This is a genomic window from Flavobacterium sp. (assembly GCF_031422135.1).
In the GTDB taxonomy this organism is placed as follows: domain Bacteria; phylum Bacteroidota; class Bacteroidia; order Flavobacteriales; family Flavobacteriaceae; genus Flavobacterium.
In genome coordinates, this window is the sequence record NZ_JANOQD010000007.1 from 1 (window position 1) to 57671 (window position 57671).

General features: G+C 32.7%; 54 protein-coding genes, 1 tRNA gene and 1 pseudogene (1 of these 56 running past the window's edge). 32 read left to right on the forward strand and 24 right to left on the reverse strand.

Annotated elements, in window-relative coordinates:
- The coding region (gene gdhA, locus RMO70_RS01340) for an NADP-specific glutamate dehydrogenase (RefSeq protein WP_310554623.1) at positions 1–1051 on the reverse strand (1051 nt) is incomplete at its 3' end.
- 233 nt (positions 1052–1284) lie between these two features.
- Between gdhA and RMO70_RS01345 the strand changes: the two genes are divergently transcribed.
- Positions 1285–2034, forward strand: coding sequence for a THC0290_0291 family protein (locus RMO70_RS01345; protein WP_310554624.1), 750 nt, complete (start codon positions 1285–1287; stop codon positions 2032–2034).
- Between the two features lie 61 nt (positions 2035–2095).
- Here the strand turns inward: RMO70_RS01345 and RMO70_RS01350 are convergent.
- Both RMO70_RS01350 and RMO70_RS01355 read right to left on the reverse strand, forming a co-directional pair.
- A pseudogene (locus RMO70_RS01350) lies at positions 2096–3247 on the reverse strand (cystathionine gamma-synthase); the annotation flags it as partial.
- 75 nt (positions 3248–3322) lie between these two features.
- Positions 3323–4693 carry a saccharopine dehydrogenase C-terminal domain-containing protein gene (locus tag RMO70_RS01355; protein ID WP_310554625.1) on the reverse strand — a complete coding sequence of 457 codons (1371 nt, stop codon included), beginning with the start codon at positions 4691–4693 and terminating at the stop codon, positions 3323–3325.
- Positions 4694–4770: 77 nt separating this feature from the next.
- Between RMO70_RS01355 and RMO70_RS01360 the strand changes: the two genes are divergently transcribed.
- A complete protein-coding gene (locus RMO70_RS01360) occupies positions 4771–5157 on the forward strand; it encodes a DUF423 domain-containing protein (protein WP_310554626.1) in 387 nt (128 codons plus the stop codon).
- A gap of 70 nt (positions 5158–5227) precedes the next feature.
- Positions 5228–6853: a phosphoenolpyruvate carboxykinase (ATP) gene (gene pckA, locus RMO70_RS01365; RefSeq protein ID WP_310554627.1), complete on the forward strand. Its 1626-nt coding sequence runs from the start codon at positions 5228–5230 to the stop codon at positions 6851–6853.
- A gap of 40 nt (positions 6854–6893) precedes the next feature.
- On the opposite strand, the gene rnpA is transcribed toward pckA, so the two are convergent.
- From rnpA to RMO70_RS01385, 4 genes are all read right to left on the reverse strand, one after another.
- Positions 6894–7304 carry a ribonuclease P protein component gene (gene rnpA / locus RMO70_RS01370; protein WP_310554628.1) on the reverse strand — a complete coding sequence of 137 codons (411 nt, stop codon included), beginning with the start codon at positions 7302–7304 and terminating at the stop codon, positions 6894–6896.
- Between the two features lie 279 nt (positions 7305–7583).
- Positions 7584–8168 (reverse strand): PhnA domain-containing protein, encoded by a 585-nt coding sequence (locus tag RMO70_RS01375; RefSeq protein WP_310554629.1) that lies wholly within the window; start codon positions 8166–8168, stop codon positions 7584–7586.
- Between the two features lie 13 nt (positions 8169–8181).
- Positions 8182–8664, reverse strand: coding sequence for a DUF6646 family protein (locus RMO70_RS01380; protein ID WP_310554630.1), 483 nt, complete (start codon positions 8662–8664; stop codon positions 8182–8184).
- A 46-nt stretch (positions 8665–8710) separates the two neighbouring features.
- Complete coding sequence (locus RMO70_RS01385) at positions 8711–9439, reverse strand: metallophosphoesterase family protein (protein WP_310554631.1); 729 nt, start codon at positions 9437–9439, stop codon at positions 8711–8713.
- A gap of 332 nt (positions 9440–9771) precedes the next feature.
- Here RMO70_RS01385 and RMO70_RS01390 point away from each other — a divergent pair, with 332 nt between their 5' ends.
- The 6 genes from RMO70_RS01390 (at position 9772) to RMO70_RS01415 (ending at position 13640) form a co-directional block, all read left to right on the forward strand.
- A complete protein-coding gene (locus tag RMO70_RS01390; protein ID WP_310554632.1) occupies positions 9772–9927 on the forward strand; it encodes a hypothetical protein in 156 nt (51 codons plus the stop codon).
- A 50-nt stretch (positions 9928–9977) separates the two neighbouring features.
- Positions 9978–10133 carry a hypothetical protein gene (locus RMO70_RS01395; RefSeq protein ID WP_310554633.1) on the forward strand — a complete coding sequence of 52 codons (156 nt, stop codon included), beginning with the start codon at positions 9978–9980 and terminating at the stop codon, positions 10131–10133.
- A 47-nt stretch (positions 10134–10180) separates the two neighbouring features.
- Entirely contained in the window at positions 10181–10336 is a 156-nt protein-coding gene (locus tag RMO70_RS01400; RefSeq protein WP_310554634.1) for a hypothetical protein, read from the forward strand.
- Positions 10337–10409: 73 nt separating this feature from the next.
- Positions 10410–12449: an ATP-binding protein gene (locus RMO70_RS01405; protein WP_310554635.1), complete on the forward strand. Its 2040-nt coding sequence runs from the start codon at positions 10410–10412 to the stop codon at positions 12447–12449.
- 41 nt (positions 12450–12490) lie between these two features.
- Positions 12491–13150: a response regulator gene (locus RMO70_RS01410; RefSeq protein ID WP_310554636.1), complete on the forward strand. Its 660-nt coding sequence runs from the start codon at positions 12491–12493 to the stop codon at positions 13148–13150.
- A gap of 178 nt (positions 13151–13328) precedes the next feature.
- A complete protein-coding gene (locus RMO70_RS01415; RefSeq protein ID WP_310554637.1) occupies positions 13329–13640 on the forward strand; it encodes a hypothetical protein in 312 nt (103 codons plus the stop codon).
- Positions 13641–13646: 6 nt separating this feature from the next.
- Here the strand turns inward: RMO70_RS01415 and RMO70_RS01420 are convergent, their stop codons facing one another.
- Positions 13647–14783 (reverse strand): ATP-binding protein, encoded by a 1137-nt coding sequence (locus tag RMO70_RS01420; RefSeq protein WP_310554638.1) that lies wholly within the window; start codon positions 14781–14783, stop codon positions 13647–13649.
- 149 nt (positions 14784–14932) lie between these two features.
- On the reverse strand, positions 14933–15793 hold the full coding sequence (locus RMO70_RS01425) for an aldo/keto reductase (protein ID WP_310554639.1): 861 nt from the start codon (positions 15791–15793) through the stop codon (positions 14933–14935).
- Positions 15794–15969: 176 nt separating this feature from the next.
- Here RMO70_RS01425 and RMO70_RS01430 point away from each other — a divergent pair, with 176 nt between their 5' ends.
- The 9 genes from RMO70_RS01430 (at position 15970) to RMO70_RS01470 (ending at position 25544) form a co-directional block, all read left to right on the forward strand.
- On the forward strand, positions 15970–16974 hold the full coding sequence (locus tag RMO70_RS01430; RefSeq protein ID WP_310554640.1) for a MoxR family ATPase: 1005 nt from the start codon (positions 15970–15972) through the stop codon (positions 16972–16974).
- A 78-nt stretch (positions 16975–17052) separates the two neighbouring features.
- A complete protein-coding gene (locus RMO70_RS01435) occupies positions 17053–17919 on the forward strand; it encodes a DUF58 domain-containing protein (protein WP_310554641.1) in 867 nt (288 codons plus the stop codon).
- Between the two features lie 44 nt (positions 17920–17963).
- A complete protein-coding gene (locus RMO70_RS01440; RefSeq protein ID WP_310554642.1) occupies positions 17964–18191 on the forward strand; it encodes a four helix bundle protein in 228 nt (75 codons plus the stop codon).
- 244 nt (positions 18192–18435) lie between these two features.
- Positions 18436–20022 (forward strand): hypothetical protein, encoded by a 1587-nt coding sequence (locus tag RMO70_RS01445; RefSeq protein ID WP_310554643.1) that lies wholly within the window; start codon positions 18436–18438, stop codon positions 20020–20022.
- Between the two features lies 1 nt (position 20023).
- A complete protein-coding gene (locus RMO70_RS01450) occupies positions 20024–21028 on the forward strand; it encodes a VWA domain-containing protein (protein WP_310554644.1) in 1005 nt (334 codons plus the stop codon).
- Between the two features lie 51 nt (positions 21029–21079).
- Entirely contained in the window at positions 21080–22123 is a 1044-nt protein-coding gene (locus RMO70_RS01455; protein ID WP_310554645.1) for a VWA domain-containing protein, read from the forward strand.
- Positions 22124–22197: 74 nt separating this feature from the next.
- Positions 22198–22899, forward strand: a complete 702-nt coding sequence (locus tag RMO70_RS01460; protein WP_310554646.1) for a tetratricopeptide repeat protein — start codon at positions 22198–22200, stop codon at positions 22897–22899.
- 54 nt (positions 22900–22953) lie between these two features.
- Complete coding sequence (locus RMO70_RS01465) at positions 22954–24762, forward strand: BatD family protein (protein WP_310554647.1); 1809 nt, start codon at positions 22954–22956, stop codon at positions 24760–24762.
- Positions 24763–24800: 38 nt separating this feature from the next.
- The gene (locus RMO70_RS01470) at positions 24801–25544 is read left to right on the forward strand and encodes a tetratricopeptide repeat protein (RefSeq protein ID WP_310554648.1); all 744 of its coding nucleotides are present in this window, start codon (positions 24801–24803) and stop codon (positions 25542–25544) included.
- 177 nt (positions 25545–25721) lie between these two features.
- Here RMO70_RS01470 and RMO70_RS01475 read toward each other — a convergent pair whose 3' ends face one another.
- On the reverse strand, positions 25722–26252 hold the full coding sequence (locus RMO70_RS01475; protein ID WP_310554649.1) for a CvpA family protein: 531 nt from the start codon (positions 26250–26252) through the stop codon (positions 25722–25724).
- Positions 26253–26436: 184 nt separating this feature from the next.
- Here RMO70_RS01475 and RMO70_RS01480 point away from each other — a divergent pair, with 184 nt between their 5' ends.
- From RMO70_RS01480 to RMO70_RS01490, 3 genes are all read left to right on the forward strand, one after another.
- On the forward strand, positions 26437–26793 hold the full coding sequence (locus RMO70_RS01480) for a hypothetical protein (protein WP_310554650.1): 357 nt from the start codon (positions 26437–26439) through the stop codon (positions 26791–26793).
- A gap of 42 nt (positions 26794–26835) precedes the next feature.
- Positions 26836–27855, forward strand: a complete 1020-nt coding sequence (gene pheS / locus RMO70_RS01485) for a phenylalanine--tRNA ligase subunit alpha (protein WP_310554651.1) — start codon at positions 26836–26838, stop codon at positions 27853–27855.
- Positions 27856–28090: 235 nt separating this feature from the next.
- Positions 28091–28498, forward strand: a complete 408-nt coding sequence (locus RMO70_RS01490; protein ID WP_310554652.1) for a hypothetical protein — start codon at positions 28091–28093, stop codon at positions 28496–28498.
- A 143-nt stretch (positions 28499–28641) separates the two neighbouring features.
- Here RMO70_RS01490 and RMO70_RS01495 read toward each other — a convergent pair whose 3' ends face one another.
- Positions 28642–29637: an NAD(P)H-dependent glycerol-3-phosphate dehydrogenase gene (locus RMO70_RS01495; RefSeq protein ID WP_310554653.1), complete on the reverse strand. Its 996-nt coding sequence runs from the start codon at positions 29635–29637 to the stop codon at positions 28642–28644.
- A gap of 251 nt (positions 29638–29888) precedes the next feature.
- On the opposite strand from RMO70_RS01495, the gene RMO70_RS01500 reads away from it, so the two are divergent.
- The gene (locus RMO70_RS01500) at positions 29889–30788 is read left to right on the forward strand and encodes a nicotinic acid mononucleotide adenyltransferase (protein WP_310554654.1); all 900 of its coding nucleotides are present in this window, start codon (positions 29889–29891) and stop codon (positions 30786–30788) included.
- A 91-nt stretch (positions 30789–30879) separates the two neighbouring features.
- Here RMO70_RS01500 and RMO70_RS01505 read toward each other — a convergent pair whose 3' ends face one another.
- From RMO70_RS01505 to RMO70_RS01520, 4 genes are all read right to left on the reverse strand, one after another.
- A complete protein-coding gene (locus RMO70_RS01505; protein WP_310554655.1) occupies positions 30880–32046 on the reverse strand; it encodes an iron-containing alcohol dehydrogenase in 1167 nt (388 codons plus the stop codon).
- Between the two features lie 306 nt (positions 32047–32352).
- Complete coding sequence (locus tag RMO70_RS01510) at positions 32353–33285, reverse strand: hypothetical protein (protein WP_310554656.1); 933 nt, start codon at positions 33283–33285, stop codon at positions 32353–32355.
- Between the two features lie 149 nt (positions 33286–33434).
- Positions 33435–33875 (reverse strand): hypothetical protein, encoded by a 441-nt coding sequence (locus tag RMO70_RS01515; protein WP_310554657.1) that lies wholly within the window; start codon positions 33873–33875, stop codon positions 33435–33437.
- A 19-nt stretch (positions 33876–33894) separates the two neighbouring features.
- Positions 33895–34719, reverse strand: coding sequence for a hypothetical protein (locus tag RMO70_RS01520; RefSeq protein WP_310554658.1), 825 nt, complete (start codon positions 34717–34719; stop codon positions 33895–33897).
- Positions 34720–35061: 342 nt separating this feature from the next.
- Between RMO70_RS01520 and RMO70_RS01525 the strand changes: the two genes are divergently transcribed.
- Positions 35062–35655 carry a 2OG-Fe(II) oxygenase gene (locus RMO70_RS01525; RefSeq protein WP_310554659.1) on the forward strand — a complete coding sequence of 198 codons (594 nt, stop codon included), beginning with the start codon at positions 35062–35064 and terminating at the stop codon, positions 35653–35655.
- Positions 35656–35663: 8 nt separating this feature from the next.
- Here the strand turns inward: RMO70_RS01525 and RMO70_RS01530 are convergent, their stop codons facing one another.
- The 6 genes from RMO70_RS01530 to RMO70_RS01555 all read right to left on the reverse strand — a co-directional run bounded on the left by RMO70_RS01530 (position 35664) and on the right by RMO70_RS01555 (position 43775).
- Positions 35664–36533 carry a hypothetical protein gene (locus RMO70_RS01530; RefSeq protein WP_310554660.1) on the reverse strand — a complete coding sequence of 290 codons (870 nt, stop codon included), beginning with the start codon at positions 36531–36533 and terminating at the stop codon, positions 35664–35666.
- Positions 36530–38908, reverse strand: coding sequence for an ATP-binding protein (locus RMO70_RS01535; protein WP_310554661.1), 2379 nt, complete (start codon positions 38906–38908; stop codon positions 36530–36532). The genes RMO70_RS01530 and RMO70_RS01535 overlap by 4 nt, the downstream gene beginning before the upstream one ends.
- Positions 38909–38910: 2 nt before the next feature.
- Entirely contained in the window at positions 38911–40125 is a 1215-nt protein-coding gene (locus RMO70_RS01540) for a DNA cytosine methyltransferase (protein ID WP_310554662.1), read from the reverse strand.
- Between the two features lie 126 nt (positions 40126–40251).
- Positions 40252–40325 (reverse strand) — tRNA-Asn (locus RMO70_RS01545).
- A gap of 66 nt (positions 40326–40391) precedes the next feature.
- On the reverse strand, positions 40392–41741 hold the full coding sequence (gene rseP, locus RMO70_RS01550) for an RIP metalloprotease RseP (protein ID WP_310554663.1): 1350 nt from the start codon (positions 41739–41741) through the stop codon (positions 40392–40394).
- Between the two features lie 75 nt (positions 41742–41816).
- A complete protein-coding gene (locus RMO70_RS01555) occupies positions 41817–43775 on the reverse strand; it encodes a M1 family aminopeptidase (RefSeq protein WP_310554664.1) in 1959 nt (652 codons plus the stop codon).
- A gap of 209 nt (positions 43776–43984) precedes the next feature.
- Here RMO70_RS01555 and RMO70_RS01560 point away from each other — a divergent pair, with 209 nt between their 5' ends.
- Positions 43985–44452: a hypothetical protein gene (locus RMO70_RS01560; RefSeq protein WP_310554665.1), complete on the forward strand. Its 468-nt coding sequence runs from the start codon at positions 43985–43987 to the stop codon at positions 44450–44452.
- Positions 44453–44574: 122 nt separating this feature from the next.
- Here the strand turns inward: RMO70_RS01560 and RMO70_RS01565 are convergent, their stop codons facing one another.
- Positions 44575–44910 carry a single-stranded DNA-binding protein gene (locus tag RMO70_RS01565; RefSeq protein ID WP_310554666.1) on the reverse strand — a complete coding sequence of 112 codons (336 nt, stop codon included), beginning with the start codon at positions 44908–44910 and terminating at the stop codon, positions 44575–44577.
- 245 nt (positions 44911–45155) lie between these two features.
- Here RMO70_RS01565 and RMO70_RS01570 point away from each other — a divergent pair, with 245 nt between their 5' ends.
- The 7 genes from RMO70_RS01570 (at position 45156) to RMO70_RS01600 (ending at position 51704) form a co-directional block, all read left to right on the forward strand.
- A complete protein-coding gene (locus RMO70_RS01570) occupies positions 45156–46559 on the forward strand; it encodes a pyridoxal-dependent decarboxylase (RefSeq protein ID WP_310554667.1) in 1404 nt (467 codons plus the stop codon).
- Between the two features lies 1 nt (position 46560).
- Positions 46561–46932 (forward strand): DUF3703 domain-containing protein, encoded by a 372-nt coding sequence (locus RMO70_RS01575; RefSeq protein ID WP_310554668.1) that lies wholly within the window; start codon positions 46561–46563, stop codon positions 46930–46932.
- Positions 46932–47477, forward strand: a complete 546-nt coding sequence (locus tag RMO70_RS01580; protein ID WP_310554669.1) for a YfiT family bacillithiol transferase — start codon at positions 46932–46934, stop codon at positions 47475–47477. The genes RMO70_RS01575 and RMO70_RS01580 overlap by 1 nt, the downstream gene beginning before the upstream one ends.
- A gap of 154 nt (positions 47478–47631) precedes the next feature.
- A complete protein-coding gene (locus tag RMO70_RS01585; protein WP_310554670.1) occupies positions 47632–47979 on the forward strand; it encodes a hypothetical protein in 348 nt (115 codons plus the stop codon).
- On the forward strand, positions 47979–48845 hold the full coding sequence (locus tag RMO70_RS01590) for an SDR family NAD(P)-dependent oxidoreductase (RefSeq protein WP_310554671.1): 867 nt from the start codon (positions 47979–47981) through the stop codon (positions 48843–48845). Before RMO70_RS01585 ends, RMO70_RS01590 begins: the two co-directional genes overlap by 1 nt.
- Before the next feature lie 5 nt (positions 48846–48850).
- Positions 48851–49780 carry an EamA family transporter gene (locus RMO70_RS01595; protein WP_310554672.1) on the forward strand — a complete coding sequence of 310 codons (930 nt, stop codon included), beginning with the start codon at positions 48851–48853 and terminating at the stop codon, positions 49778–49780.
- A complete protein-coding gene (locus RMO70_RS01600) occupies positions 49761–51704 on the forward strand; it encodes a prolyl oligopeptidase family serine peptidase (RefSeq protein WP_310554673.1) in 1944 nt (647 codons plus the stop codon). Before RMO70_RS01595 ends, RMO70_RS01600 begins: the two co-directional genes overlap by 20 nt.
- A gap of 60 nt (positions 51705–51764) precedes the next feature.
- On the opposite strand, the gene RMO70_RS01605 is transcribed toward RMO70_RS01600, so the two are convergent.
- Positions 51765–53837: a M13 family metallopeptidase gene (locus RMO70_RS01605; protein ID WP_310554674.1), complete on the reverse strand. Its 2073-nt coding sequence runs from the start codon at positions 53835–53837 to the stop codon at positions 51765–51767.
- 91 nt (positions 53838–53928) lie between these two features.
- Positions 53929–57489 (reverse strand): T9SS type A sorting domain-containing protein, encoded by a 3561-nt coding sequence (locus RMO70_RS01610; protein ID WP_310554675.1) that lies wholly within the window; start codon positions 57487–57489, stop codon positions 53929–53931.
- 120 nt (positions 57490–57609) lie between these two features.
- Between RMO70_RS01610 and RMO70_RS01615 the strand changes: the two genes are divergently transcribed.
- Positions 57610–57671, forward strand: partial view of an SCO family protein gene (locus tag RMO70_RS01615; protein WP_310554676.1) — the start only. 616 nt of this gene lie beyond the right edge of the window; only the first 62 of its 678 coding nucleotides appear in the window; the start codon lies at positions 57610–57612; the stop codon falls past the right edge of the window.

Sequence of the window (57671 nt, forward strand, 5' to 3'; positions counted from 1 at the left end):
TTGTAGGCATGTTTGCTCCTTCGGAAACACAAATACATCCATTAGCAACAAGCATATTAGCTTCGTCTGCGTTCAATTCGTTTTGAGTAGCACAGGGTAATGCAATATCACATTTTACTTCCCAAGGACGTTTTCCAGCTACATATTTTGCGTTTGGATATTTTGTCAAATAATCGCTTATACGACCATAGTTTACATTTTTGATTTCCATAACGTAAGCTAATTTCTCGGCATCGATACCAGCTTCGTCATAAATATATCCAGCTGAATCAGATAAAGTAACTACTTTTCCACCTAATTGCGTTGCTTTTTCAGCAGCATATTGAGCAACGTTTCCTGAACCAGAAACTACAACGGTCTTACCAGAAAAACTAGTTCCTTTAGTTTGTAACATACTTTGAGCAAAATACACATCGCCATAACCTGTTGCTTCAGGACGAATAAGTGAGCCTCCAAAAGAAATTCCTTTTCCAGTTAAAACTCCTGTAAATTCGTTTCTTAAACGTTTGTATTGACCAAACATATATCCTACTTCACGTCCTCCAACACCAATATCTCCAGCTGGGACATCCGTATCAGCACCAATGTGCTTCGATAATTCTGTCATAAATGATTGGCAGAATTTCATAATTTCATTGTCTGATTTTCCTTTTGGATCAAAATCTGCTCCACCTTTTCCTCCACCCATTGGTAAAGTAGTTAAGCTGTTTTTGAATGTTTGCTCAAAAGCTAAAAATTTCAAAATACTCAGGTTTACAGATGGATGAAAGCGAATTCCTCCTTTGTACGGACCAATAGCAGAATTCATTTGAATGCGGTATCCACGGTTTACTTGTGTATTACCAGCATCGTCAAGCCAAACCACTCGAAACATAATAACACGTTCTGCTTCGACCATTCTTTCTAAAAGCATTTTGCCTTCATATTTTTTATTTTTTTCAATAAAAGGAATTACAGTTTCTGCAACTTCTTTAACTGCCTGCATAAATTCAGGTTCATTCGGGTTTCTTTTACCTACTGCTTCGATGAAAGCATCAATACTTTGTGACATGATTTATAGATTATTAACGTTTTAAGAAAACGTTTTCGTTACGGACAGCAAATATACATTTTATAAAAATATAGCCAATTTTTTTATATTAAAACAATTATAAATTGTTTAAGAAATCAATAAAAAGGAGGATTGTTAATTTTTTGTTGTCATTTCTTCAACTTATTTATATTTTAGATGAATAATTAATTCTTGTTTTATACATTTGTTTATTATTTGCAAAACCACCTCAAATGTTAAATAAAATTTTAATTACTTCAATATTGGTATTTAGCTTTAATTTTACTCAAGCTCAATACGGTAGAAACTACAAAGAAATAGGGTTTTTAGCAGGGCCTGTTTTTTTTCAGTCTGATTACGGGCAAAGAAACAATTTCGATAACTACATTAATAATAATGGATATAATATAGGAGTCTACTATTATTTAACGCCAAACGAAAACACCAGAAGTATTAGAGAGTATTTTAAATTAAGACTAGATCTTAACTTTATGAAAAGTGACTTAAAACATTATGGAAAATATGTGGAAGGGAACAGTGTTTTTAAAAACCAACTAAAGGGGATGAGAGGTAAAACGCAAACACTAAGTTTGGGTTCTCAAATAGAGTTCTATCCATTTAGAACTGACGATTACAGACGTGGTTATCGGTTTTCGCCATACATTAGCTTTGGTGCTCAAATTAACTATTATGACACTACAGCATTTTCATTAAATGGTCCTTTGGGAAATTCTCAAACTACTCCAACTAAATATTTGGGTGCCTATAGAAACGAAGGTGGATCTGTAGCTTCAATTAGTACCAGTATTGGAACACGATACAAATTATCAAATTACGATGCATTAACTGTAGATTTTAAAGCTCAATATTATTTTTCTGACTGGGTTGATGGTTTAAATCCAAATAGAAGAATATATACTGAAAACAAATCTAATGACTGGTCTACAATAATCAATTTTGGATATGTTTATTATTTTGAGTAAAATAATTTTAGTATAAAAATAAGAATCCCGATACTTAATCTATTAGTATCGGGATTCTTATTTATTCTAATGCTTGTTTGATATCAGCAATAAGGTCTTCGATATCCTCGATTCCTACACTCAATCGAACAAGATCATCTGTAATTCCTATTTCTTTTCTTTTTTCTTCAGGAATTGATGCGTGTGTCATTAAAGCAGGATGATTTGCTAACGATTCTACACCACCTAACGATTCAGCAAGGGTAAATACATTTACTTTTTCTAAAAAAGAAATGGCATCTTCTTTCTTTTTGGATTTGAATGTAAAGGTTACCATACCACCAAAACCACCTATCATTTGTTTTTTTGCAATTTCGTGGTACGGATGCGAAGGCAATCCTGGATAATACACTCGTTCTATTTTTGGGTGATTTAAGAGAAAATCTGCGATTTTAGTTCCGTTTTCACAATGTCTTTGCACTCTTAGATGCAATGTTTTAATTCCTCTTAAGACCAGAAAACTATCCATTGGGCCGAGTGTTGCTCCTGTTGCAAATTGTTGAAAGTGCAGTTGATTGCCTAATGCTTCATCTTTTACAATTAAGGCTCCTGCAATCACATCAGAATGTCCACCAAGATACTTGGTTGCTGAGTGCATTACAATATCAGCGCCTAAATCCAATGGTTTCTGAAGATAAGGTGTAGCAAAAGTATTATCTACAGCAAATAAGATGTTGTGTTGTTTGGTAATTTTTGCAATTTCCTGAATATCAGCTAATTTCATTAACGGATTCGTTGGTGTTTCTACCCAAACTAATTTTGTGTTTGTATTGATTAATGATTTGAATTTCTCCATATCATTCATATCTACAAAATGAAATTTTATGCCACTATCTTTATATATACGAGTAAACATTCTATAAGTTCCACCATACAAATCGTCCATAGCAATAATTTCATCACCAGTTTTGAAAGAGCGTAAAACACAATCGGTAGCTGCCAAACCTGATGAAAACGCCAATCCACGAACGCCATTTTCTATACTTGCTAATGCGTTTTCTAATGCCGAACGGGTTGGATTAGCTGCACGACTGTATTCGTAATCTGGGTTCAAAGGTTGTCCTGGACTCGTCTGTACAAATGTTGAGGTTTGATAAACAGGTGGCATTACAGCTCCTGTACTTGGATCGTGGTGTTGACCACCGTGTATGGTTTTGGTATTGAATTTCATTTTGTTGTAATTTTTATGGTAAAGATAATAAGTTAAAAAGAGTTGTTACGTGTTTTAACATAAGAAATAGCGATAAAATTAGTTTTTAACTTTATCAGGATTGTAACCTACATAGGTCATTTCAGTCTCTTTAAAATGAATCCCAAACTGCTCTAGTTCTTTTAGAATAGGCAAATAAACTTCTTCTTTTATAGGTAATTGAACTCCTGGAGTAGTAATTTTTCCGTTTAAAATTTGTAAAGTTGCCATTGCAACAGGCAAACCAACTGTTTTTGCCATAGCGGTATAGGTTTGGTCGTCTCCTATGCAAACCATTTTGGAGTCTATTTGATGTTGTTTTCCGTTGAGTTCGTAACCAAATTTATGATACATTACAATCATATCCTTGTCGTTTTCTTGCAAAGTCCACTTGTCAGTAAGAATTTTTTCTAGAATTTGGGCAGGTGTGGCGTCTTTTATACCCACCGTTTTGTTTTTATTAAATAAATCAAGCTCTAGCAATTTATCCCACATAATGTCGTCTTGCTCGATTCCAAGTTGCATTCTTAACTTTATTTCGACAGAATCTGTTGGGTGGTAGGGCAAAAATAAATTGACAAACTCTCTGTAACTAATGGTTTCAGAATCGTCAATAACATACGAATCGTCTGTCATTCCCAGTTGTACAAACATATTCCAAGCTTTTGAATATCCCACTTTACGAATAGTACCCCGATATAACGTTAAAATGTCGTCAAGACCATAAATGCTTCTGTATTTTAGAGAATCACGATTGGCATATCCTTCAAAACGACCATAACCTTCTACTTCGAGAAACTCGGTTCTACGAAATAATTTATGATATGGAATGTATTTGTAAGTACCTTCTTGAATAAACTTTGCTGCGCCACCTTGACCCGCCAAAACCACATTTCTAGGTGCCCAAGTAAACTTGTAATTCCAAAGATTGTTGTCTGATTCTGGGGCAACTAATCCACCGCAGAAAGATTCAAAAAGTATCATTTTACCACCTTTATCCCTAATTTCGTCAATAATTTTCATTGCACTCATATGGTCGATACCGGGATCAAGACCAATTTCGTTCATAAAAACAAGATTGTTTTCCTTTACTTTAGCATCTAATGCTTGCATCGCATCACTTATGTAAGAAGCGGTCACCATATGTTTTTTGAAAACGATACAATCTTTAGCCACTTCAATATGCAAATGAGCTGGTAACATTGAAATAACAATGTCGGCTTTTTGAATTTGCGTTTTTCTTTGATTTTCATCAAAAATATCTAATGCAATGGCAGTCGCATTTTTATGGTTGTGTGTTTTCTTTTGGGCTAAAGCCAAAGATAAATCACCAATGGTAAGATGCAAATTTTCGCTTTCAGATTTGTCTAAAAGGTATTTTATAAGGGACGATGCGGAACGACCCGCACCAATAATAAGTACATTTCTCATTTTGTTTTCTAAAAAAGTCACGCAAATGTAATGAAATGTTATATTTTTGAGGGTATAATTCAATTAATTGACCGTTTATGGATAAAAAAATTACACTCACAGCACTTGTTTTTGGATTTGTTTCAATTGTATTGGGTGCTTTTGGAGCTCATACCTTAAAAAAAATTTTAGAAGTTGACCAACTTTCTTCGTTTGAAACTGGGGTTAAATTTATGATGTATCACGCATTATTTTTACTTTTTATAGCTACAAATCAACTAATTGACTCAAAACAGAAGAAAATAATTTACAGTTTGGTTCTATTTGGGACAATTCTGTTTTCTTTTTCCATATTTCTGCTAACAACTACCGCTATTACTGGAATTAATTTTAAGTTTGTGGGTCCAATTACACCTATTGGAGGATTATTTTTAATTTTTTCTTGGGGAGTAACATTTTACTACATCGTTGTAAAAAAATCCTAATATTGATTTTCGTTTCAATAATATTTATACTTTTGCATTTTGTATTAGTATTCAACACATATCACTTTTTATGGAAACATACACCCAGATTACGAAATCGATTTCGTTAGAAAAATACGGAATTACAAATGTTCAAGAAATCATTCACAATCCATCGTTTGATTTTTTATACGAAGAAGAACTAAACCCTACACTTCAAGGTTTCGAAAAAGGACAGCTAACTGAATTGGGTGCTGTGAATGTTATGACTGGAGAGTTTACTGGTCGATCCCCAAAAGATAAATATATTGTTAAAGACGCTGTTACCGAAAATACAATTTGGTGGACTTCTGACAAAGCAGTAAATGACAACAAAGCCATCACACAAAACACTTGGAATGCTTTAAAAGAAACTACGGTGAACCAATTGTCTGGTAAAAGATTGTTTGTAGTAGATACTTTTTGTGGTGCCAATGAAAACACACGTCTTAAAGTTCGTTTTATAATGGAAGTAGCTTGGCAAGCACATTTTGTTAAAAATATGTTTATTCGTCCAACTGATGCTGAAATGGAAACCTATGGAGAACCCGATTTTGTGGTTATGAATGGTTCTAAAACCGAATTTAAAGATTTTGCTGCTCACGGATTAAATTCAGAAGTATACGTTGCCTTCAATTTGACTGAAAAAATTCAGCTAATAGGTGGTACTTGGTATGGTGGCGAAATGAAAAAAGGACTTTTCTCGATGATGAACTATTACTTGCCATTGCAAGGAATGGCATCGATGCATTGTTCTGCAAATAAAGGTGCTGATGGCGATGTGGCTGTTTTCTTTGGACTATCAGGTACTGGAAAAACCACTTTATCTACAGATCCAAAACGGGAATTGATAGGTGATGACGAACACGGTTGGGATAACGATGGTGTTTTTAACTTTGAAGGCGGTTGTTATGCTAAAACAATCGATTTAAGTCGTGAAAACGAACCAGATATTTACAAAGCAATTCGCAAGAATGCGTTATTAGAAAACGTGACGGTTGATGCGAATGGAAAAATAGATTTTAAAGACGGATCTGTGACACAAAACACAAGAGTTTCGTACCCAATAAACCATATTGATAACATTGTAACCCCTGTTTCTAAAGCGGGACATGCCACCAAAGTAATTTTCTTAACAGCAGATGCTTTTGGAATTTTACCTCCAGTTTCAAAACTGACACCAGAACAAACTAAATACTTCTTTTTATCTGGTTTTACAGCAAAATTAGCTGGAACAGAAAGAGGTGTAACGGAACCAACACCAACATTTTCCGCTTGTTTCGGAAAAGCATTTTTATCACTTCATCCTACAAAATATGGCGAAGAATTGGTAAAAAAAATGGAACAGCATAAAGCCACTGCCTATATGGTAAATACTGGCTGGAACGGAACAGGAAAACGAATTTCTATCAAAGACACACGTGCTATTATTGATAGAATTTTGGATGGTTCAATGGAAAAAGCAACTACTGAAATGGTTCCTGTTTTTAATTTAGAAGTTCCAACTACTCTTGAAGGAGTAAATACTGATATTTTAGACCCTAGGAAAACGTATGCTACAGCTTCAGAATGGAACACTAAAGCAGAAGATTTAGCTAAAAAATTCATCAATAACTTTGTTCAATATACGGATAACGAAGAAGGGAAAAACCTTGTAAAAGCAGGGCCACAATTATAATTACGTTATTAATTCTAATTATTTTATTAAAGAGTTGTTCCTAGAGCAACTCTTTTTTATTTGTAGTATTCATATTTTCTGATTGAATCAACATTCTAAATTTTTCAAAAACAGAAATGGTTTTCTCATTGATTTCTTGATAAGTAAGCCTGTCTTTTGTTTGATAGAAAAACATAAAAGCATATTTTTGGTTTAAATTATCCAGCAATAACGTCTTGTTTAATCGATAGGTTTCACGCAGAACACGTTTATAATAATTGCGATCTACTGCTTTTTTGAAATATTTTTTAGAAACAGAAACGCCCATTTTTATTTTTCCTTCAACATTTTTATCAATAGGAATATAAACCAAACGCAACGGATATTTTGATACTGATTTTCCTTCTGAAAATAGTAAATCAATGGTTGTTTTGCTTTTTAATTTTTCTTCTATTGGGTAACCATCATTCATGGGGTAAAGGTATTAAATACATTTTAGTTTCATAACTATAAATTTTAACATTAAGCTAGTTTTATAATGATTTAAAAAAGTAACTTTATGTAAACGAAACTATTTTTCGTGATTTAGTTATAATAAAAAGAGAGACTGTATTACATCTTAAAAATCGACAAAATCAATATAAAATCCCTAATTAGTGGCTAAAAAATTGATTTTTTTCTGTTAAGAAACACAAAAAAGAGGAAATCTCGATAGTTTTGAGACTTCCTCTTTTATAATTATTTTAAAAAATTATTTTGTTTTTTTAACGTACTGTGTTAAAATCACAATATGCTGTCCGTCAACTCTACCTTCTATCTGTTCTGCGTTGTCCCAAACTAATTTGATGTTGTGAACAGGAGCGCCTCTTTTTGCAATAAAGTTGGCTCCTTTTACATCTAAATCTTTGATTAAAACCACAGAATCTCCGTCTTGCAAAATGTTTCCGTTGGAATCTTTATGAATTATTTTCCCTTCTTCGTCATCGCCTTCACCAGTTGCTTTAGCCCATTCAAGTGCTTCTTCATCTAGATACATCATTTCAATAAGGTCTTGAGGCCATCCTTCGGTGCGAAGTCTAGTAAGCATTCGCCAAGCCACGATTTGAACTGGTAAATTTTCGTTCCACATACTTTCACTCAAACAACGCCAATCGTTTGGGTTTGTCGTGATGGTGTTTTCTATTTGATCTTTAAGATTTTGGGTAATTAGTAAACAAGTCTCTAGTGTATCTTCTACTTTTGGAGCAACCGTATAAATAACCAAATTTTCTTCAATTCCGCTAATTTCGCATTTGGAATTGCTACGGTCTTTTAATTTTTTTTCAAGAACACCCATTGCATTTTGTTATTTATAAATTGAAAGAAGCACCAATATTTATAACAAACTGGTTATTGTAATTTTTAAATCCATTGGTGTTATTTTCATAGCTAGCAATTGGAATTCCCGCTTCAGTATACAAACCAAATCCATCTGTAAAAAAATAACGAACCCCTAAATGAGCTCCAAAATTGCGCAATCCTAGATTAAGACCAGGATAAATATCTATTTTTTCGTCCAGTTTAAAAACGTTTCCAAGGTTCGCATTGAAACGCGCTTTGACATCGACTCTGTCTTCAAATTCCGCAAAGCTATTGGCAGAAAGTAGGTATGAACCTACAAATCCGTATGACATATTTTCACCAATACCAAAATCAGCAGATATACTTATTCCATTTGCTCCATCTTGAAAGGTGGCGCCAACTTGACCTTTAACATCTCCTTTTCCTTTGTAAGCTTGAGCACTAACCATACTTGTAGCTACCATAAATACCATTACAATAAAATTTTTCATTTTGTTTTTCATTTTAATTATAGCCGCAAATATAGTAAGTTCTTAATTAATTCCTGCCATTTTCGTTAGGATACAAGTCAGGTAGGTTGTTGCTTTGCCAAAATTCTTTAGTATCAATATTTAAAATAGTTAGTGGTCCAAGAAACGCAGCACCAGTATCGATGTTCCAAACACCTGCTTTTTGAATGGGAATTGTTTGACCTATTCGAGTTACAGGAGTGTGTCCTATATATATTTCGTGATATAAACGAAATCTTTTAGGATACAATGCACTATTTTTTTCTATATTTTGATCAAGAGCTAATGCAGTTTCCCAAAGTGTTCGGTCCCAATATAGTAATTTAGGAAAATATTCATAATCAACTCCATTCATATTGGTAAAGCCCGCGTGTACGAAAAGGCGATTTTTTGAGTCTATGAAATAATTTTTCAAAGATTTTAGAAAATCAATATGTTTCCTCTTTATTTCAGAGGATATGAAGCTATACGCTAAAACGGTTGCCTCGCCACCATGTTTATACCATTCTAAATTGTCTTTACTCTCTGACAACCATTCTAAAAGTAACTCATCGTGATTGCCACGAATAAAAACACATTTTTGTTTTTGATCTAATTCTATTAAAAAATCAATTACTTGAGGGGATTCGCTCCAACCATCAACATAATCGCCTAAAAAAACTAAAGTATCGTTTAGGGTAATATTTGCTTTTTCAATAACTTGTTTTAAGGCTCGCAATCCACCGTGTATATCACCAACAACTAATGTTCGACTCATTTGGTTAGTTTTTGAATAAAAGTACATCAAATTAGCTAATAAGTTAACTTAAAATTCACACTTTAATAAACTGATGATAAAATGACCAAAAACGCCTTTTTTGTAAAAACAAGAAAAAATCAAAAAACATATAACAGTATTAAACTTACTTTTTTTTGAAAAAACCGTTATTTCACTGGTTCTAATTAACATATAATTAACTTTTTTTTAAGGTAAAACCGTAAGCAGGAACGAAAATAGCTTTATAATTTTACAAATTATAAAAAGTAAAATACCACAACAGTCTTTACTTCAAATAATCTAAAAAATATTAATCTATACAATTTCACATTATGAAAACAGTTACCTACACATTCGCACTTTTTTTAGTAGCGATCACTTTTTCTTCTTGCACAGCAGATGAAATGACAGAAAACACAAAACCACAATTTACAACAGTGGCCGATATTCCAATTGATCCACCAATAATGCCAGACAAACCAAAATAAGAACTAGGGATAAATAGTAAACAGATATTCTAACCAAAAAACATAAAATTATGAAAACAATCACATATACATTAGCGTTTCTTTTAATAACAATCACTTTTTCTTCTTGCACAGCAGATGAAATGACAGAAAACACAAAACCACAATTTACAACAGCGGCCGATATTCCAATTGATCCACCAATAATGCCAGACAAACCAAAATAAGAACTACGGATAAATAGCAAACAGATAATCCCTCAAAATTTAACATTATGAAAACAATCACTTATACATTAGCGTTTCTTTTAATAACAATCACTTTTTCTTCTTGCACAGCAGATGAAATGACAGAAAACACAAAACCACAATTTACAACAGAGGCCGATACTCCAATTGATCCACCAATAATGCCTGATAAACCAAAGTAAGAGAGTCTTAATAAAATTGTTTTAAAGTATATTTTTTAAGTAAATTTGTTAAAACAAAAAACAAATTTACAATTTGAAAAAAATAATTTATATTTTTTTATGCAGTATTATTTTTACTAGTTGTAATCAAAGGGATAAAAGTAAAACTGTAGAAAATCCTAAGAAAACAATTGATACTTTATTGTCAAAATCATACAATTCCAAACTAGACAAAAACACACGTTTGGTATATGCAGATTCATTATTTAATATTTTGAATAACGAAGTAAATGATTCAAGTACAAGATACTATTATTTAAAACTTTCGAATAGGTATTTTAATCTTAATGAATCTGAAAAATATGTTGAAACTTCTAGAAGGTTACAAAAACTAGCTCTTGAAAGTAAGGATACACTTGCCATAGCTAAAAGCCTACAATATATAGGCGACTATCATTACGAGCAATTTAATAAAGACAGTGCCTATTATTATTACAGCAAAGCAGAAAAAACATATGGACAGTTAAAAAATGATGAAAACATTGATAGGTTAAAGCTTTATAAAGCAAACATCTTGTTCTACGAAAAAGACTTTTCGGGTTGTGAAAACGCCATCATTGCCATTTTAAAAACAGCAAAGAAAAAAACAGACACTCGGTTGGTCTACGATTGTTATATCACTCTAGGAAACGCTCTTGACGGGCTTAATAATTCTGAAAGTGCCCTTGAATACTATAATAAAGCATTCACTTTGACTAATGAGTTAAAGAATGATTCTCAATATGATTTGCTAAAGGTACAGACCTATAATTATATTGGAAAAACCTATCAGAAGCAACAAAAACATAAAATTGCTATTGACTATTTCAATAAAGCTTTAAATGAGTTAAAAGTTAAGAATACTAAAAACTTGTCCTATGCTAATTTGATTAACAATCTTGCTTATTCAGAATTCAAAACAGGAAATCAAGTCGCTTTTAAATTATTTATTGAAGCCTACAAGATAAGAGTAAGCTTAAATAATATTCCAGGAATAATTTCTAGCAAAATTAACCTAGCTGAATATTATTTAGATCAAAAAGACACCTTAAAAGCTTTTAAAAATGGCTATCAAGCTAGAAATGAAGCACGTCAAAATAAAATCTTTGAAGACGAGCTCAAGGCCTTGGAGCTTTTAACTCAAATCGATCCAAAAAACGATTCTTTTTACAATAACCGATTTATTAAACTCACTGATAGCCTTCAAAATAATGAAAGGGCAATTCGGAATAAATTTGCAAGAATCGAATTTGAAACGGATGAAATTACCAATCAAAAAAAAGATATTGAAGTTGAGAAAGATAGAATTTCATTTCAGCGCTGGATAATACTTGGTTTTGGGTTGTTTTCAATATCGATAATGGGCTTGCTGTATTTAACTAAAATGCAACATTCCAGAAACAAAGTACTGCAATTTGAACAACAACAGCAAAAAGCAAATGAGGAAATATATCAGTTGCTTTTAGAGCAACAAATCAAAATTGATGAGGCCAGACAAAAAGAAAAAAAACGAATTTCTCAAGAGTTACATGATGGTATAATGAATAAATTAACCAGCACAAGACTTAATTTGTTTATTCTAAGTAAAAAAAACGATGAAGAAACCATTGCAAAATGCCTTAAACACATAGATAATATTCAAAACATTGAAAAAGAAATAAGAAGCATCTCTCATAATCTTGCCAATGATGTTTTTAAAGACAAAGACAGCTTTAAAATAATGATTGAAAGTCTTTTTGAAGTTCAAAACGAAACCTCAAAAACAGAGTTTGTTTTAGAAATGAGTGAATTTATAAATTGGGAAGTAGTTGACAATAAAACAAAAATTAATATTTATAGAATTTTTCAAGAGACTATGCAAAATGCCAATAAATATGCAAACGCAAAAAAATGCACCGCCATAATTATATTAAATTCTGACAATTATATTGAGATTGATATTGTGGATAACGGAGTAGGGTTTGATCTTAAAAAAGAAAAAGCAGGAATTGGATTAAAAAATATATTCTCCAGAGTAAACAGTATTGGAGGCAAGATAACTATTGAATCAGAATTAGGAAAAGGAACCTATATAAATTTGATTATCCCAGTTTAAATTTTTACTTTCACAGTTGAAATAAAACGTGAAAAGTGAAAGTGAAAATTTTAATAATAGACGACCATCCTTCTATGATTGAAGGATACAAAACCATTTTATCGTACAACAACTTAGGTTACGATATTGAATATACCGAAGCTTATAATTGCCAGACTGCCTTTGAGTTAATTACCAATAAAAGACTAGTAATAGATTATGATGTTGTTTTTTTGGACTATAGCTTACCCCCTTTTGAAAAAGAAAATATTTTTAACGGTCAGGATTTAGGACTTGTAATTAGAAAACACTTGCTAAATACTAAAATTGTGATATTGACTTCACATATCGAAGGAATAATACTTTATGATTTAAATACCGCCCTTAAACCCGAAGGGATTTTAGTTAAAAGCGATTTCAGTGCTGACGAATTGATAAAAGCGTTTGATTATATTATGAATAATTATACCTATTACAGTGAAACAGCACATAAAGTAATTAAAGAGCTTTTGTCAAAAAACATTTTTTTAGACGAGATCAATAGACATATAATTACCCTTATAGCTGATGGAGTTGTAACTAAAAATATACCAGAAAGAATACAGCTATCATTAAGTTCTATCGAAAAAAGGAAAAACACAATTAGAGACTACTTTGGTCTTACAAGAAAAGGTTCAGACGAAGAAATTATTCGTGAAGCAAGAAAAAAAGGTTTAATATGATTTTTCTTATAAAGTGCCAAAAACAGCCTAATTTTAACAAAAAATACGTGGTTTTACCGTAACCTAAAAAGCTAAAAGTTGAATAATTTTGTACTTGTTATTAGTTTATTAATTAAAAAAGAATCTTCAAAGGGTTTAAAACTAAAAAACAGCTGTTACACATGTAAACTTTTAGATTATGTCACAAAAAACACAAAAAATAGAAAAAGAAGTTAAATACACTTTGCTCTTATCTACATTAGGATTGTCTATTTATGCAATTTTAGCATTGAATTTGTTGTTAATAACCTTAAACATATCTGAATTAATAAATGAAATTGATTTTGATAAAATTTCAATCACATTCATAGATGGATTTTATGCTTTAAATGGTAAAAAAATAGGAGTTTCTATTTTTTATAATATAATAATGTTGTTTATAATTTGGTTTCTAATGATTTTACACACTTTAAAAGTAATTAAAAAACCCATCACCTACATTTACACTTAGAGAACGCTATTTATTGTATTTCATTTTTCGCAACACACGTAAAGCTTCTTTAAAACTTAAATAAATATTTGGATAAGGTTTTAAAAATGGCTTGGCATCAATTAATCTTTGTTTTGCATTTTCAAATCCGTTCAAAAAACAAATCATTAAAGTTGAAGGCAGGTTTTCTAAATCCTTTAATTCCCTTTGATTTAAACCAATATTCTTATTTAATTTTTCTAATAATGATTTGTTTGAATTATAAATGTGGTGTAACATTTTTTTATTATAAACAGGAGGTTCAAACAACATTGTGTTTTCTATTTTGTAATACCCATTATCAAAAAACGTAATGGTTACTTTCTCCAAAGGATAATAACTCGTTTTGTCGTTTAAACCTAAAGAAATATATTCTGTAATCTCAAACGAAGTATCATCAAAAGCTATTGAAACTTCGTCTTGTGCCGAATAAAAAAGCTTGATTTGTTCATTAATTAATTCAATATCTACTCTGTACAAATAGGTTTTTTCACGCACCTTTTTTTGATTTCCAGACCAGCAAACCACAAACAGTTCCTTAAAAACTTTATGATTAGCATACATATCCTTGTGTCGAATATTGATAAAATCCAGAACACCATCAAGCGTATATCCAATGCTGTTTCTGGAGTTGTTTTCGATGCTAATAACGGTTTCTACATTTTGTTTTGAAAAAGAAATTTTATCTTCTGTAGGAATGGTGTTGCTTCCCACACGTTTAAAAATGGAATTGGCTACAATAGTATGAATTCCTTTTTTAAAAAATGACACTTTACTGTTGGGTTTTATGGTAACCAATCCCACGACTTTGTCTTTTGGTAAATTAGGAAAAGGTACGTTTTCGTACTGAATTCGTGGTGGGTTTTCTAGGAATGCATTGACCAAATTTTGAATGCGACTATCGTCAAAAAAATCGTCGCCAACAATTTCATTGTCTGAATCTTCCACGCCAACCACAATGTAAGAATTGTTTGTAGGATTAGAATTGGACAACGCACAAATATGCTTCAAAAATTTCGCCTTCCCTTCCCGAGAATGCAAATTTAATTGTCGCTTCTTGTCATAGAAACCGCACTCATCGTTGTGAGCCAAAAGGTTTTTAATAAGAAGACGTTTGTTTATCATTTGTTTTAAGATTGTCGAATGCAGATTGCTTCGCCAGTTCGCACTTTCTGGCTTGGGTAACGATTTCCGACTTAAAAAATTAATTAGAATGCATAAAATAACGATGTTAAAATCTGCAATAAAAAATCATTAATTTCAATCTTAAATCACTATGGCACTTTATTTCCAATACTTTCTGTCCAAATTGCAAACCAATCTTCTAAATCTAATATAAGACCTATAGCTCGAGTTGCGTTTTTTAATCTTTCGATACTCGTTGTCCCAATTACTGGCAAAACACCCGATGGATGTTGCATTATCCAAGCCAAAAGTAAAACGTCGCTCGACACATTATATTTTATTTCAAAGTTTTGTAAAAGCAAATTCAAACGTTGTGTTTGCTCCGATTTCTCTCGGAAAACGCTTCCTAACGGATTCCAAGACATTGGTGTAATTTTATGCAATTGCATAAAATCCAAACTCCCATCAAGCATTGGTTGTAAATGCGTTGCCGAAAATTGAATTTGATTAAACTCAACTTTTGTTTTTTGATGAATTAATTCTGTTTGCATTGGTGTAAAATTAGAAACCCCAAAACTTTTGATTTTTCCTTCGGATTTCAACTTTTCAATGGCTTCGGCAATTTCGTCTGCTTGCATCAACGGACTTGGTCGGTGCAACAAAAGTGCGTCAAGATAATCGGTTTTTAAATTTCGCAACGAATTTTCGACCGACCAAACAATGTATGCTGCGGAGTAATTGTAATGTTTGACTTTGTTATCTCGTCCTTCTGTATGTTGTATCCCACATTTGGAAATTAATTGAATTTTTTCTCTTTCGATTTTACTTTCTACGAAAGCTTTTCCGAAACTCGCTTCAGTGGTATATCCGCCATAAATATCGGCGTGATCAAAAGAGGTAGTGTTATTTTCCAAACAAGAATGTAGCATTTCAACCATTTGATTGGTGTTGTAATTTTTGCCCCAAATTCCCCAAGTCATTACACCCGAAATTATTCTAGAAAACTGCATTTTTAATGGTTTTAAATTTAAAGTCTTAAAAATAGACAAATACTATCATAAATCATCCTTAAAAAGTAATCTTTAGAAGAAGTTTTAACCATTTTTTAACATCTTACTTCTAAAAAAAATTTCAATTTGCACCATAATAAAATACATACTAAATTCACGGTTTTAAAAATACAGAAATGGAAGAAAATACAACGACTTTAGACATTAGAGCGATTAATGAAAAGATTGAAAGAGAAAGTGCTTTTATAGACCTTCTCACAATGGAAATGAACAAAGTAATTGTCGGACAAAAACACATGATTGAACGATTGTTAATTGGATTGTTAGGAAAAGGACATATTTTGCTCGAAGGCGTTCCTGGATTGGCAAAAACTTTGGCTATAAACACCCTATCGCAAGCCATTCAAGGATCGTTTAGTCGAATTCAATTCACACCCGATTTGTTGCCTGCCGATGTAGTGGGAACTATGATTTACAACATCAAACAAAACGAATTCTCCATAAAAAAAGGACCAATCTTTGCCAATTTCGTTTTGGCAGATGAGATAAATCGTGCGCCAGCCAAAGTACAATCGGCACTTTTGGAAGCCATGCAAGAAAAACAAGTGACTATTGGTGACACAACATTCAAGTTGGACAGACCATTTTTAGTGCTTGCCACTCAAAATCCAATCGAACAAGAAGGGACGTATCCTTTGCCAGAAGCGCAAGTCGATCGTTTTATGTTGAAAACCGTTATCGATTATCCAAAATTGGAAGACGAGCGAATGGTCATTCGTCAAAATCTAAATGGGGAATTTCAAAAAGTAAATCCAGTAGTTTCTGTGGAACAAATTCTCCGTGCTCAAGATGCAGTTCGTGAAGTATATATGGATGAAAAAATCGAAAAATATATTTTGGATATTATTTTCGCCACGCGCTATCCAGAAAAATACAAATTAGAAAGCCTGAAACCTTTGATTAGTTTTGGAGCATCGCCACGTGGAAGCATCAATTTAGCAAATGCAGCCAAATGTTATGCTTTTATCAAACGTCGTGGCTATGTTATTCCTGAAGATGTTCGTGCCGTTGTTCACGATGTGTTGCGACACAGAATCGGAATTACCTACGAAGCGGAAGCAGAAAATGTAACTTCTGTGGACATTATCAACAAAATTGTAAACGAAATTGAAGTACCCTAGATATTTTAGATTTCTGATATAAGATTTTAGATTTTAGATCTGAAATCAAAAATCGTTAATCTTCAATCAAAAATCAATATGGATACCAAAGAACTCTTAAAAAAAGTACGAAAAATAGAAATCAAAACCCGAAGATTGAGCGATCATATCTTTTCGGGCGAATACCATACGTCTTTCAAAGGGCGAGGAATGACTTTTTCCGAAGTGCGACAATACCAATATGGTGATGATATTCGTGCCATTGATTGGAATGTTACCGCACGATACAACGAGGCACACGTAAAAGTTTTTGAAGAAGAAAGAGAACTCACAATGATGTTGATGGTGGACATTTCGGGGTCGGAAAGTTTTGGAACTAAAAACCAACTCAAAAGCGAAATTGTAACCGAAATTGCTGCAACAATGGCGTTTTCGGCAACACAAAACAACGACAAAATAGGGTTAATCTTGTTTACCGATCAAATCGAATTGTACATTCCGCCTAAAAAAGGAAAACCACACGTGTTACGAATCATACGAGAACTTATAGAATTCAAGCCTAAAAGCAATAAAACAGATATTTCGCAAGCCTTGAAATTTTTGTCTGGAACCCAAAAGAAGAAAGCAATCGTTTTTATGATTTCCGATTTTATAACCGATGACGATTACGAAAAAACATTGAAAATTGCTTCCAAAAAACATGACATCACTGGTGTTCGGGTGTATGACATTCGGGAAGAAAAAATGACAAATATAGGTTTGGTAGCAATGCAAGACTCTGAAACTGGCGAAACACAATGGATAAATACCAACTCGAAAACGGTTCGTTTGCAATATGAAAAATATTATAACGACAAAGTAAATTTCTTTAAGGATATTTTTTCAAAATGTGGTTCAGGTATTGTGAACACTAGAGTGGACGAAAGTTATGTCACCAAATTATTAGGATATTTTAAATCGAGATAGGGATTTAAGATTTTTGATTGCAGATTTAAATAAGATTATAACTAATGAACAAACAAATTTTAGAAGATAGATTAATAGATTTTGCTGTATTGGTTGTTGAAATTTCTAGAGATTTTGAAAAGAGTTATGCTGGAAATCATTTATTAGGACAAATAATTCGCTCATCTACTTCACCAGCTTTAAATTATGGAGAAGCTCAAAGTGCAGAAAGCAAAAGAGATTTTGTACATAAAATGGGGATTTGTCTAAAGGAATTGAGAGAAACGTTTTAATTGTTTAAAAATTATTGAGAAAGCAAAATTATCAACAAATATCGAAAATATATTAATCGCTAAAAAAGAAGCAAACGAACTCATATCAATTTTTGTTTCAAGTATTAAAACAGCAAAAACAAATCCATAACACACTAAAACAGAAATCAACAAAAAGGTATTAAGAAGAAAAACAAAAGATTTCAGTTTACAAGAATCAAAAATAGCTGCAATCAAAAATCGTTAATCTTCAATCAACAATCAAATGAAACTAAAATTATACATATTCTTATTACTATCAACTTCACTTTTTGCTCAAAAAGTCGAAACCTCTATTGATACGACCAAAAACAAAATTGGAGCACAATTCACCCTAACGCTCAAGGCAAAAGTAAAACCAACGTCAACAGTTATTTTCCCAAAAGCCACAAATTTCGGTGCATTGGAAGTTATAGAATCTTATCCAATTGATACCATAAAAGAAAACGATCGTTACGAATTGATAAAAAAATACGGACTAACTCAATTTGATTCTGGAAAATATGTAATTCCAAAAATTCCAGTTTTAATCGACAGAATTTCAGTTTTTTCAGACAGTTTGTTAATAGAGGTAAACAATGTTGAAGTCGATACGTTAAAACAAAAAATGTACGACATAAAACCCATCATTCAGGTCGAAAGGCCTTTGGGAAACTGGTGGAAATATCTTTTAGGAACAATAGGTATCATTGGATTGGTTTGTCTGGCTTATTTTCTCTGGAAAAAATACCGAAAAGCGCCTGAAAAAGAAATAGTGTACAATTCGCCAATCGAAAAAGCTACCAGTTTACTGCAATTATTAGAGAAAAAAGAATTACTTCAAAAAGGAGAAATCAAAGAATATTATTCGGAATTGACAGATATTGCTAGAGATTATATCGAAGAAGCCATCGAAATTCCAGCGAAAGAAAGCACCACATCGGAACTTATTGTTGCGCTTCGAGCGGCATCGACTAAAAAGAAAATGAAACTTTCAAAAGAAATATTGGTAAGTTTAGAAAAGGTTTTAAAACAAGCCGATTTGGTAAAATTTGCCAAAGTAAAACCGTTGGAATTTGAAATTGTCAATGATCGTGAAGTGATAGAAAAAACCATCATTACACTCGACAAATCGATTCCTGTAACTATTGACGATACGAGTACAAAAGCAGAATTACTCAAAGAAGAATTACGAATTAAAAAAGAAAAAAAGAAAAAAATTGCCGCCATTATCGGGATTTCATCCTTTTTAATTATTGGAATTTTAATATTTATAACCATTACTAAAGGAATCGACTATGTTAAAAATGGATTTGTAGGACATTCAACTACCGAATTGTTAAATGGCGATTGGATAAAAAGCGAATATGGTGATCCAAGTATTTCTATTGAAACACCAAAGGTTTTAATACGAATGGATGTTCAAAAAGCGGTTCCAAAAGATGCAATGGCACTCATCAAGGAAATGCAGATGTTTGGTTATGGAAGCTTAATCGATCAGTTTTATATAGCAGTTTCGGCCGCAAAATTCAAGAAGGAGACTGATATTGATTTGTCACAAGCACTCAACGGAATTATAAAAACGCTTGAAGCACAAGGTGCGCAAAATATATTTCCAAAAGAAGCAGAATTTACAACCGAAAAAGGGGTCAAAGGAATCAAAGGTTTTGGAAGTTTTACTTTTGACAATCAAAGAATGTATTACGAAATTATTTTGTTTAGCCAAGAAGGTGGTCTACAACAAATTATGTTTGCACACAAAGAAGGCGACGAAAATGCAGAGAAAATAGCAGAACGAATGTTAAACTCTGTCGAATTACAAATTACCAACTAAAATGACGAATATCACTTTTACAAATCCGGAATTTTTTTGGTTGTTTCTATTGCTACCACTAGTTATTGTTTGGTATTTCTATAAAAGGAAAGTGGAAAAACCAACCTTAAAGATAAGTTCATTAAAAGGATTTAAAGCTTCAGAATCTATTTTGCCAAAACTAAAACCATTGTTATTTGTATTGCGATTGTTGGCTTTAAGTTTGTTAATTGTAGCAATGGCAAGACCACGAACGGTCGATGTGAGTAATAAAAATAATACTACAAATGGTATTGATATCGTTATAGCCTCTGACGTTTCTGGAAGTATGCTTGCCAAAGATTTAAAACCAAATCGAATGGAAGCACTTAAACGAGTAGCCGCCGATTTTGTTGAAGCGCGTCCAAACGATAGAATAGGCGTGGTTGTTTATGCGGCCGAAGCCTACACCAAAATTCCAGTTACAAGTGACAAAGCGGTCGTTCTTGAAGCTATAAGTAGTATTGAATATGATGGTGTTTTGCAAGACGGAACAGGAATTGGAATGGGTTTAGCAACGGCTGTTAATCGATTAAAAGATAGTAAAGCCAAAAGCAAAGTTGTTATTTTAATGACCGATGGAGTGAATAATGCTGGTTTTATTGAGCCTACTATGGCATCCGAAATGGCAACAGAGTTTGGCATCAAAGTATATACTATAGGAATAGGAACCAATGGGAATGCACTATTCCCATATGCCTATGCTCCCAACGGAAAAGGATTTTTGTTTAAAATGATGCCTGTGCAAATAGATCAAGAATTAATGCGTGACATTGCTAAAAAAACAGGCGGAAAATATTTTAGAGCAACAGACAATTCTGGATTGGAAAACATCTATAAAGAAATTAATAAATTAGAAACATCGGAAGTAGAAGAATTAAAATTTGTCAATTATGATGAAAAATTCAGACCACTAGTTTGGTTGGCTGGATTGTTATTATTAATTGAAATTTTATTACGGAATACTATTTTTAAAAGTTTTATTTAATTTTAAAAAATTGAAAGTGATTTTTGAAACTGCCATTGAAATTTAAAAAAAATGTACGAATTAGACGAATCAAAATACTTATACCTATTGTTTCTTTTGCCACTGTTGGCATTACTTTTTCTATATGTTCAATATTGGAAAATAAAAGCACAGAAAGAATTTGGTGATTTAGAAATGGTAAAAAAATTAAGTCCTGAAAAATCAAGGTTCAAACCAGCCTTAAAATTCGGGGTTGTTTTATTGGCAATAACAATGTTGATTTTAGGATTGGTTAATCCAAAAATCGGAACAAAAGTAGAGAAAGTAAAACGAGAAGGAATAGATATTGTTTTTGCTATTGATGTCTCAAAAAGTATGCTGGCAGAAGACATTGCACCAAACCGATTGGAAAAAAGCAAGCAAATTGTATCACAGATCATTAACAATTTGGGAAGCGACAGAATTGGAATCATTGCTTACGCAGGCAGTGCTTTTCCAGTATTACCTATTACAACTGATTATAATGTTGCTAAAATGTTCTTACAAAGTATGAATCCAGATATGGTTTCCTCACAAGGGAGTAATCTAGATGAAGCCATAACACTATCAGAAACCTATTTTAAAGGAAGTCCAAACACAAGCAAACTAATGATTATGGTGACCGACGGAGAAGACCATTCAGAAGGCGCTGAAGATGCTGCTGAGAACGCCAAAAAAATGGGAATGAAAATAATTACCATTGGAATAGGAACAACCTCTGGAGGACCCATTCCAAACAAACGAAATGGTGTTATCGAAAGCTTCCACCGTGATAAAAGTACAGGAGAAGTAGTTGTTACAAAATTGCGACCAGAAGGATTAGAAGTTATTGCTAAAGCAGCAAAAGGAGGTTATATAAACGGAAACAATACTAAAGAAGTAGTCAGTTTTATAAAAAAATCATTAAACAACATTCAAAAAACAGAATTTGAAGCTACAGAAACCGCCAGTTTTCAATCGCAATTTCAATGGTTTTTAGGATTTGGATTTTTTCTGTTATTGTTAGATGTTTTTTTGTTAGAAAGAAAAACAAAATGGGTACAAAAATTGGATTTATTTAATGAGAAAAAGAATTAACTGCAAAGTGCTCAAAAAAACTTTGTGACTTTTGCCGAAAACCTTTGCGTTCTCTGCGGTTAAAAAAAATGAAAATGAAAAACATAATTTTATATCTAATCTTATTCTTTTCTGTGTCAACATTCGCACAGAAAAAAGACTTTGATTTGCCTGATGGAAATGAAAACTTCGTCAAGAAAGAATATGCACAAGCGGAGGCTAATTATAGAATATCTAAAGCCAACAATGCAAAAAGAGCTACAGCATCCTATAATTTAGGCAATGCTATTTACAAACAAAAACAACCAAGTGAAGCCAAATACGCCTTTGCAAAAGCGATTGAAAGTGCGAAAGGTAAAGCTCAAAAACACAGTGCTTCACACAATTTAGGGAATGTGTTTATGGCTGAAAAAGAGTATGGCAAAGCAGTAGAAGCATATAAAAATGCTTTGCGAAACAATCCTAACGATGAACAAACACGTTATAATTTTGCTTTAGCAAAGAAAATGCAAAAAGAAAATCCTCCCAAAAAAGAAGATAAAAAAGACGACAAAAAAGATAAAAAGGACGAGCCTAAAGAAGACAAAAAAGACCAACCAAAAGAAGGCGACGACAAGAAAGATGATAAAGGCAAACCAAAAGAGAATAAACAAGAGCCTAAACCACAAAATAGCCCATCCAAACAGCAATTAAAAAACTTACTTGATGCCGTTAATAATGAAGAAAAGAAAGTCCAAGACAAAGTAAATGGCAAAAAAGTAAAAGGAAAACCAACGGATAACGAAAAAGACTGGTAGATTTAAAAGCAATAGTATAGATTTGCGTCCTGAATACAAAGCATTTCAAAACAAATGAAAAAATACATATTCATATTATTATTAACAATTCAAGGGGTTTATGCTCAAGTGCAATTTGTAGCACAAGCAAGCAAAAACAACATCGGTATCAATGAGCGACTTCGTATTGATTTTGCAATGAATGAAGACGGAGATAATTTTAGTCCACCTGCTTTTGAAGGTTTTAAGGTAATTGCTGGCCCTAGTCAATCGGTTAGTTATCAATGGGTGAATCAACGTAAATCGTTCGAGAAAACATATTCATACTACTTGGCACCTATCAAAAAAGGGACTTTTATCATAAAGTCAGCAACTATAGAGATAAATGGTCAATTGCTTAAAACCAATCCGGTCAAAATAATTGTTGGCAATGCCGTAGCAGAAGAACCAGATCCTTACAGTCCGTATTATCAACAACAAAGACAGCAACAACAAAGACAACAACAGCAGCAACTTGATGCAAGTTCGGGTAAGGAGGGAGTACATCTAGTAGCAGAAATATCAAATCCTAATCCATATCTTAATGAACCAATAACGGTGGTTTATAAGATTTATGTAAGCAATAATTCTGGTGTAAGAGGCTGGAGCCAGATAGACAATCCAAAATATTCCAATTTTTGGAGTCAAAACATCGATATAAAACAATTGAGTATTCAACAAGGCAAATACAAAGGACAGGATTATCGATATGCCATTTTAAGAAAAACAGTCCTGTATCCTCAAAAATCGGGAAAATTGGAAATTGCTCCACTCTCATTAGATGTCGAAGTAGAAATACCTTCTGGTCAAGCTGATTTTTTTGGGAGACAACAAATGACAGTTGGAACTAAAAGAGTTTCTGCTGGTGCTAGACTTATAAGTGTAAAACCATTGCCTGAAGCAGGGAAACCAACTGATTTTTCAGGAGCAGTAGGGGATTTTGATTTTAAAGTTTCCCCGTCAAAAACAACGTTAAAAAACGGAGAATCGTTAGACTTGAAAGTAGAAGTTTCAGGAAAAGGGAACTTGAAATTGTTTACATTACCTAAGCCCATTATTCCAAGTTCACTAGAAATGTATGATCCTGTGCACAAAGAAAATGTATCGACACCACTTTCTGGAATGGTAGGAAACATTTCAGATTCGTACACCATAATTCCACAGTACAAAGGGAGTTATCCTATTCAACCTCTTACTTTTTCGTATTTCGATTTAGGGAGTAAAACCTATAAAACTATTACTTCAAAGTCAATGAATATTGAAGTTTTAGACGGGCCAACAGCTTCAAATGATAATACGGTTGCAAGTAACAATCCTAATAAAACTAAAATAGCTACAAACGCTGCTTTCGGATTTATAAAACTGAAAACAACATTGGTTGATGTTAAAAAAGCTCCTTTTTTAGATTCAGGATTGTTCTATGTTTTGTTATTGTTGCCGTTTTTACTTATTCCAATAATAATGGCAATCAAAAAGAAAAAAGAAGCCATTGATGGCGATGTAGTAGGAAATAGAATCAAATTGTCTAATAAACTCGCTAAGAAATATTTATCGGAAGCACAAAAACAAATTAACAACAAAGAGCCGTTTTATATTGCACTAGAAAAAGCAATGCACAATTTCTTAAAAGCCAAATTGCATATCGAAACTTCAGAAATGAGTAAAGATAAAATCAAAGAAATTTTACTATCTAAAAAGGCAAACCCTGAATCTGTTGGTAATTTTATTGCATTGACAGAAAACTGCGAATTTGCTCGTTATGCGCCATCAACCAGTGTTTCAATTCAACAAGATTATGATAAGGCGGTTACAATTATTTCTGAATTAGAAAAACAAATTTCTTAACGATGCTTAATTTGATACGGTTCGAAAACAAACAAACAATGAAAAAGTTATTTATACTATTTCTATTTCTTTCTCAAACCATTTGGGCACAATCTGCTTTTGAAAAAGGAAATACTTTATATCAGAATGGAAGTTATAATGAAGCCATTACAGTTTACGAAAACATTTTGAAATCAGGACAACAATCTGCAGAATTGTACTTTAATCTGGGAAATTGTTATTACAAACAAAACAACGTAGCGCCAGCCATTTTTAATTTTGAAAAAGCACTGTTGCTTAATCCAAACGATGCAGAAATTCAAAACAACTTGGCTTTTGCCCAAAAAATGACCATTGATGAAGTTGTTGAGGTCCCAAAAGTTGGTTTTTCAAAAATGATTCAAGAGTTTACATCAAGTTATCATTATGACACTTGGGCTTGGATCTCAATTGTTTTAGCACTTTTATTTTTGGGCTGCTTTTTAGGGTATTATTTTTCAAATACAACCGTTTTAAAAAGGATTTTCTTCACATCAATGCTGTTTGTTCTTTTATTTGCTTTGTTGAGTATTGTTTCAGGGTTTTATGAAAAAAATAGATCCGACAAGTACAGACCCGCCATAGTTTTCACGGAAGTGACTTCAGTAAAAAGCGAACCTAGATCTACTTCACAAGAAACGTTTAAATTGCACGCTGGCACCAAAGTCAGCGTGTTAGAAAGTTTAAATAACTACAAAAAAATCCAATTATTAGACTTAAAAGAAGGCTGGATTGATAAAAGTGCGATTAAGGAATTGAAGTAGAGAAGAATGCTATTACAAGCAAAAGAAAAATTCATTCTGAACAACACACCGATTATATTTTTGTTACCACAACTTCTGAAATTGAAATATCTTGGTGGTTTTATATTGGCATAGTAAGCCTCGTTTTTTTTATTTTTTATAAGTTAACAATGAAGAAACATAATGAATAGTTCATTATTACTTTTCGCTCTTCTTATCGCTTTGAGTCTTCACTTTAAATTCAGCATACCAATCCTCTAAAGTAGGATATACAAATCGTGCAGCGGCATGAATAGGATTGTAAAACATTGAGCTGTTTAGTGTTTCTTGTTTTACAATAAAATTATTTACATTGATTTTCTGAAAAATATTAAAAACAATACTTAACATTAAAACCGTTTTCAAAACACTAAAAGTGGCACCTCCAAGCTTGTTGAGCCATCCTAAATAGGCAAAATCAGCCACTCCAGTAAAAAATTTAGCTAGTAAATGAATAGTGAAAATCACGGCTAAAAAAGTAAGTGCAAAAGATGTAATTTCGATATACTTTGGATTCCAAGTCACATTATTTTCCAAAACATTCTTCATTAAATAAGAAAACTTAATTGCGACAAAAATCCCAACAACCAGCGAAACTAAAGAAGCTAACTCTACAAAAAGCCCGTTTTTAACTCCTTTATAAAAAGCATAAACCAATAATGCACCCAAAACAATATCTAAAAAACTCATCTTTTTTATTTTTTAAAACAAATATAATAGAAAAGACAATATCAGGAGGCTTTTACAGAATAGACTTCTATAAATTGTTCAAAAAGCATCAAGACCAAACTTCAACTTCTTATATTTGCCAATAATTTTGATTTTTAGTAGAAATTCTAAATCTAAAATCTTAATTTCTAAATCGTAAATTAAAATGTCAAGAGATATACAACTTAAAGAACGCTGGGAACAGCTTGTAAACATACTTTCCAATCAATTTTCGCAAGGCGAAGATCTTGATTTAGATGCCATTATTTATTTAATAGGTGTACAAGAACTAGGTAAATTTCATCAAACCTACAAGAAAGACGAAAAACTAAACCTAATGCACATAGCCATTTGTCGATTGCTAGAACCATACGGATATTACGAATTCGAGTTTTTCGACAACGATGGTTGGCCACATTACATCGTTAAAGAAGAATTGCCACCACTCAAAGCAGGCGAACAATCGGTACTAATGAAAGAAGCTATTGTAAATTATTTTTTGGAGAAAAAAGTAATTGCCTAATGACTAAAAAACACTTAAATTTGCACCTTTACACAAAGCAAGATGACGGACAAGATTAAAGAATATATAGCTGAAGCAAAAGCTTTCTCTACACAAAACAAAGAAAAACTCGAAGAATTTCGAATCAAGTTCCTTGGAAGCAAAGGTTTAGTGAAAGATATTTTTGCAGAATTCAAAAACGTTCCAAATGACCAGAAAAAAGAGTTTGGTCAAGTCATCAATTTGCTCAAAACCATCGCCGAAGAAAAAGTAAAAACAATTCAAGACGAACTAGAGAGTAAACAAGAAGTAAAAAGCATTTATGGTGATTTGTCACGCCCAGCAGAACCATTTAAAATAGGTTCTCGTCACCCAATATCACTAGTAAAAAATCAAATTATTGATATTTTTTCCAACATAGGATTCAATGTTTCCGAAGGACCAGAAATCGAAGACGATTGGCACAATTTCACCGCGCTCAACTTGCCAGAATACCATCCAGCAAGAGACATGCAAGACACTTTTTTCATACAAACCAATCCCGACATATTGTTGCGAACACACACGTCATCGGTTCAAGTGCGCTATATGGAAAACAACAAACCACCGATCCGAACCATTTCGCCAGGAAGAGTTTTCCGCAACGAAGCCGTTTCGTCTCGTTCGCACTGCATATTCCACCAAGTCGAAGGATTGTATATTGACAAAGACGTTTCCTTTGCCGATTTGAAGCAAACCTTACTCTATTTCACCAAAGAAATGTTTGGAAAATCCAAAATCCGATTAAGACCGAGTTATTTTCCGTTTACCGAACCAAGTGCCGAAGTCGATATCTATTGGGGTTTAAAAACCGAAACCGACTATCGAATCACCAAAGGAACAGGCTGGTTAGAAATTATGGGTTGCGGAATGGTAGATCCAAACGTACTCAAAAATTGCGATATAAATCCCGACGAATTCAACGGATTTGCCTTCGGAATGGGAATCGAGCGCATCGCAATGTTACTCTACCAAATAGGCGATATTAGAATGTTCTACGAAAATGACGTACGATTTTTAGAACAATTTAAATCCAACATCTAGAAATGTCAATCTGAGCTTGTCGAAGAAATGTCAATCTGAGCTTGTCGAAGATGAGAAGCCATTTCCAGCTATTCACTTCAAGCTTTTTCAAGAAACACTATTTTTTTAAACAAAAAACGAACTTCCTTTGGTCGTTGTTTTTTATCAAGAAAAATTAGCGTTTCTTTTCAAAAGGCTTTCCGTTACTATCTGGGCTAGGCATTATCGAAAATTCGAATCATCAAACAATCAAAAAATGAAAAAAGACATCACCATGCCAACCGTCGAAAACGTATTTCTAGCTGCCATTTCAGAATGGAGCGATGATTTTATGGACAAAATCTGGAATGTATATCTCATCAACGATTCCGATTTTCAACTCGATGGCGTGATGGTAGTTTCTAAAGCATTTGGAACACTCAACGGCGAGATGAAAAAAACATCGTCACTTCGACACGCTTTTGTAAAAGTCCCACCAGTTTCAGTAGTCAAAATCGAAATGATTGAAAAAAGTGTTTTACAACTTCATAACGAGTTTATGGTCACTTATTTTATCGAAAACACACTCTACGACAAGAAATTTATTTTCAAAGCCAATTCTATTTCTCCTGAATTTGTAGAGGAAGTGCCTATTTTGTTTGTTGATGGAGTAATTATAAGGTAAAACACATAAAAAAGAATTTAACAAAGAGTATCGTTTGTCATTTCCACATTTTTGTCATTTCGACGAAGGAGAAATCTCATGAACGATTAGAGATTTCTCCTTCGTCGAAATGACAAGTTTGTGCTGAAAATCAAAAACCAAACCTAATCCAACTTATCAGTCAATTTCTTAAACACACTTTTAGCGTCTTTTCCTTCATACAAGATCTCATAAACCGCATCAATAATTGGTGTTTTGGCACCATATTCTTGGTTGAGCTTCCAAGCACTTTTTGAGGCATAATAACCTTCGGCAACCATACTCATTTCCATTTGAGCGGATTTTACGGTGTAGCCTTTGCCTATCATATTACCAAACATTCTATTGCGGGAGAAAACAGAATATCCAGTAACTAACAAATCGCCCAAATAGGCAGAATCGTTTATGTTACGTTTCATTCGGTGTACTTTTTTGATAAATTTTTTCATTTCTCGAATGCTATTGCTCATCAAAACCGATTGAAAATTGTCTCCATAACCCAATCCGTGCGCAATTCCTGCGGCAATGGCGTAAATGTTTTTGAGCATTGCGGCATATTCAGTGCCAATAATATCGTCAGTAATTTTAGTTTTGATAAAATGCCCAGAAAGGCAATCGGCTACAATTTTGGCTTTTTTGGCATCGCCACAAGAAATGGTTAGATACGACAATCGCTCTAATGCTACTTCTTCGGCGTGACAGGGTCCAGTGATTACACCTATGTTATTAAAAGGAATGTCGTAGGTTTTGTGAAAATGTTCTCCAACAATTAGACTTGTTTCAGGAACAATTCCTTTTATGGCCGAAAAAATTATTTTCCCCTCCAAACTTTCGGTCATTTTTTCTAACTCTTTGCTCAAAAAAGCCGAAGGAATTGCGAAAATAATATAATCGGCATAGGCAATGGCTTCATTTATATCAGTAGTTAGTTGTAGTTTTTTGACATCAAACTCAACACTTGTTAAATAGTTAGGATTGTGTTTGTAGGTTTTGATATGGTTTACCGCCTCTTCGTTTCGCATATACCACGCTACTTGGTCTAGGTTTACGCATAACATTTTAGTGATGGCTGTTGCCCAGCTTCCGCCGCCTATTACGGCAAATTTTGGTTTTGTAATCATAGGGTTTCTTAATTAGCCCCGATAGTAGCGGCATCCTTTTTTTGTTTTGTCATCCTGAGCTTGTCGAAGGACAAAACAAAAAAAGATATAGCGAATAGCGGGAAATAGCTCCTAATAATTAGGATGTTCAAATGTAAGCAAAATTGTTAAAATAGTAAAAACATAAGGGTTTAAAAATATGGTTTTATATGAATATGAAAAAAGTGGCACGCAAATTGGATATAGTTTATAAACCTTAAAAAACTAAAGTCATGAAAACGATAAAATTACTTTTGATTGCGATGGTTTCGCCTTTTTTATTTTCTGCGTGTCAGGCAGATATTATTGTAAATGATCCTTATGTTGACAACTCAATCTCATTGCCAGAACTTATGGAAAGCAACGATTTGTGGTATGTGGATTATAATAGAACGACTGGAAATGGCGATGTCCCTTTCTTGACCAGAGCTTTTACGATTTCGTTAGTAAATGGTGACTTGTATGCCAATAATAATTTAGTAGGACTTGGTTCTACAGGGAATGGTTTGGGTATTGTTGTGGGGAATTATAGTTATTATCCTAATGCGATTCGGTTTTACCACGATGTGTATGGCACCTACGATTTGGAGGTGATTCAAACTAGTAGAAACGAAATTAAATTGTATGATTACAATCAAAACACAACCTATTATTTGATAGGATATCAGAGAAATTCGTTTGATTACGATCGTGTTTTTTATGACAATATTAATTATTTTCTGCAAGAATACAAAGCTTGGGAAAAAGTATATACTAGTAATGTGGGTGCTTTGAACGAGTTTGACAACGAACATTATTTGAAGTTTGTAGCTGGCGGAAGTGGCACTACATTCAAATCGTCACAAGATGCTTATCTTACTAATGTGAACAACATTTTTTGGGATTTTACAGGACAATACGGTGTTTTTGACACTGGAAATCCTAATCTAAAAAATTTAACATTAGATTATGATTTCTGGGGCAATGAAAGCTTTAGGTTGAGCGTTATAAATGATAATAGAATTAGATTGTTTCATTCTGCATCTGGAACAACTTATGAGTTTGAAGGTAGAGGTTTTGTTCAATATTTGAGACAAGCGGCTCCAAGAACTAAAAATGATGCAGCTAAAAAAGTGGAGTTAGTTAAGTTATAATAAAGTTAAGTTAAGTTTTGTTTTTGGTGTTTAGGAAAAAGGCGTTCAGGAAATATTCTTGAACGCCTTTTGAATTTATAACACTAGGGTTTTAATAACTCATTTCTACAATTTCTTTGACTTTTTCTAAAGTAATGTTTTGTTTTTCGCCAAGAGCTACCCATTTTCTTTCCTGAAAGCGATTTACAATAAAATCGGCTGTTTTTTCATAATCGGGAGTGTAGTCGGACAGTTTGGTTTGCATTCCCATTTTGTGAAGGAATTCAATAGTTTTTTCAATGGCTTGTTCTGCTTTTTCTTCTACAGATTTCCCTGAAACATTAAAAATGCGTTCGCCGTATTGTGCGAGCTTGTCTTTTTTGGTTTCAAACATTACTTTGTATAAACTTGGCGCAATAACGGCTAAAGTTCTAGCGTGGTCAATTTCGTATAGTGCTGTGAGTTCGTGGCCTATCATGTGCGTTGCCCAATCGGAAGGAACGCCTTTCTGGATTAATCCGTTCAAAGCCATAGTGGCGCACCACATAAAGTTGGATGCCAGCTTGTAATCGGTTGGGTTTTCAACGACACTTGGTCCAATTTCCACTAGAGTTTGTAATATGCTTTCGGCAATTCGGTCTTGAAGAATGGCATCATGCGGATAGGTTAGGTATTGCTCCATAACGTGGGTGTAAGCATCAACAACTCCATTTTCTAATTGGCGTTTTGGCAACGATGCAATCACGGTTGGATCACAAATCGAGAATTTAGGAAACAAAGCACTACCGCCTAAAACCAGTTTTTCTTTGGTGGCTTCAATAGTAACTACGGAACCTGAATTCATTTCGGAACCTGTTGCTGGTAAGGTTAAAACTACACCGAACGGAATTACTTTGGATAAATCAGTAAATAAAACTCTATTTTTGAGAATATCCATGTGATTTCCTTCATAATGGGTTGCGCCTGAAATAAATTTTACACCATCAATCACACTTCCGCCACCAACAGCAAGAATAAATGTGATTTTTTCTTTTTTAACAATTTCAACGGCATTCATTAAGGTTTCAAAACGTGGGTTGGGTTCTATGCCGCCAAACTCAATGATTTCGAAACCGTCTAAATACTTTATAACTTGTGCGTGAACATTATTTTTGAAGATGCTTCCGCCACCATAGGCCAAAAGAATTTTAGAACCTTTAGGAACTAATGTGGCTAATTTTTGCATTTGATCTTTTCCAAAAACGTAATTGGTTGGATTGTATAATTCGAAGTTTAACATTTTTTTGAATTTAAAAATTTAAGAGTTTAAAGTTACGGAACTTATTCGTAAAGTGATTTTAAATGTTTGTTAATTAAAAAACCGCTAGTTCGCAAAATAGATTTGTAAATTAGCGGTAAATTTTTCCAATGTAAATGTTTAAAACCTGATTTCGAGTATTAATTTTCACACTAAAAATAAAGAATAATGAGTTTCATAGAAAAAAATAATTTTTTACATAGCGATATGAACTGAAATAGATCGAAGCTACTTTTTTTAAGATTTTTCTATATGGTTTAATAAAATTACGGATTAATCGAACTGAGGTTAAAATGTAATTTCTTGAATCAAAAAATTAGAAGTTTTGGTCGCATTTGGATTAAAAATCTCATCCAATTTCGCATTCAAAACATAATACTTCCCTTTTACTACAATTCCTGTTGTTGGAAAATTCATTTCGGTTGGAGCGGTTTTCAAAACTTTTGCGGAAGCAAAATCATCAGAAGAATTAAGTTGAAAAACTTGTTTTGTCGAATTGGAAATCACCATCAATTCGTTGTTTCCGTTTAAGAAAATCCCATCAGCACCAAGCAGTATATCCGTATTTATTTTAGTTATTTCGGTTGGATTTTTCATCGATACTTTGTACAATTCACCAGTGTTGGATTGTGCTACAAGCAAATATCCTTTGTGATGTACCACAATTCCGTTGAGGTTGAAACCCTTTTTTCCCCAAGCCTCACTTTTTGCAAAAATCGAAGGAACTCCTTTTTTACAAATTTTATAAATTATTGGCGAAGCGCTGTTGGTTACATAGGTATTTCCTTTGGTATCAAAATCAACATCATTGGCAAAATTCCCACCATTTGAGTTCAAAGCACCTAAATCGGCAGCAAATTTTTGTTTTCCAGTAGTCAAATCATAGGCGATTAATTTGGCTATCTTCATTTGGGTAGCACCATTTGTGTTTACAGCAACTCCTGGATCAGAAACACAAACGTATAATAAATTTCGTTTCTCATTTGCGTGAATTCCTATGGTGCTTACCAAATCTTTATCAGTGATAAATTCTGTGTAAACACCGTCTCTGGTTACTTTTCCAATTTTTCCGTAGTGTAAAGAACTTACAAAAAACACGTCTTGTTTTTGACTATACGCAATGCCTTCAGGATACAACTCGTTAGAATTGAAAGGAATGTTTTGTGCATTTGATGAGAATGCTAAAGATAAAATAAATAGTAGAGTAAATAGGTTTTTCATTTTTTTTAACAAGGTACAGCATAATTGTTTAATTAAAAAAGCTTTTAACTGTTTTTTGCTTTTGTTTTTTTAATTTTTTTTCTAATGTAAATAGTGAAATTTAATTAGCAATTCTAATGTCGAACTTAGTTGATTAATTTTAAGGTTTTTTATTTTGCAATACACATTTTAACTTTAATAGTGTCATTAGGAAAAACTAAACCTACATCGCCTTTCAAAGTTTTTTCAATTTCTTTTTGTGTCCAAATATGTTGTATACTATCATTATCAAAACTCCTATTTGCATCAAAAAAACTTGTTATAATTTTTATTCTATTTGGGGTTTTACTTTTTTCATAAGGATTGTGTAGTAGAAAATAATCTCGATATTTTTTCTTTATAGAATACAAAATTACATTGCTTAATTTTCCTTCCTCAATTTTTGCTATTGTATTCTTATCGTTCCCATCTATTGAAATTATTATAAGTGATGGAATCAAGTTGATTTTTTTAGATTTATACTCTGTTTTTACCACACATAAGCTTAATTCATTGTCTTTTCTATTGCATGATAAGTAAAGTAAACAAAATAACACAAGAATTTTTCTCACAATTTATTTTTTTATATTACTATTTAATATCGCCAAAATATTTTTTTACTTGAGATGGATATAAATATGGAGATCCAACATAAAAAACATGTTTTTTAAATTTCGGAGAAACATATCTCCATGAAGAATGTTTAATTTGAAAAAAATAAGCTCTATATTCGGGATCCATTTTATATAATTGTGCTCCATAATTTATAGCATCACTCATATGACAACCTCTCTCATGAGCAAACAAATTAATAACATCGAAGCCATTATTTAAAACATTACCTAAACTACTATATGAAACACTTATGTCTTTTTCTCCTTTATTTAAATGTTCCGATGTAGGTGTAACACCTCCAAATCTTGTCATTGCCAATGCTCCGATATTTGAAGACACATCTGTAATACTTTTAGATTTTAATTCGTTAATATTGTAACCTGCTTCAGCATAATAATATCTTAAAATCCCTGCTGATGCCTCAATTCTTCTTTCATATGAAAGATTAGTTATTTCTACAGATGTAGACTGACCCACTTTACGATTTACTTTGCCATTTTTGTTATAAAACCCTTTTGGGATATTAAACAACGAATAATCATCTTTTGAATCTAAACCAGTATTGTCATTTTTACTAGTAATATAAATCCTTTTATCATTTATGTTGTCAGAGCCTAAATATCCTCCTTTACTATCAAAATAATCACCTGGTGGAATAATTTTTTGAGTTGTCCTCCCGCTAGAATCTTCGATATTATAAACTTTATCTACTCCCATTCCAGCTGAACCTCCCATATAAGCATCGGGTTTATTGAAAAAGAAGGCGGTGTTTTCAAAAAATTTATCTTCAATGGAACTCATAAAATTAAAAACAATCTAGTTATTATTCAAATTTAGCCTTTTTTTTGAAAAAAGCACAACGTAATTGTAAAAAAAAGTGTTATTGCAATGTTTGATTTTTACTCTTTTCTAATTTTTTTACCAGAACAAATATCAAAATTTTGATTCATAACTCAAACGGTTTGGTTTTGTGTAAAATAGGGGTGAAGTGCATTGAATTTTTAGGTGTAACAAAGGAATTTCCATTTTTAAATCGATAAAAAACCAATCCTAATTTTACATAAAAAGTTAATTTAACTCGAATTGCTTTTTTAAAACCTACCTTTCGAACATTGCTTGTCTATTCAGGTAGTCAAGTATGTTATGGAAAATAGCTTTGAAACCCTAATTGCCTCTTATATTGAAAATGGAGTGGGTATTGCGGAACATTTTATAAGCAATGAACTCGGCAATCATTTAAAAGAAAACTTACTATCATTATACAACAAGAAATTGTTGCTTGCTGCTGGAACGGGCAATGACAAAAAACTAACGCACAATGCGCTTGTTCGTAGTGATGTGATTTACTGGTTAGACAAAAAAAACAACAACCCTTACGAAAATGAATTTTTTGTACAAATCGAAGCTTTTATCGAATACTTGAATACTTCTTGTTATGCTGGAATTACAGGATATGAGTTTCATTATTCTCTTTATGAAACTGGAAGTTTTTACCGCAAGCATTTGGATCAGTTTCAAGACAATACGAGTAGGCAATTCTCGATGATTAGTTACCTAAATGCCAACTGGCAAGAAAATGATGGTGGCGAATTGCTGATTCATCAAGCGGGAAACAATCAGAAAATCTCGCCTACGCAAGGCAAAACGGTTTTTTTTAAGAGCAATGAACTGGTTCACGAGGTTTTGGTTACTAATGAAAGACGAATGAGTTTGACGGGTTGGTTGAAGCGGGGTTGATGATTAATTTAAATAAAAGATTGTAATGCATCTAAATTTTTTAGATGTTTATTGATGTTTTTTCTAATAATTACGCATTGTGCATCATTAAAAATTAGACCATTTTTAGTCTTAAAAATATTTGTTTCAATATTTAATTCTGCATGAGCAAACTGATTTCTTACTGTAATTACTTCTTTAGTATAATCAGAAAGTATATTCTTTACTTCAACATTACTTATGTTTCTTAATATTGCACGAACTCTATGGTCTGCCCCAATAAACTGAAGTAATTCCTCAACATCATTACATTTAGAAATTCTTTTTGCAAACTCTTCACTAGTTTTTAAAAATTTCTCCTTAATTATATTCAATAATTTATCTTTGTCTCCTTTATTAATTATTTGATTTAATATATCTTCAATTTTAACATCTAAACTACTAGTTTCGTGCATAATCATTCCTCGCATTGAAACTATATGCTGAAATTTTGAAATAGTTAATTTTACTAAATCTATTATTTCATTCTTTAATTCATTATAATTTCCTTCTGTTAATTGATAAAATGTAATTCGATTACTATTTATTAATTGTTGTTGGCGAAGTTTTGTATTTGCTGAATAAAAAAATATCTCTGTATGATTGTGCTTGTTTTCCCTAATAAAATCAATAACTTCTTTTCCAGTTGTTCCATTGTTTAAAGACAAATCAGTTATAATTAAATCATATGATTTATCTTCATTAAATAATTCTTGAAATTCATTAAAATCCTCCGCTTCTTGTATATCACAATTAAAAAACTCATTTGTTACAAAATCAAATAAATCTTTCTTTATTGCCAAATAAGGTCTTGTATCAATTTTATCATCGACCCAAATAATATTGTAGTTTAACTTCATATTGGAAATTTTATTAAAAATTCAACACCCTTTTCAAAATTAGTGTTAACGTCAATTTTTGCATCTAATTTTTCTAGTGTTTGTTTTGTTAATGACAATCCTATTCCAGAACCATCAGTTCTTGTAAATCCAAAATCAAATATTTTGCTTTTTATTTCTTCTGGAACACCATCTCCATCATCTTTAAATCTTAAAATAAAATTTTCTTTATCTTTAATCCAAGTAATATCTATTGTTTTTGCTTTCGCTTTTTTTGAATTACTAAATAAATTATCTAACAAAACAGTTATTTCTAATGGTCTAAATTTTATTTTCTTTTTTAGATTATTAGGCTTTTCAAAATTTATTTTTAATGGTTGTTTTTGATGAATAAATGAATTTACAGGGATATAATTGTTTTGTATATAATCATAAGAAAACTGAATAATATCCTCTGTTATTTTTTCGCTTTCTAGGCTAAAACCAGCATTAGTAACAAATCTTGAAGCGCTTAATATTTTCTTCACTTCAAGATTAATATTTAGAACTTCTTCAATTAATTTATCTTTAGATAAATTACTGTTTATAGATTTAACTAATTCATCAAGACTAAAAGTTATATTACTAGCAGTATGAACAATTTGATGCTGTAATGTTAATAAATCTTTTTTATCTCTATTATTTATTGAATTATCAAAAAGTTTTTTTGAAATCTCTTCATTTAATTCTTTCGATAGCTTTTCGTTCTCTATTAATTTTTCAAATGCTTCTGCTTCTGCTTCATCTTTAACTTTACGAAGTTCATCAATCTTTTTTTCAGCTTTTTTGATTGTATTAATAACTTCATCTTTATTAAAAGAATCAGTTTTTATTTGTTCGGTAAGATTACTTAATACCGTATTTATTGAGTTTTCAGATTTTTTATTTAAAATACTTAAAATTTCTGCCGAAACCTCAAATCTTATAACATTTTTAGAATTTGTTAATCCATTTAATAACTTCCTTAAGTTGTCATTAATATTATTAATTTTCTCATTCTCTTGACCTTTGTTTTTTACAAAAACATTATCAAAATTGATAAATTCCTCTGTAGAGAGCGAGTTTCCCCAATCAGTAATTTCAATTGTATATTTTTCAAGTTTTTTTAAAGTCTCATAAAACCAATTTTCTAAATCTAAATAGGTCTGTGTTTTTATTAATCCATCGCCACGGCTAGAAGTCTCACGAAGATTATTGTTTATTCCTTCAATTGATATATAGCCAATAACTTCTCTTGTACCTAAATATCTACTATGTCCTTGAGCCTTTCTGTTATCCATTTTTAACGGATCCTCGCCTCTTTCGCCATAAGGAAAAATTCGTAAACCGTTTTTGTAAACAAAGATATGCCCATACTCAACAGGTTGTAATCCCATTCGCCTACTAAAAATAGATTTTGCCGATTGATTTAAAAAATAAATAGCAAAATTTAAATCCTTAAAATCTGTAAATGGATTTTCTTCAGTTATAGAATACACCATTTTTCCAGCTTCAAATAAAGTAGTTATAATTTCAGAATTATTTGCTTTGGATTCAATATATGTAGTTTTGATTCCTAGAGTATCAAATATTAGATTTTGAATTTCTACATTAACTATCTTTTTGTATTGAACTAAATTTGGATCAATTGGACTTTTTGGATGATTAACTTGATTCTTGTTTTTTAGAAACTGTTCTTTATCATTATCTATTTCTTCTCTAACTTTTAATAAAATTTTAAAGGAATCATTTTCATTAATTGTATTTGGATTTATTAATCTTGAAAGTGCATCTTTCAATTCAAGAAATTTTTCTCTATTCCACTTACTTTTTAAATTTGTGATTTCTAAAACAGTTCCATGCTCAACATTATAATTACTTTCCTCTATTGTTTCTTGTAACACTTTTATGTTAACAAATTCATCTTTAATATCCCCTTCAAACTTATTCCAATCAGTTACTAAAACTTCGACTTTTGGATTTGGTTCATCTTTTATTGTCTCTAAATAAAGATTACTACCTAGTCTATCACAAGAGAATCGTCCAATTCCTTTAGCACCTGCATATGCTCTTTTTACTTTTATTTTATCGCGATAATCATAATTATCTTCCTCTGTCCCTTCAATTTTTGCTGAATATGCTACAAATAACCATTTATTAATTAGGTCTTCGTAGTTCATTCCTTTACCATTATCCTTTATAATAATTTTTGCTCTATTTGAATATATGTTTTCGAAAATAATTTCAACTTTTGTTGCATGAGCATCATAAGAATTTTTCACCAATTCAAAAACAGCAATAAAATCATCATTGATTAAATCGCTACCTATAATATTCTTTAAGGCAGAACTGACTTTAAAAGATAAAGGGTTTTGCATTTTTATATTAGTTGTTTCAATATCAATCCACTTTGCTCACTAAAAAGTGGAGGAATTGCGTTTCCTATTTGAGTATATCTTGGTACTTCCTGTATTCTTAATTTTCCACCTGTTGTATATTTCCCTTGAAATTTGTACCAATCAGGAAAAGATTGAATTCTTGCATACTCTCTAACGGTTAATATACGCGGTTCGGAATAATGAATATAATCATCTGGCAAAGTGGTTATTGTAGGTGTTTTGTCAAGAGCATTCAACGGTATTACGGTGCGTTTTTTGATATTGTATTCTTCTTGTATACTTTTGCTAATGTTAAAATTTCTTCTGTCAATAGTTGCGTCAAGAATTTTTTGGAATCGATCAATAATTACAGGTGAATGTTTAGGAAATCGATGACTGTCGGCTAATTTACCATCGGTACCTTCTCGCATTACCTTTTGATAATTACCTTTTTCTTTTCCATAAACACCAGATTGAAAACTAGGATATTCAGGAGTTTCTTCTAATCCATTTTTCCTTAATAAATCAGATATAGCATCTTGAAGGTTAGTATTTGTGTTTAATCCTTTTTCTTTGAGGAAATCAAATTTATTGCTCTCTAAAGAATTGAAAAATGCTTCTGCTTTTTCTTGCGACGCATTTTTTAAAGTTTTTTTAATTCCTACAAGAATAAAACGAGTTCTTTTTTGCGGAACACCATAATCGCCAAAATTAACTAATTGTCCTTTTACAAAATATCCAGCATCATTTAGTTTCTTCGTTACTTGTGAGGAATAGGCAACTCCTTTTTCTTTATTTTTTTTAAATTCCATTGTAAAACCTTTTACATTTTCGAAGAAAATAATTTTTGGTTCTACAATTTTCACAAAATTTATATAGGAATTAATTAAGTCATTTCTTAAATCATATTCATTTCTTTTTCCAGCCATCGAAAACCCCTGACAAGGAGGGCCACCAGCAATCATAGTCACTTTGCCTTTTAATTTTTCAAGCTGAGATTTGTATTTGTCTAGAACTTCATTTATTTCATGCGGTTGTTGAGGTAACCACTTTGGCCAATTGAAGTGATTTTTTTGATTTATTAAATTATATTCAAGGGTCTTGAATGCGTCATAACTTTTTTCAATAGCAAATAGTCCTTGCCATCCCGATTGGTGCAATCCAAGTGATAATCCACCACAACCTGCAAAAAGATCTATGTAGGTTAATTTACTCATAAGATAATTTAATTATCAAAACTAATCATAAAATAAAAAATTAAGAAGAAAAAGTGAAGTTATTTACATTTCTTGTTAAGAAACAAAAAAAAAGACTATCATTTCTGATAGTCTTTTCGCTTTTTGCTCCCTCTCTTGGGCTCGAACCAAGGACCCTCTGATTAACAGTCAGATGCTCTAACCAACTGAGCTAAGAAGGAAAGTGTAATTCACTTTAAAAGCGGTGCAAAGATAGCACGATTTTTATACTTTGCAAATAAATTTAATTATTTTTTAAAGAAATTATCAATTATTATTTCATAAATATCTTTCCCGAACGTTAAAGCCATTAGGCTCAGCAAGATAATCATTCCAAAGGTTTGCACTCGTTCCGCCACTTTTATGCTTAATGTTTTACCAGTTATCATTTCAGCAATGGTAAACAAGGCGTGACCACCATCTAATCCTGGAATAGGCAAGAGGTTCATAAATGCTAATCCTATTGAGAATACAGCCATAAATTTAAAAACAAATTCCCAATCCCATTCTGTAGGCAAGCTTCTTGTAATGCCTATTGGGCTTTTTACCTGCTTATATGCTTCGGTTTTAGGCCTCAGTATCAGTTTGAACTGTTTGATGTTGTAAATGAACTGTGTGTATGATTCTTCAACCGCCAAAGGTATTGCAGAGGTGAAACTCATATGATTTACGATTTCATACTTTTTTAAATCTTTTATAGTATGTCCTTTGGCTTCAAATCCCAAAGTTCCTTCATTTGTAACTAATGCATTTAAAGTTTCAGGTTTTCCTGCTCTTACGATATTAATTTTTACAGAATCGTTTTTTAAACTTCGAAGTTCTTTAGTAAATTGATCTAAGTATTGTGTGTTTTTATTATTTACTCCTACAATTTGATCTCCTTTAACGAGTTTAGCCATCGCTGCTTGAGATTTTGGCAATACAGTATCTACAACAATATTCTTAACACGTACGCTTATGAAGTTTCTGCCTTCTTTCTTGAAGATTTCTTTTTTCATTTCGTCAGTTAGTTTAAGGTTTACTTTGGCACCATCTCTTTGAACGACTACATCATCTCCTAAAATTATGTCAATAAATAGTCGTTGGAATTGTTCCTGAAATTTCCCGTCTACAGAAAGAATTTTATCGCCGCTTTTAAAACCTGCTTTTTCGCCAACTTCTCCAAAAGCAAACCCCGTTTTATTACACATTTCTGTTGAAATGTATTTTTGTCCTACTGTGGCGAACATAACAGTGTATATGAACCACGCTAAAATAATGTTAACTGTAATTCCGCCCAACATGATAATCAATCGCTGCCAAGGCTTTTTAGAGCGAAATTCCCAAGGCTGTGCTGGTTGTGCCATCTGCTCGGCATCCATACTTTCGTCTATCATTCCGGATAGTTTTACATAACCGCCAATAGGCAACCATCCTATTCCCCATTCGGTGTCTTTGATTTTCTTTTTGAATAAAGAAAAGTATGGATCCATAAACAGGTAGAATTTTTCGACTCTAACTTTAAATAATTTTGCGGGTATGTAATGTCCGAATTCGTGAAGAACAACAAGAACGGAAAGAATAAATAATATTTGACCTATTTGAACTAAAGTATCCATTTTTTAATTTTAGTGTTTTGTATAAAAAGCAAAAGTAAGGTTTTCGCCTTACTTTTTACAATTTATGTGCCGTGATTATTTTTTTATGAAATTTTTATGAAAAGTACCTTCTGAAGTTTCAAACGATACAATATAAATTCCTGATGCTTGACCTGAAACATCAATCCTATTTTGATTTGATTCCAATGTTTTTTGCCCCAAAGTGTTAAAAAGAGAGACTTTATTTAGCGTAATACTTGAAGGCATATCAATATTCAAAATAGCAGTACTAGGATTTGGGTACATTTTTATAGATGCTGCAAAATTAAAATTTTCTACACCCAAAGTGGTTGTATTGTCTTTTGAAATAATATTTTTATCTCGATCAAATTCTACTCCAGTTACTGTAAATGTTACAGGCACTTGAAATGTTTGTCCGTTAGTTGTATTGTCTAAAACCACATCTTTGAAAGCTCCTGCAGCTCCTGTTAATCTTACAGGAACAGGCATTTCAAAGAAAGTAACCGATGCATCAGACTGTGTTTGATTAATCTGAACGGTTGCTTGTCCAGCACCTGAATTGTAAGCATTAATACTATAAGTAGGATAGCCTTGATTGTAAATCCAATCGTTAAAAAATTCTTGTAAACTTCCTGGCGAACCATATAATGTTTCCATTTTTGCCTGAAACTCTGGTGTTATCGCATAGGCATAAGCATATCTTGAATCAGAAAGGTAATCTCTTAAGCCTTGAAAATAGGCTGTAGAACCCATTTTAAAACGTAACATATTAGAAACCATCGAGCCTTTATCGTAAGTCAAGCGAAGACTAAATATTCGATTTACGGAAGTTAATTGAGCATCTGTTAAATAGACATTACCGCTGGTTTGTGAAGTAATGTTGTTAATCTTAATGGTTTTCCAGTTTTTAAATGCCGCAGCTCCGTCCAGATGTTCCACCACGCAACCCGACATATATTCTGTGATTCCTTCATTTAACCAGATGTCTTTCCAAGAACCACACGTAATTTTGTTTCCAAACCATTGATGCCCCATTTCATGCGAAATTAATTCTCGATCATAAGCTCCAGAACCATCATAAGAAGTCATAAACGAAACCGTGGTGTGTTCCATTCCGCCTCCCCAACCAAATTCTGCATGCCCATATTTTTCGTTTCTAAATGGATAAGGCCCCAAAATGGATTCGAAAAAATTAATTATTGTTGGAGTTACAGCTACACTAGCTATATTTGCTGTGGCAGTTTCAGGGTACATGTAATTTACAATTGGGAAAAAACCAGTTGTTGCTGTTCCTCCTTGTTGATTATGAATTTGATAGTTTGTAACAGCAATGGCAATTAAGTAAGCAGGAATTGGATAATTGTGTTGGAAATGAGTAATTTTGTTAACCCCCGAAGTTACAGGAGTTCCTATTTCCAATCCATTTGAAACACTTTTATATGCTGATGGGGCGGTAATATACACATCAATATTATTAATTTTATCATTCAAATCTTGCTTACACGGCCACCAATCTCTTGCGCCATATGGTTCAGATAGTGTCCATAAAACCGGTTTTGTATTAAAGGGGGTTGTTCCGTGTGTGTCTATTTGAAAAGAACCAAATCCTGTTGTAGTGGGGTTTCCAGAATAATTAATTTCTAGTGTTTCTGATGTGCCACTTGCTTGTGTTGAAGGCAAAGTAATTATTAATTCGTTGGAAGCACTTCGAGTATAAGCTAAACTTATTGTGCCTTTTTTTACTGAAGATACAGTCATCACATTACTCAAATCGAATGTTACTGTATTTATATTACTTAGAGCAGTATAGGTAGTTGTCACTTTTCCAGTTATGCTAGCAACTGCTGGATTAACAGTGAATTCTAGTTTGTGATAAGTTATGTCATAGTTTAGAGTGTTAGGATTTACTCTAAAATTAATTGTATTAGAAGCTGATTTCATTTCAGATTCTACCATTTTTTGTTGTCTCGTTTTTTCAGTTTGAGAAAAAACAAAAAATGGGACAAATAATAGGATGCAGGTAATTTTTTTCATAAAAAATAAATTAATCTACAAACATATATTTTTTCTTGCAAACACGCTGTTAAATCTTTAATAAAATATGAAAATTAGTATCGATAAAGTAGTTTTTTTATTCGTTAAAGTGTTTTTTGTCAATAAAATAAAACAGAATTAACAAATAACTAATTTTATATGTTTGCTTTTTTATACTTTTATAAAGTATAATTTCAAATAAATTTTTTATGAAAACTAAAATTAGTCAAATTGCTTTGTTATTTCTGTTCTTTTTTTCTTTGCAAACGCTATATTCTCAAGAAGAAAGCAGGTATGAGTTAACTTTGAATACCGATTATAATGGGATTAGAAACAGATTAAAATTAGTAAATATTTCATATAGTTTGGGCAATTATGCTATAGAAGCTGATCCTGCTATTCCACAAAAAATAGAACCTGTTTACATAAATGCAACTGCCACAGAAATTGCAAACAAAGAGTTTTATAAAATTTTTGAAAACAACAAGAACAAAATTAATGGATTTATTGAAATCAAAGACAATTATGGAAAAAATCCATTGCGAAAAATTGAATTTAAAAACTCCTCCTTAGTGCTTTCTGAATCCATTTCGAATTATAGTTCTGGAAATTCAGTTAGCATTGCTATTTATGGTTATTCTGTTATAGTAGATGGAGTTGGTATTTACAGCAAATAATATTATTTTTTAGATAACGTGAAATTTAGTTCACAACTATAATAGAAAAGGCTTTCTCAACTTAATGAGAAAGCCTTTTATTATTTCGCTTTTTAGCTCTTGAAGAGTATTCAAAATAGTTCTTACTTGCCTCCCAAAAGTAACAATTCATTAGCGATAACTTCAGTATAAAATCTTTTTATGCCGTCTTTGTCATCATAACTTCTATGGGTTAGTTTTCCTTCAAGGGCAATTTCTTTTCCTTTGGTTACAAAATTTTCGATTATTTCGGCAATTTTCCCAAAAGCCGAAATATTATGCCATTGGGTGTCGGTTACTTTTTCTTTGTTCTCATTGTAATATACCTCGTTTGTGGCAATAGTGAACTTGGCTAATTTTTTACCTCCTTCTAGGATTTTAATTTCTGGTTCTTGTCCTACGTGTCCAATTAACTGTACTTTGTTTCTTAATGCATTCATGGCGTTTAAATTTAAATTGTTATTAAAATTGATTTTTTGTTTGTCTTGATGGTATTGCAATTTATTTTTGACATTACAATTGTTTCATTTCGACAGTGCAAAGATGTGGTGATTGAAAATTCTTATTCGGTTAACATTCGTTTACTTTCGGTTGTAATTGTTTGTAACCGTTTGTAATTGGAAATTTTTAATTATATTTGGTTGATTTTAAGAGAATTATTTTTAAATCATTTTAATTGAAAAAAATGAATCAAAATCTCCAAAACGATTTCAATAATCTTGAAAATTTACTTGAAAAAGTGAAAATTCAAAGTATAAATTATATAAAAGATCTTAATAATAGACCAACTTCTACAAATAATAGAATTGAAAATTTCAGTAATTTATCTGAAAACGGTTTAGGAACTTTAGATGCTTTACAACATTTCAATCAAAAATTTGAACCGATTATAGTTGCCTCATCTGGACCAAGATATTGGGGCTATGTTACTGGCGGGTCAACGCCAGCATCAATTATTGGCGATTGGTTGACGAGTGTTTATGACCAAAACTGTCAAAATACGGATGGCGCTGGCGATATTTCTGCCAACATTGAAATAGAAACCATTCAATTGCTATTGAATTTATTCGAATTACCAAAAGATTTTTTTGGAGGATTTGTTACTGGTGCCACGATGTCTAGTTTTACTTGTTTAGCAGTGGCAAGACAATGGTTTGGCAAACAAATGAACAAAGATTTAGCTAAAGATGGTGTTTCAAGCAAATTGAATGTTCTTACCGCTACGCCACATTCATCAGCGATTAAAGCATTGTCAATGTTGGGTATCGGCAGTAACAATATTATCAAAATCAATAAAAAAGGAGGCAATCGTGAGGCGATGGATATGACTGATTTTGAGAATAAAATAAATCAATTAAACGGTGAGCCTTTCATTCTACTATCGAGTGGAGGAACAGTAAACACAGTGGATTTTGACGATTTTGAAGCTATTGCAAAACTCAAAGAAAAGTATAATTTTTGGTGGCATATTGATGCTGCTTTTGGCGGATTTGCAGTTTTATCTTCATCGCATAAGCATTTAGTAAAAGGTTGGGAAACATCCGACAGTATTACGATTGATTGCCACAAATGGTTAAATGTTCCTTATGAAAGCGCTGTATTTTTTGTAAAACAAAAGTACAATATTCTGCAAGTAGAAACTTTTCAGAATTCGAATGCCCCTTATTTGGGAAACCCAATGGAACATTTTGATTATCTTAATTTTTTACCTGAAAATTCACGTCGATTAAAGGCCTTGCCTGTTTGGTTTTCGCTTATGGCATATGGTAAAAAAGGAATTGCTGATTTGGTTCAAAACAATATACAAAACGCTACAGATTTTGGAAAATTTATTGAAAAAAGCGACTGTTTTGAATTGCTTGCACCAGTTAGATTAAACACCGTTTGTTTCACTATTTCGGGTAACAAAAATCAAAATAAAATCGGCGTTTTTCTAAAAAACCTAAATGAAACTGGAAAAGTTTTTATGACACCAACGGTTTATAATGAGAAAAAAGGAATCCGTGCAGCTTTTGTAAATTGGCTAACCGCTAAAAAAGATATTGAAATGGTTGCTGAATTAATGAAAGAAATTGTCAAAAATTTATAAAATGAAAACATACTGGAAAATGCCCAAGGAATTGAAAGTAATTTTTAATCAAGAAATAAATGACAGTCAAGCCTTATTTCGTGAAAATGAATTAGCTGCTTCCTGGAAAAAGCTAGAACGAGCTCACATTATAGGACAACCTTGGGCTGTTGAGCATACTATTTCTCACATTGAAATGCTTATTTTTGCTTTAAAAATAAAAAACACGAAAGAAATAATTGGGCAATTACCTAGATTGTTTGTTGGAGGTATAAAATCGTATGTAGGGGTTATTCCAACTGGAAACACGGGCGGTTCCAATGTCCATCCTTTGAAAAAAATGCCAATTCCAGATGATATTCTGCAAATTATGAATCCATATTATAATTATTAATGAAAAACCTTGAAACTTTAAAATTCCCCATTGGAGCATTCCAAAAACCAATCTCAATTTCTGAAAACGACATTCAAAAATGGATTGAGACTATTGAAAACTTTCCTAATAGAATTAAAAGAATAACCGAAAATCTGTCTGTTGAAAAATTAAACTGGCAATATCGCCCAGAAGGTTGGTCGATCAAACAAGTCGTGCATCATTGTGGTGATAGTCATATGAATAGTTTGATACGATTTAAACTGGCTTTGACCGAAGATTTACCTACAATAAGACCCTATGAGGAAGCGCTTTGGGCAATTCTGCCCGATGGAGTTATGGACGAATTAACGGCTTCGATACAAATTATTCAAGGGGTTCATGCAAGATGGGTTTTATTATTAAAAAGTTTTAGTACTACTGAATTTACTAGACAATTTTTGCATCCTGCCAGTGGGAAAATATATACACTCGATGAGGCTTTAGGATTGTATGCTTGGCATTGCAACCACCATTTGGCTCATATAGAACAAGCATTGTTGTATAAAGGCATATTTCCTAACTAGCCCAGATAGTAGTGGAAATCCTTTTGAAGAAAAATTGTATTTTTTCGTGCCTGAAAAGAACGACCAACGGAAGTTCCTTTTTGGGTTTAGAAAAAAGCAATTTTTCTTCAAAAGATTGTAACGAATAGCTGGATTAGCTTCAAATAAAAAAAATATGAAAAACTGTTTGGAATGCAATGATAAAATTGTGGGACGTGAGGACAAAAAGTTCTGTAGCGATGGTTGTCGCAATGCGTACAACAACAAAATGAACAAGGACAATACCAATTTGATGCGAAACATTAACAACAAATTGCGCAAAAATTATCGAATTTTGTGTGAGTTGAATGTAGATGGAAAGGCCAAAACGACTCGAACCAAACTTCTTAGTAAAGGTTTTGATTTTGAGTTTTTCACTTCGATTTATAATACCAAAACGGGAAACACGTACTTTTTTTTGTATGATCAAGGGTATCGAGCTTTGGAAGACGAGTATTTTATGTTGGTTAAAAAAGACAGTTAATGGCAGAAAATAAAACACAAATATCGATTTTAGGTTGTGGCTGGTTGGGTTTGCCATTGGCTGTTTCGTTACTTGACGATGGATTTTTGGTCAAGGGATCAACAACTTCGGAGAGTAAACTTTCGGAGTTGGAGGAAAAGGGTATCGATTCGTTTTTGATTGTTTTGAGCGAAAAAGATATTATTGGAAATGTTAGGGATTTTTTGAACGATTCGGAAATTTTAATTATAGATATTCCGCCAAAACTTCGAAGAATTGATAAAGAAAATTTTGTTTCTAAAATTAGTAATCTGATTCCGTTTATAGAAAAATCAAGCGTAAAGAAGGTTTTGTTTGTAAGTTCAACTTCGGTTTATGCAGACAACAATTTGGTCGTAACAGAAGAAACGATTGCGAAACCAGATTCGGAAAGTGGAAAACAATTGTTGGAAGTGGAAGCTATTTTGCAAAACAACAAATACTTCAAAACTACCGTGTTGCGTTTTGGTGGATTAATTGGTTTAGATCGACATCCTGTAAAGTATATGGCTGGTCGCAATAATATAGAAAACCCAAAAGCTCCAGTAAATCTGATTGCTATTTCTGACTGTATTGGAATTATCAAAAAAATTGTAAATTATAGAGAACTTGCTGAAGGCTCTTCTGAGCTTGTCGAAGGCTCTTCTGAGCTTGTCGAAGCATGGGGAGAAATTTTTAATGCTGTAAACCCAAAACATCCAACAAAAAAAGAGTATTATACACAAAAAGCGATTGATTTTGGTTTGGCGATTCCGAATTTTGATTCTAACTCGAAAAATGATTTTAAAATTGTGTCATCAGAAAAAGTGATTGAAATATTAAAGTATACATTTATAGAAAATTTATAAAAAAATTGAAAAACAGCAAACAAAAAATCATTTCAGCCTTGCCAGTTATTGCCTTAGTATGGATAAGTTTCGCTTGGGGAACCACTTGGATTGCTTCAAAAGAAGGCGTTAGATATATGCCAGCGATACAGCTGGTTGCGATACGGCAGTTTTTAGGAGCGACTGTATTTCTGTCTTTTTTTATTTTTAAAAAGGCCAAATGGCCTAATAAGAGTCAGTGGAAAAGCATTTTTGTGCTTTGTTTTCTGAATTTTATTTGCAGTAATGCTTTGAGTACTTGGGGAGTCAAGTATATTAGTAGCGGATTGGGTGCTATAATTGGTACTATTTTTCCGTTGTGGTTGGTTTTGATCCAAGTGGTAAAAAAACAATATGTTCCTAGAAATGCTATATGGGGATTGCTGGTTTGTTTCTTGGGAATATGTGTTATCTTTTACGACCACTTGGCAGATTTTTTGAATCCTGATTTTGTATTTGGAATTGTTTTATCTGTAATTGCAACCTTTACTTGGGCATTGTGTTCGTATTATACGGTTAGTTATGCACAAAATTTTAATCCATATTTTAGTTTAGGAATCCAAATGTTTATTTCCAGTATTTTGCTTTATGGAATTTGTATTGGAACAAATAATACTATTCCAATAGATGCAATTCCTGTCAAATCTTGGTATGCCATTGCTTATTTGGTTCTAATTGGTTCTGTGATGACTTTTGTTGCTTTTATTTATGTTTTACAGAAATTTCCACCTACAGTAAGCAGTCTTTACGCCTATGTTAATCCTATTGTTGCTTTGTTATTGGGTGTTTTATTTTTTAAAGAACCGTTAACAATTGCTATTGGTTTGGGAGGAATTTTGGTGCTGTGTGGCATTTATTTAGTAAATTTATCCATTAAAAAAAATAGAATTATCCATTATGAAAAAATTAAATCTTAGTTTATTTCTCTTACTTTTTGGGTTATGCCTTAAAGCACAAGAAAAAAAGAATTTCGTTTCACCCAACGAAAACTTAATCACAGAGAATATTGCAGAAATCCCAAAAGAATTAGTTGTTCAGACTAAAAAATATTCTGAATCCAGAGGTGCCTCATTAATAGAAATACATCCACTTAAAAATGAAATTATAATTGCAACCCGTTTTGGTTCTACAGCACAATTGCATAAAGTGATACAACCTTTGGGTGCTAGAAAGCAAATTACTTTTTTTGATGAGCCTGTCGGAAATGCCAGCTTCGAACCTACAAAAGGAGACTATTTGATTTATTCTAAAGACATTGGCGGAAATGAATTTGGTCAACTTTTCAAATTAGATTTAAAAACCTTGAAATCTACTCTAATAACCGATGGTGGTCGTTCCCAAAACGGCGGTATTAATTGGAAAAAAGACGGTTCTGGTTTTTATTTCTCTTCAACCAAAAGAAATGGAGGAGATCGAGATATTTATTATATGAATCCAAATGATCCAAAATCTGTTACACTTGTTTTGCAGGTAAAAGGAGGAGGTTGGGGCATTCAAGACATTTCAAATGATGGGAAAAAGCTATTGGTTGGCGAATATGTATCTGCAAACGAATCACACCTTTGGTTGTTTGAAACAGAAACTAGTAAGCTGACCCAACTAACCAATAGAAATGACAAAGGCATTGTGCAAAGCAATGCAGGATTTTCAAACAATGCTAATGAAATATGGTTTGTAACCGATAGAGATAATGAATTTCAACGTTTGTCAACCTTTAATCTTGATACGAAAAAAATAATGTATCACACTTCTTCTATTGCTTGGAATGTAGAATCGTACACACTTTCTGATGATAAAAAACAAATGGCTTTTAGCACAAATGAAGGCGGTTTAAACAAATTGTATCTTATGAATTCTACTTCTAAAACATTTAAAGAAGTTAAAAATATTCCAATAGGATTAATTAGTGGTTACAATTTCACTAAAGACGGACAAAGTTTATTCTTCACTCAATCAACAGCAGATTCCTCTTCGGATGTGTATAAGCTATCGTTAAAAACAAATAAAATCGAACGCTGGACGGAAAGTGAATTGGGCGAAATGCAAAAAGAGGATATGTCTTCCCCAAAATTTATAGAGTGGAATAGTTTTGATAATTTAAAAATTTCTGGATTTTATTATCCAGCTGCATCTAAATTTATTGGGAAAAGACCTGTTTTGATTAACATTCACGGTGGTCCAGAAGGGCAATCAATGGCTTCTTTTTTAGGCTCTAACAATTATTACACGAACGAACTAGGTGTTGTAATGATTTTTCCAAATGTGCGTGGTTCCTCTGGTTTTGGCAAAAGCTATATTGCTAAAGACAATGGTTTTTTAAGAGAAGATTCTGTAAAAGATATCGGTGCGCTTCTAGATTGGATTGCACAACAACCCGAATTAGACAACGACCGAATTATGATTATGGGCGGTAGTTACGGCGGCTATATGACGTTTGCCACAGCATTTCATTATGCGGATAGAATAAGATGTTCTGTAGATGTGGTGGGGATTTCTAATTTTAATACTTTCTTAAAAAATACCGAAGAATACCGTCGTGATTTGCGTAGAGTAGAATATGGTGACGAAAGAGAACCAAAAATGTATGCGTTTCTAGATAAAATCTCACCATTGAACAATACCGATAAGATTAAAAAACCATTATTTATTATTCAAGGAACAAACGATCCAAGAGTACCCGTTACTGAGGCTACTCAAATGAGAGATAAGCTAAAAGCACAAGGCAATACGGTTTGGTATTTGGAAGCAAAAGACGAAGGACATGGTTTTCGTAAAAAAGCAAATGTGGATTACCAGCGTTTGGCTGTAATACGATTTATGGAAGAATATTTGTTGAAGTAATTTCTAAAAAAACGAAGCCTAAATAATTTATACTCAGTCTTCGTTTTCTATAAAATTAAATTACCAAATTTTGACTCTTTTTTCAGGATCAATATACAATTTGTCTCCTTTTTTTATTTTGAAAGTTTCATAAAAGGTATCTAAGTTTTGTAGTGGTACATAAGCACGATACATAGCAGGCGAATGTGGATCTGTTTTTACTTGATTTTTAATGGCTTCGTCTCTCATTTTTGCTCTCCAAATAGTAGCCCAAGAAATAAACAAGCGTTGTTCAGGTGTAAAACCATCAATGCGTCCTGGGTTTCCATTTTTGTTTAAAAACAACTGCAATCCATCGTAAGCAGCATTTATTCCTCCTAGATCGCCAATATTTTCACCAAGAGTAAACTTTCCGTCTACAAATGTACCAGGAAGTGGTTCCAAAGCACTGTATTGCGCTGCGAGTGCTCCACCCAATCCTGTAAATTGTTTTAGATCGTCTTCCGTCCACCAATCCTTTAAATTTCCATCGGCATTGTAGCGAGAACCAGAATCATCGAATCCATGTGAAATTTCGTGACCGATTACGGCACCAATTCCTCCGTAGTTTACCGCTTCGTCTGCTTTGTAATCATAAAAAGGAGGTTGTAATATGGCAGCAGGAAATACAATTTCGTTGTAAGACGGATTAAAATAGGCATTAACTGTTTGTGGTGACATTCCCCAACGAGTTTTGTCAACAGGTTTTTTTAAATCATCTATGTTTTCTGCAAATGCCCAACGGGAAACATTTTTCATATTCTCGTAATAGTTTCCTCCTTCTTCTAAAGATACAACTTCTAGTTTAGAATAATCTTTCCATTTGTCAGGATATCCAATTTTTACAGTAGATTTTTTTAATTTTTCGATAGCTCCTTTTCGAGTTGCGGGTGTCATCCAAGGCAATTTGTTGATTCTATTTTCAAATGCTATAAAAATATTGTCAATCATTAGTTTTGCTTTGACTTTGGCTTCGGCTGGAAACTTTTTTTCTACATACAGTTTGCCTAATGCTTCCCCAACTGTTCCGTTGACTACTTGTAATGCTCGTTCTTCACGAGGTCTTTGTTTTAAAGCGCCTTGCAATGTTTTGCTGTAAAATTCCCAATTGGCCGTTTCAATTTCTGATGTTAGCACACCTGTTGATTTGTTTAACAATGTCCATCGCATATAGGCTTTTAGGTCTTCAATGTTGGTGTTTTTAAATAATTCATCTAATGCCATCATGTATTTTGGTTGCGATACATTAAGAGAATCAATTTTATCAATTCCAACCCCTTGTAGATACGCATTCCAATTCACCGATGGTGTTAGTTTTTGTAAACCATCAACGGTCATTGGATTGTATGTTTTTCTTCGGTCACGACGTTCAACACGATCTAATCTTGGTTTTGCCATAGCAATTTCTACTGACAAAACTTTGGCAGCATTTTGCTTAGCTTCTTCAGTATTTTCTCCTATGAAAGAGAACATTTTTGCTAGGTGGCTTACATATTTTTCACGTTTTTCTTTCGAGTCTTTATCATCAGAAACGTAATAATCCCTATCAGGCAAACCCAAACTGCCTAAACCAATATTCACAACATTTCGATTGCTATCCTTTGCGTCAGGGCTTATTCCTATACTATAAAAACCTATTCCGCCTTGAGGTTCCATTTCAAGTATTAAGTTGTTGACATCTTGAATGTTTTTTAGCTCATTTATTTTGGTTAAGTAAGGTTTTATAGGATTTATTCCCAGTTTGTTTCTAGAAATAGTATCCATATAGGTTTGATATACGTTTATGGCTTTTGCTTGATCTGATTTTGGATCTAAATTTTTATTAGCAGCAGCTTCTTTAAGAATAGCCAGCGCATCTTTATCGGTGTTTTGGCGTAATTCATCAAAACTTCCCCAACGAGTTTTGTCCGCTGGAATTTCAGTTTTGTCTACCCAAGTCCCATTTACATATCTAAAAAAATCATCCCCAGGTTTGACCTTTTTATCCATTAATGACAAGTCTATACCAGGTTTTTTAGTTTTTGTGACTTCTTTTTTTTGAGCTATGGCAAGATTTGTTATCCCTAATGCAGAAATTAAAAGAATTGAGTTTAGTTTAGTTGTATTGATTCTCATAGTTAAGGTAAATTAATAGAATCTAAAATTAAATAAAAATCCCAGTTGTAATTTTACAACTGGGATAAATTAACTTTATTATAACAAAAAATTAGTTTTTAATAATTCGTTTTACGGTGCTTAAATTATTTGAAGATACTTTTATAAAGTAGATACCGGTTGATACATTATTTAAGTCTAAAGCTTTTTCAGAATTTACACTAGAAAAATCTTTGATACTAACAATCACTTTTCCAGTAACATCATATACTTCTAATTTATCGATAGCCTTATCTCCTGTCGAAACATTAAACACACCTGTTGAAGGATTTGGATATATTGCTATGTTTTGCAAGTCAAAATCTTTATTTGATAAAACACCGTCAACAACAAAATCATCAATAACAACACCAACAGCTTGTACGGCTTCATCAGCATGAAATACAATTCTAAAAATAACATTTTGCTGACCAATCAGACTATTTAATCCATAAAAGTAAGGAGTTAAAGTTGTTCCGGGCGCTGTAGTTGCTGTAGTCCATTGCTTTCCTGGGCAATTCAAACAATCTGCAGCTGCTCCAGCATCTGTCGCTGTAGTTGGAGTTCTGTTACTGTTGTACCAGTTTGGACCTTGTGCACCAAGTACAGTCCAGTTGGCTCCTAAATTTGTAGAGTATTCTACATAAACAATATCCCAGTCTGGCTCTAAATCGTAAGCCATTTTGAATTTAATTTGTGGGTTTACCGCATATCTTAAATCATAACATTGAGAGTAAATATAAGACTTTGTCGCATTTGGGTATTGTCCCGTTGCATTTGTAGTATATACTGTGTTTGTTCCCGTTCCTAATAATGCAGTTGTATTTGTTGTTCTTGTCCATAAGCTAGATGCAGAACCCTCATTAGAAGTTAACAACCCAGAATTTGTAGCTTCAAACGTATTAGTAACTCCCACTGTTCCAGAATCATTCACATAAAATGGGGCAGAGCCTTGATTGTTATCTAAATAAGTATCCCCCACAATTGTTGAGGTAACGTTTAAAGTGTATGCGCCTCTTGTAGCTGGCGTAAAACTTGGCAATGGAATAGTTTGTGTTGCATTTACAGCGATAGTCCCCGTCCAATTGTATGCTAATGGAGTGCCATTGTAATCGTAATTCACACTTACTGTTGTCACCGGATTTGCTCCAATATTTTTAACATTTATTTCAGCAGAAATAGTAGGAGCTGAACACGTTAAAGTTAAAGGAACATTTTGTACACTCACTAGTCTTAATTCGTTAGCAGGAGCTTGATATGGTATTTCACTTCTCCAAACACCACGACCATAAGTTCCGGCTGTAATAAAACCATCGTATACATTAATTTCTAAATCATTAACATCTACATTTGGTAAATTGGTGTCAAATGGCTCAAATTGCGTCATACTATCATCTCTGTAAAAAACACCTAGACTAGTCCCAACATATAATGGATTCAATGTGTTTCTCCCTTGATGTCTGATAACGTTTTTACCAATATTTGGAAGCCCCGTTTTTATTGAAGTAAAAGTTAATGTAGCAGCAGCTCCATTTGTGGATTTCATTACATCACCTGTCGTTCCAGCTGTGGTAATGTATACAATGGTATTGTCAGAAGAATTTACTTCTATTGATGTAATTCCGCTAACTGCCGTATACACTTTAGTAAAATTCACCCCTTTGTTTATACTTCTATATAAATCTACACCATTAGCAACAAAGATAATGTTATCATCCGTTGGGCTAATTTCTATTTCTTCCACATCTCCAGCTCCAATAGTATTTAATGGGCCAGCTGCCATTTGTAATGCCCAAGCGCCTGTAGCGTCTAACTTGTATAATTTGTTATACCCAGCAAACAATTCACCAGCACTATTAGCAGCCATAGGAGTTACCCAATTTCCACCTGTATCACCAGTTCCTGTTTCAGCAGTTGGAGCAGTTGTTGATGCAGTAGCAAATTCTCCAGAGTTATCACTTGTTGTTAAGCCTTGACCATATTGTGAAAAACCATAATAAATATTACTATTCGCTGGGCTAATAGCGCAATCCATACCATCACCCCCGTGGTATCCTTTCCATGTTCCATTACTAAAACCGTATCCACCATTGTCTTGCAATCCACCAGCTACTTTTTCAGAAGTTTGCTTGGCTACCGCAATTTTATAAAATTGACTTATTTGAGCGGTTCCTGTTAAATCAGTAAATGTTGCGCCATTGTCTAATGAGCGATAAATTCCTCCATCACTACCACAAAATAATTGTCCATTAATATATTGTAAATAGTGAATGTCTGCGTGTGTAAACGAAGCATTATATGTACTCCAAGAATTTAAAGCGCCCCAATTTGCATTGGCAACCCCGCCATCTGTAGACTTCCAAACATTTAAAGCCCCTGAAAACATAGTATCTGCATTAGTGTTTGACACTGCATAAGCTAATGCATACCAAGCTTGATCGTTTTCAAATATATTTGTTGGAGTGCCAATAGCACTACGTTTAACAAATGAAGCTCCACTATTAGTAGATCTATATACTCCTTGAAATGGGAGTCCAGTAGCGCTTTTTGCTGATATTACATATACGTTATCTGGGGCAGCTGGAGAAACATCTAATTTCATCCTTGCTGAAAGAGTTGTAGTTGCATTTGGTAATCCGGTTGTTGTAACTGTAAAAGTAGCACCATTATCTGATGATTTGTAAAAACTAGTATCTGTACATGCGTAAATAGTTGCAATTGGTGTTGTTGCTGTACCTGTACCTGGTTTAAGTTTCATTGCTCCTTGAGAGAAATCGCCAGCTTGAATAATTGACCAAGTTGTTCCCCCATTAATTGTTCTTTGTAAACCAGCACTTGTAGCACACCACAATATTTGATTGTTTGTTGGGTGTATAAGCAAATCTCCAGCTCTTGAACTTGTATTACCAAATGTCAAACCAGTAGCAGCCCAAGTTGTTCCACCATTAGTTGATTTAAGTACTCCTATAGAATAGGTATCTCCAGCGTTACTATCACCAGTAGCAATATACACAGTGTTTGAATTCGAATAATCAATAGCAATTCCGGATACTCCCATTTGCCCTTCATTATCACAAAGCGGCGTCCAAGATGGACCACCTACAGCGTTGATGTTGTTTGTTTTCCAAGCGCCACCACCAGGTGTACCGAAATACATTACATTAGCATTACTAGGATCGGCAACTATAACGTTTATTCTTCCTCTTGCTCTTGTTTTTGCTGAGGTTACTTGAGTTGCGTTTCCAAAAGGACCAAGTGGCAACCAGTTACTAGTAGGTAATGCAAGCGCAGAACGATTTGCATTTCTCGAATTTTGAGATTTAGCATTTCTTTTTTGCTCCATAGCCATTTTCATTTCAGCTGGAGACATAATGAAACCTTTGTCGTTCACTTGATTTCTCCAGTGGTATTCCCATCTTTTAAAGGGCTTGTAACCACTTCCTTTTTTGAATTTGTCTTTACTTTCCCAATACTTTTCAGAAGTAAGTACTAATTGATCATAAGTTAGATCTTGATTGTTCTCTTTAGCTCTTTCCGTGCCGTCTCCGTTTTTCAACCAAGGCGCGCTTGAGTTGAACTGTGCAAAACCATTAAATGCAAACGATAATGCAACAAGTAGGTAGAATTTTTTCATGATTAATAATTTTTTTCCAAAAATAGTACGTTTTTTTCTATTTATCAATTTTTTAACATTCATTTTTATTTTGTTTTACAAATTAACAGTATGCAGTTTTGTATTTTTGTAAAAAAATGAATGTTTACTTTCTTAAAAAATTTTAGAACGTTATTAATAACGCTTTCCATTTTATCAATTTT

Excerpts from the sequence above, each read along its gene's own strand:
- RMO70_RS01345 (WP_310554624.1), top strand. The coding sequence starts at position 1,285 with ATGTTAAATAAAATTTTAATTACTTCAATATTGGTATTTAGCTTTAAT.
- RMO70_RS01355 (WP_310554625.1), bottom strand. The coding sequence starts at position 4,693 with ATGAGAAATGTACTTATTATTGGTGCGGGTCGTTCCGCATCGTCCCTT.
- RMO70_RS01360 (WP_310554626.1), top strand. The coding sequence starts at position 4,771 with ATGGATAAAAAAATTACACTCACAGCACTTGTTTTTGGATTTGTTTCA.
- pckA (WP_310554627.1), top strand. The coding sequence starts at position 5,228 with ATGGAAACATACACCCAGATTACGAAATCGATTTCGTTAGAAAAATAC.
- rnpA (WP_310554628.1), bottom strand. The coding sequence starts at position 7,304 with ATGAATGATGGTTACCCAATAGAAGAAAAATTAAAAAGCAAAACAACC.
- RMO70_RS01375 (WP_310554629.1), bottom strand. The coding sequence starts at position 8,168 with ATGGGTGTTCTTGAAAAAAAATTAAAAGACCGTAGCAATTCCAAATGC.
- RMO70_RS01380 (WP_310554630.1), bottom strand. The coding sequence starts at position 8,664 with ATGAAAAATTTTATTGTAATGGTATTTATGGTAGCTACAAGTATGGTT.
- RMO70_RS01385 (WP_310554631.1), bottom strand. The coding sequence starts at position 9,439 with ATGAGTCGAACATTAGTTGTTGGTGATATACACGGTGGATTGCGAGCC.
- RMO70_RS01390 (WP_310554632.1), top strand. The coding sequence starts at position 9,772 with ATGAAAACAGTTACCTACACATTCGCACTTTTTTTAGTAGCGATCACT.
- RMO70_RS01395 (WP_310554633.1), top strand. The coding sequence starts at position 9,978 with ATGAAAACAATCACATATACATTAGCGTTTCTTTTAATAACAATCACT.
- RMO70_RS01400 (WP_310554634.1), top strand. The coding sequence starts at position 10,181 with ATGAAAACAATCACTTATACATTAGCGTTTCTTTTAATAACAATCACT.
- RMO70_RS01415 (WP_310554637.1), top strand. The coding sequence starts at position 13,329 with ATGTCACAAAAAACACAAAAAATAGAAAAAGAAGTTAAATACACTTTG.
- RMO70_RS01420 (WP_310554638.1), bottom strand. The coding sequence starts at position 14,783 with ATGATAAACAAACGTCTTCTTATTAAAAACCTTTTGGCTCACAACGAT.
- RMO70_RS01425 (WP_310554639.1), bottom strand. The coding sequence starts at position 15,793 with ATGCAGTTTTCTAGAATAATTTCGGGTGTAATGACTTGGGGAATTTGG.
- RMO70_RS01430 (WP_310554640.1), top strand. The coding sequence starts at position 15,970 with ATGGAAGAAAATACAACGACTTTAGACATTAGAGCGATTAATGAAAAG.
- RMO70_RS01435 (WP_310554641.1), top strand. The coding sequence starts at position 17,053 with ATGGATACCAAAGAACTCTTAAAAAAAGTACGAAAAATAGAAATCAAA.
- RMO70_RS01440 (WP_310554642.1), top strand. The coding sequence starts at position 17,964 with ATGAACAAACAAATTTTAGAAGATAGATTAATAGATTTTGCTGTATTG.
- RMO70_RS01445 (WP_310554643.1), top strand. The coding sequence starts at position 18,436 with ATGAAACTAAAATTATACATATTCTTATTACTATCAACTTCACTTTTT.
- RMO70_RS01450 (WP_310554644.1), top strand. The coding sequence starts at position 20,024 with ATGACGAATATCACTTTTACAAATCCGGAATTTTTTTGGTTGTTTCTA.
- RMO70_RS01455 (WP_310554645.1), top strand. The coding sequence starts at position 21,080 with ATGTACGAATTAGACGAATCAAAATACTTATACCTATTGTTTCTTTTG.
- RMO70_RS01460 (WP_310554646.1), top strand. The coding sequence starts at position 22,198 with ATGAAAAACATAATTTTATATCTAATCTTATTCTTTTCTGTGTCAACA.
- RMO70_RS01465 (WP_310554647.1), top strand. The coding sequence starts at position 22,954 with ATGAAAAAATACATATTCATATTATTATTAACAATTCAAGGGGTTTAT.
- RMO70_RS01470 (WP_310554648.1), top strand. The coding sequence starts at position 24,801 with ATGAAAAAGTTATTTATACTATTTCTATTTCTTTCTCAAACCATTTGG.
- RMO70_RS01475 (WP_310554649.1), bottom strand. The coding sequence starts at position 26,252 with ATGAGTTTTTTAGATATTGTTTTGGGTGCATTATTGGTTTATGCTTTT.
- RMO70_RS01480 (WP_310554650.1), top strand. The coding sequence starts at position 26,437 with ATGTCAAGAGATATACAACTTAAAGAACGCTGGGAACAGCTTGTAAAC.
- pheS (WP_310554651.1), top strand. The coding sequence starts at position 26,836 with ATGACGGACAAGATTAAAGAATATATAGCTGAAGCAAAAGCTTTCTCT.
- RMO70_RS01490 (WP_310554652.1), top strand. The coding sequence starts at position 28,091 with ATGAAAAAAGACATCACCATGCCAACCGTCGAAAACGTATTTCTAGCT.
- RMO70_RS01495 (WP_310554653.1), bottom strand. The coding sequence starts at position 29,637 with ATGATTACAAAACCAAAATTTGCCGTAATAGGCGGCGGAAGCTGGGCA.
- RMO70_RS01500 (WP_310554654.1), top strand. The coding sequence starts at position 29,889 with ATGAAAACGATAAAATTACTTTTGATTGCGATGGTTTCGCCTTTTTTA.
- RMO70_RS01505 (WP_310554655.1), bottom strand. The coding sequence starts at position 32,046 with ATGTTAAACTTCGAATTATACAATCCAACCAATTACGTTTTTGGAAAA.
- RMO70_RS01510 (WP_310554656.1), bottom strand. The coding sequence starts at position 33,285 with ATGAAAAACCTATTTACTCTACTATTTATTTTATCTTTAGCATTCTCA.
- RMO70_RS01520 (WP_310554658.1), bottom strand. The coding sequence starts at position 34,719 with ATGAGTTCCATTGAAGATAAATTTTTTGAAAACACCGCCTTCTTTTTC.
- RMO70_RS01525 (WP_310554659.1), top strand. The coding sequence starts at position 35,062 with ATGGAAAATAGCTTTGAAACCCTAATTGCCTCTTATATTGAAAATGGA.
- RMO70_RS01530 (WP_310554660.1), bottom strand. The coding sequence starts at position 36,533 with ATGAAGTTAAACTACAATATTATTTGGGTCGATGATAAAATTGATACA.
- RMO70_RS01535 (WP_310554661.1), bottom strand. The coding sequence starts at position 38,908 with ATGCAAAACCCTTTATCTTTTAAAGTCAGTTCTGCCTTAAAGAATATT.
- RMO70_RS01540 (WP_310554662.1), bottom strand. The coding sequence starts at position 40,125 with ATGAGTAAATTAACCTACATAGATCTTTTTGCAGGTTGTGGTGGATTA.
- rseP (WP_310554663.1), bottom strand. The coding sequence starts at position 41,741 with ATGGATACTTTAGTTCAAATAGGTCAAATATTATTTATTCTTTCCGTT.
- RMO70_RS01555 (WP_310554664.1), bottom strand. The coding sequence starts at position 43,775 with ATGAAAAAAATTACCTGCATCCTATTATTTGTCCCATTTTTTGTTTTT.
- RMO70_RS01560 (WP_310554665.1), top strand. The coding sequence starts at position 43,985 with ATGAAAACTAAAATTAGTCAAATTGCTTTGTTATTTCTGTTCTTTTTT.
- RMO70_RS01565 (WP_310554666.1), bottom strand. The coding sequence starts at position 44,910 with ATGAATGCATTAAGAAACAAAGTACAGTTAATTGGACACGTAGGACAA.
- RMO70_RS01570 (WP_310554667.1), top strand. The coding sequence starts at position 45,156 with ATGAATCAAAATCTCCAAAACGATTTCAATAATCTTGAAAATTTACTT.
- RMO70_RS01575 (WP_310554668.1), top strand. The coding sequence starts at position 46,561 with ATGAAAACATACTGGAAAATGCCCAAGGAATTGAAAGTAATTTTTAAT.
- RMO70_RS01580 (WP_310554669.1), top strand. The coding sequence starts at position 46,932 with ATGAAAAACCTTGAAACTTTAAAATTCCCCATTGGAGCATTCCAAAAA.
- RMO70_RS01585 (WP_310554670.1), top strand. The coding sequence starts at position 47,632 with ATGAAAAACTGTTTGGAATGCAATGATAAAATTGTGGGACGTGAGGAC.
- RMO70_RS01590 (WP_310554671.1), top strand. The coding sequence starts at position 47,979 with ATGGCAGAAAATAAAACACAAATATCGATTTTAGGTTGTGGCTGGTTG.
- RMO70_RS01600 (WP_310554673.1), top strand. The coding sequence starts at position 49,761 with ATGAAAAAATTAAATCTTAGTTTATTTCTCTTACTTTTTGGGTTATGC.
- RMO70_RS01605 (WP_310554674.1), bottom strand. The coding sequence starts at position 53,837 with ATGAGAATCAATACAACTAAACTAAACTCAATTCTTTTAATTTCTGCA.
- RMO70_RS01610 (WP_310554675.1), bottom strand. The coding sequence starts at position 57,489 with ATGAAAAAATTCTACCTACTTGTTGCATTATCGTTTGCATTTAATGGT.